At 36.8% G+C, this 42,316-nt stretch carries 33 protein-coding genes, 3 tRNA genes and 6 pseudogenes (1 of these 42 running past the window's edge); 38 read left to right on the top strand and 4 right to left on the bottom strand.

Annotated elements, in window-relative coordinates:
• Positions 1-453: 453 nt before the first annotated feature.
• The gene (locus K3248_RS04305; protein ID WP_220717172.1) at positions 454-1,062 is read right to left on the bottom strand and encodes a fumarylacetoacetate hydrolase family protein; all 609 of its coding nucleotides are present in this window, start codon (positions 1,060-1,062) and stop codon (positions 454-456) included.
• A 466-nt stretch (positions 1,063-1,528) separates the two neighbouring features.
• Between K3248_RS04305 and K3248_RS04300 the strand changes: the two are divergent.
• From K3248_RS04300 to K3248_RS04260, 10 genes and pseudogenes are all read left to right on the top strand, one after another.
• Positions 1,529-2,713: pseudogene (locus tag K3248_RS04300) on the top strand (YbfB/YjiJ family MFS transporter).
• A 371-nt stretch (positions 2,714-3,084) separates the two neighbouring features.
• Positions 3,085-3,294, top strand: coding sequence for a 2-hydroxymuconate tautomerase family protein (locus K3248_RS04295; RefSeq protein ID WP_220717134.1), 210 nt, complete (start codon positions 3,085-3,087; stop codon positions 3,292-3,294).
• 431 nt (positions 3,295-3,725) lie between these two features.
• Positions 3,726-4,411: pseudogene (locus K3248_RS04290) on the top strand (phage tail sheath family protein); the annotation flags it as partial.
• Complete coding sequence (locus tag K3248_RS04285) at positions 4,408-4,926, top strand: phage major tail tube protein (RefSeq protein ID WP_220717132.1); 519 nt, start codon at positions 4,408-4,410, stop codon at positions 4,924-4,926. The pseudogene K3248_RS04290 and the gene K3248_RS04285, both read left to right, overlap by 4 nt.
• A 9-nt stretch (positions 4,927-4,935) precedes the next feature.
• Positions 4,936-5,349, top strand: a complete 414-nt coding sequence (locus tag K3248_RS04280; protein ID WP_220717130.1) for a hypothetical protein — start codon at positions 4,936-4,938, stop codon at positions 5,347-5,349.
• A 131-nt stretch (positions 5,350-5,480) separates the two neighbouring features.
• Positions 5,481-7,451 carry a phage tail tape measure protein gene (locus K3248_RS04275; protein WP_246588270.1) on the top strand — a complete coding sequence of 657 codons (1,971 nt, stop codon included), beginning with the start codon at positions 5,481-5,483 and terminating at the stop codon, positions 7,449-7,451.
• Between the two features lie 39 nt (positions 7,452-7,490).
• Complete coding sequence (locus K3248_RS09160; RefSeq protein WP_246588269.1) at positions 7,491-7,814, top strand: hypothetical protein; 324 nt, start codon at positions 7,491-7,493, stop codon at positions 7,812-7,814.
• A 10-nt stretch (positions 7,815-7,824) separates the two neighbouring features.
• The gene (locus K3248_RS04270; protein ID WP_220717171.1) at positions 7,825-8,286 is read left to right on the top strand and encodes a phage tail protein; all 462 of its coding nucleotides are present in this window, start codon (positions 7,825-7,827) and stop codon (positions 8,284-8,286) included.
• Positions 8,283-8,537, top strand: coding sequence for a tail protein X (locus K3248_RS04265; RefSeq protein WP_220717128.1), 255 nt, complete (start codon positions 8,283-8,285; stop codon positions 8,535-8,537). The genes K3248_RS04270 and K3248_RS04265 overlap by 4 nt, the downstream gene beginning before the upstream one ends.
• On the top strand, positions 8,537-9,517 hold the full coding sequence (locus tag K3248_RS04260) for a phage late control D family protein (protein WP_220717127.1): 981 nt from the start codon (positions 8,537-8,539) through the stop codon (positions 9,515-9,517). The genes K3248_RS04265 and K3248_RS04260 overlap by 1 nt, the downstream gene beginning before the upstream one ends.
• 587 nt (positions 9,518-10,104) lie before the next feature.
• Here the strand turns inward: K3248_RS04260 and K3248_RS04255 are convergent.
• Positions 10,105-10,194: transfer RNA gene (locus tag K3248_RS04255), tRNA-Ser, on the bottom strand.
• Positions 10,195-10,769: 575 nt separating this feature from the next.
• A pseudogene (locus tag K3248_RS08720) lies at positions 10,770-11,026 on the bottom strand (helix-turn-helix domain-containing protein); the annotation flags it as partial.
• A 1-nt stretch (position 11,027) separates the two neighbouring features.
• Between K3248_RS08720 and K3248_RS04250 the strand changes: the two are divergent.
• From K3248_RS04250 to K3248_RS04215, 9 genes and pseudogenes are all read left to right on the top strand, one after another.
• A pseudogene (locus tag K3248_RS04250) lies at positions 11,028-11,180 on the top strand (DUF3987 domain-containing protein); the annotation flags it as partial.
• Positions 11,181-11,719: 539 nt separating this feature from the next.
• Positions 11,720-16,696, top strand: a complete 4,977-nt coding sequence (locus tag K3248_RS04245) for a DEAD/DEAH box helicase (RefSeq protein ID WP_220717125.1) — start codon at positions 11,720-11,722, stop codon at positions 16,694-16,696.
• Between the two features lie 1,607 nt (positions 16,697-18,303).
• Positions 18,304-18,786, top strand: a complete 483-nt coding sequence (locus K3248_RS04240; protein WP_220717123.1) for a hypothetical protein — start codon at positions 18,304-18,306, stop codon at positions 18,784-18,786.
• Positions 18,783-19,348, top strand: a pseudogene (locus K3248_RS08715) (hypothetical protein). Before K3248_RS04240 ends, K3248_RS08715 begins: the two are co-directional and overlap by 4 nt.
• A gap of 95 nt (positions 19,349-19,443) precedes the next feature.
• A pseudogene (locus tag K3248_RS04235) lies at positions 19,444-20,153 on the top strand (hypothetical protein).
• A 777-nt stretch (positions 20,154-20,930) separates the two neighbouring features.
• Positions 20,931-21,281, top strand: a complete 351-nt coding sequence (locus tag K3248_RS04230) for a type II toxin-antitoxin system RelE/ParE family toxin (RefSeq protein ID WP_220717122.1) — start codon at positions 20,931-20,933, stop codon at positions 21,279-21,281.
• A 1-nt stretch (position 21,282) separates the two neighbouring features.
• Positions 21,283-21,606 (top strand): helix-turn-helix domain-containing protein, encoded by a 324-nt coding sequence (locus K3248_RS04225; RefSeq protein ID WP_220717121.1) that lies wholly within the window; start codon positions 21,283-21,285, stop codon positions 21,604-21,606.
• Positions 21,607-21,846: 240 nt separating this feature from the next.
• Positions 21,847-22,179 (top strand): DNA adenine methylase, encoded by a 333-nt coding sequence (locus K3248_RS04220; RefSeq protein ID WP_503826671.1) that lies wholly within the window; start codon positions 21,847-21,849, stop codon positions 22,177-22,179.
• A 65-nt stretch (positions 22,180-22,244) separates the two neighbouring features.
• Complete coding sequence (locus K3248_RS04215; RefSeq protein ID WP_220717119.1) at positions 22,245-22,613, top strand: helix-turn-helix domain-containing protein; 369 nt, start codon at positions 22,245-22,247, stop codon at positions 22,611-22,613.
• Between the two features lie 101 nt (positions 22,614-22,714).
• Here K3248_RS04215 and K3248_RS04210 read toward each other — a convergent pair.
• Positions 22,715-22,790 (bottom strand) — tRNA-Val (locus K3248_RS04210).
• A gap of 172 nt (positions 22,791-22,962) precedes the next feature.
• Here K3248_RS04210 and K3248_RS04205 point away from each other — a divergent pair.
• The 19 genes from K3248_RS04205 to K3248_RS04115 form a co-directional block, all read left to right on the top strand.
• Positions 22,963-23,039: transfer RNA gene (locus tag K3248_RS04205), tRNA-Asp, on the top strand.
• 312 nt (positions 23,040-23,351) lie between these two features.
• Positions 23,352-23,717: an NADH-quinone oxidoreductase subunit A gene (locus K3248_RS04200; RefSeq protein ID WP_220717117.1), complete on the top strand. Its 366-nt coding sequence runs from the start codon at positions 23,352-23,354 to the stop codon at positions 23,715-23,717.
• Positions 23,708-24,289 carry a NuoB/complex I 20 kDa subunit family protein gene (locus K3248_RS04195; protein ID WP_220717115.1) on the top strand — a complete coding sequence of 194 codons (582 nt, stop codon included), beginning with the start codon at positions 23,708-23,710 and terminating at the stop codon, positions 24,287-24,289. The genes K3248_RS04200 and K3248_RS04195 overlap by 10 nt, the downstream gene beginning before the upstream one ends.
• A 17-nt stretch (positions 24,290-24,306) precedes the next feature.
• Entirely contained in the window at positions 24,307-24,915 is a 609-nt protein-coding gene (locus tag K3248_RS04190) for an NADH-quinone oxidoreductase subunit C (protein WP_220717114.1), read from the top strand.
• 120 nt (positions 24,916-25,035) lie between these two features.
• Positions 25,036-26,226 carry an NADH-quinone oxidoreductase subunit D gene (locus tag K3248_RS04185; protein ID WP_220717112.1) on the top strand — a complete coding sequence of 397 codons (1,191 nt, stop codon included), beginning with the start codon at positions 25,036-25,038 and terminating at the stop codon, positions 26,224-26,226.
• Positions 26,226-26,855: an NADH-quinone oxidoreductase subunit NuoE gene (nuoE, locus tag K3248_RS04180; RefSeq protein WP_220717111.1), complete on the top strand. Its 630-nt coding sequence runs from the start codon at positions 26,226-26,228 to the stop codon at positions 26,853-26,855. Before K3248_RS04185 ends, nuoE begins: the two co-directional genes overlap by 1 nt.
• Positions 26,856-27,045: 190 nt before the next feature.
• Positions 27,046-28,353: an NADH-quinone oxidoreductase subunit NuoF gene (gene nuoF / locus K3248_RS04175; protein WP_220717110.1), complete on the top strand. Its 1,308-nt coding sequence runs from the start codon at positions 27,046-27,048 to the stop codon at positions 28,351-28,353.
• A gap of 64 nt (positions 28,354-28,417) precedes the next feature.
• Positions 28,418-30,487, top strand: a complete 2,070-nt coding sequence (gene nuoG / locus K3248_RS04170) for an NADH-quinone oxidoreductase subunit NuoG (RefSeq protein WP_220717109.1) — start codon at positions 28,418-28,420, stop codon at positions 30,485-30,487.
• 19 nt (positions 30,488-30,506) lie between these two features.
• Positions 30,507-31,553 (top strand): NADH-quinone oxidoreductase subunit NuoH, encoded by a 1,047-nt coding sequence (nuoH, locus tag K3248_RS04165; protein ID WP_220717108.1) that lies wholly within the window; start codon positions 30,507-30,509, stop codon positions 31,551-31,553.
• Positions 31,554-31,567: 14 nt separating this feature from the next.
• Positions 31,568-32,059, top strand: coding sequence for an NADH-quinone oxidoreductase subunit NuoI (nuoI, locus tag K3248_RS04160; RefSeq protein ID WP_212112704.1), 492 nt, complete (start codon positions 31,568-31,570; stop codon positions 32,057-32,059).
• Positions 32,060-32,155: 96 nt separating this feature from the next.
• Complete coding sequence (locus K3248_RS04155) at positions 32,156-32,776, top strand: NADH-quinone oxidoreductase subunit J (RefSeq protein ID WP_220717107.1); 621 nt, start codon at positions 32,156-32,158, stop codon at positions 32,774-32,776.
• A 9-nt stretch (positions 32,777-32,785) separates the two neighbouring features.
• On the top strand, positions 32,786-33,094 hold the full coding sequence (nuoK, locus tag K3248_RS04150) for an NADH-quinone oxidoreductase subunit NuoK (protein WP_220717106.1): 309 nt from the start codon (positions 32,786-32,788) through the stop codon (positions 33,092-33,094).
• Positions 33,095-33,100: 6 nt separating this feature from the next.
• Positions 33,101-35,065, top strand: coding sequence for an NADH-quinone oxidoreductase subunit L (gene nuoL, locus K3248_RS04145; RefSeq protein ID WP_220717105.1), 1,965 nt, complete (start codon positions 33,101-33,103; stop codon positions 35,063-35,065).
• The gene (locus K3248_RS04140; protein WP_220717170.1) at positions 35,065-36,534 is read left to right on the top strand and encodes an NADH-quinone oxidoreductase subunit M; all 1,470 of its coding nucleotides are present in this window, start codon (positions 35,065-35,067) and stop codon (positions 36,532-36,534) included. Before nuoL ends, K3248_RS04140 begins: the two co-directional genes overlap by 1 nt.
• A 17-nt stretch (positions 36,535-36,551) precedes the next feature.
• The gene (gene nuoN / locus K3248_RS04135; protein WP_220717104.1) at positions 36,552-38,006 is read left to right on the top strand and encodes an NADH-quinone oxidoreductase subunit NuoN; all 1,455 of its coding nucleotides are present in this window, start codon (positions 36,552-36,554) and stop codon (positions 38,004-38,006) included.
• Positions 38,007-38,011: 5 nt separating this feature from the next.
• Complete coding sequence (locus K3248_RS04130; protein ID WP_220717102.1) at positions 38,012-38,815, top strand: biotin--[acetyl-CoA-carboxylase] ligase; 804 nt, start codon at positions 38,012-38,014, stop codon at positions 38,813-38,815.
• A 53-nt stretch (positions 38,816-38,868) separates the two neighbouring features.
• Positions 38,869-40,545, top strand: coding sequence for a ribonuclease J (locus tag K3248_RS04125; protein ID WP_220717100.1), 1,677 nt, complete (start codon positions 38,869-38,871; stop codon positions 40,543-40,545).
• Positions 40,546-40,769: 224 nt separating this feature from the next.
• Positions 40,770-42,098: a proline--tRNA ligase gene (proS, locus tag K3248_RS04120; RefSeq protein ID WP_220717099.1), complete on the top strand. Its 1,329-nt coding sequence runs from the start codon at positions 40,770-40,772 to the stop codon at positions 42,096-42,098.
• Between the two features lie 8 nt (positions 42,099-42,106).
• On the top strand, positions 42,107-42,316 hold the 5' portion of the coding sequence (locus tag K3248_RS04115; protein WP_220717097.1) for a lipoprotein-releasing ABC transporter permease subunit. 1,059 nt of this gene lie beyond the right edge of the window; 210 of the gene's 1,269 nt are visible here — the first part of the coding sequence; it begins with the start codon at positions 42,107-42,109; its stop codon lies beyond the right edge, outside the window.

Below are 42,316 nucleotides of genomic sequence, written 5' to 3'. Positions count from 1 at the left end.
GAATTATTATATATATAAGTGATAATATGCTTATCACCTTATAAAATATTGTATTAATCAGGATGATAGATTATCCCTTTTTTACCTTTTAATTTAGACAGTGAGTATTGGCGCTATAAAACCACTTCATACCATTGATTTAAATTTTATCTTTGGCATTATTTCTATTTTTTATATGTTTTCTTTTAAATTTAAGCGATTTTTTATTATATAATAAATAAAAGATTCCCATTAAGTTTCCTAAAAAATAGTGCATACTATTGTTGAGAATAATTACTGACATATTTCATATGAAAATCCCCCATATATTATTGTATACAATCTTGTAACATGAATATCTTTTTCTTTAGCCTTGTTGACTCATTATATTAAAATATCAATTATAGAACGCTTAAGTTGCTCTTAAGTAAGATGACTAAATAATAAGAGAAAACAAGGTTAGTATTTGCTAATTCATTGTACCTCTAATTCTGCAATTAATCTATCCTTTAGATATAATTCAATGTTATCAAATGAAGAAAGTTTACCCACTCCCTGTGGAGTGCCTGTATATATTATATCTCCACTTTTCAACTGAATGTAGCGACTTAAAAAGGAAATTATTTTTTCAAAACTAAAGATCATATCTTTCGTATTGCCAAGTTGCACAGTTTTACCATTTAGTTTCATTTCAAAAGTTATTGGATTGTTTATTTTTTCCTTGTTTATAAAGTTGGAGACATATGCTGCTCCTTTAAATCCTTTAGACAAAAGCCAAGGAAGTTTTTTCTCTTTCAGTTTTGTTTGCAAATCTCTCGCTGTTAGATCAAGACCTACTGCTAAAGCATCATAGCATTTCTGAGCTTCTATCTCATCGACCATAAAAGTATCCTTTGAGATTTTTAGCACAATTTCAGTTTCAAAATGTATTTCTTTAGAAAAAACAGGAAGATAAATTTTATTTCCTAAAATGAGTGAACTGTTTGGTTTGCTGAATATAACAGGCTCATCTTCAACAACATTACCCAGTTCATGAATATGTTTAATATAATTGAGTCCAACGCAGTAAATATTATTAATCATAGGAGACCACCAAATTTTACATTTTTTGTACAGGAAAGATGTAATTGTGTAAACAACATCTTTTTTCATAATTGAAGTATGAGTATGCATCATAATACAATTAAGGGCCCCTTCTTTCTGTTTTCATGCTTTTAGTATTTATTGGCGGATCATGTGCATACTGATGAATGCTTTTAAGAGGTAGATTTCTCTTATATTGCCTTTTATTCAATTTTTTGATGTTATAATTGTGTTTTTCAATAAGAGAATTTTAGCCACGATTGTTTTAAAATAAAAAATTTTGTGAAAAATGTCATCATACATGCCTCGTATAAAACGAGGAAACAAGGTTTAATTCATCTATTGCTATTGACAATCGATTATTAGTTTGTTGCCCTACTTGTTTTAATTATCTGATTTTATTCTTTGAAATAATTGCTATTACAATGAGATAAAATGCAGGTGGAAGGGGATACCAGTTAAGGGAATGAGGGTAATGGGGGAAAAAGATAATTATCAAGGTTTGAATTATTTTAAAATCGCTGCATTTGGTATGGTTATTATGGTTTTAGGGATGGGGCTCGGGCGATTTTTCTATACACCGGTATTGCCAGTTATGTTGGATGAGGGATTGTTTACTTTTAATTAACTTTCTTATATAGCCAGCGCTAACTATGGTGGCTATTTAGTTGGGAGTATATTCTTTTCGTTTAGTAAAATTGGAAAGATATCTTTTGCCCCTTGTATATTATTAGGTGCAGCCATAATGACGAGTGTACTTATTGTTGCCATGGCATTTATCACAAATTTTTACTTGGTTATTTTAATCCGCTTTGCTGCTGGTATTGGGAGTGCGGCAATGATGATTTTTGGTTCTATTACAGTTATGCAATATAGCCACAATGTGCGAGTTATCGCTTCGCTTTATGCAGGTGTAGGAGCTGGTATTCTATTGGGCAATGAATACGTTAATATTGCTTTGTACAAGTCGTTGGGTGTGCAAAATATTTGGCTTGGAGCAGGTTGCATATCTTTTATATTGTTACTTTTGCTATTTATTTTGTTTCCACGTCATGTTGATGAAACACAATTTTCTTTTCATAAATCATTGGCAAAAGAAAATATTATTTGGTGGGAACTTGCTTTGCTTTATGGGTTCGCTGGGATTGGTTATATCATTGTTGCGACATATCTGCCTTTGATGGTGAAAACATTTCATTTCCAACTATTGGCTAATCATTTATGGTCACTGGTTGGAATAGCTATTATTCCTAGTTGTTTTGTTTGGTTATGGGCAGTACATCGGTGGGGGATATTACGTTGCTTGATGCTCAATTTGCTTATCCAAGGAGGATGTGTATTGTTAACGCTTTTCAGCCAGTTTCCTGTACTGATAGTTCTTGGTTGCATAGGGTTTGGGTTTACCTTTATGGGGACAACCTCTTTGGTTATGCCATTAGCTAAGCATTTACATGCACCGTTTAGCATAAATCTGCTTGGATTGGTTACTTTAACTTATGGTTTTGGTCAAATATTAGGATCTCTGTTAGCAAGCTTTCTACAGTTTAGTCCACATCCTATTGTATTTTCCATTATTTGTGGTGCTTTAGCACTCTTTTTTTCTTCCGGAATTTGTCAGTATTGCCTTTGGAAAAGAGGTAGTATTGCATAAACATTCACTCTTCATTGAAAGCATCGCATTAATGACAGGCATTCTGTATATCACGGAGCGTGTAATTTTGTGTCGTATTGATTTCTTTGTTTGGCAACGTTATGGTTATATTCTTTTCATGTTGTTAATTTTCCTTGCCAGAGTCATCGATTGCTTGTGGAGCTATAGATTATTTAGTTTGAATTTGTTTATTTATTGCCGCTTACCTCTTTTTCCTGTATTAATAAACATTCTTTTTGCACCTAACAATCTGCATATTTTTCTGTTCGATACGCATTTTTAAATACTATCTCTTATATATTATTGTTTAATCTTTTCATGTTCATTCATCTAACCTTCTTTGTTTAATATCTATAAAATATGGAGATTCTATGCCTTACGTAAACATTAAAATTACTAATGAAAGGATTACTTCTGAACAAAAACGACTCCTAATCGAAGGAGTAACGCAATTATTAGTCAATGTTTTGAATAAAAATCCAAAAACTACTGTTGTTTTAATTGATGAAGTGGATACAGATAATTGGGGAATAGGTGGTGTTCCTGTTACAGAATTAAGAAAAAGACAAGATAGCGAATAACCCTATGCATTGGAGAAAAAATAAATTTGCTAAGTATAGTTTACTAGCCGCATGCAATTATCTTCCTCAGAAATATTTATTAAATTATTATAGGCATATTTATTACGATGTTTAATTTCGCTGCTCAAATTTATCTCTCAATAAGGAATCTATATTTATTTGTATGACAAGATAAAAAAGTAAAATTTAAACAAAAATACAACTTTTAATGTTATAATATTATATGTAGAGTGTATATTTAATCAATTATACTTGTATAGTGGTAGAGCAAAACAAATTATAATGATAGGATAATATGTCGCTGTAGTTTTACAGTATTTTGTACTAAATGGAATTAGATAGGAATATGCAATAATTTATTGTTTTATAGCTATTCTTTATCATTAAATACGCGTTTTTTTGAATAGATTCGATATTTGAAATTACAAAAAAGTATCAAACCGGCAAGCGCTTTTGCTGCTGCTATGTTTATCAAACGGGACAAGCAAAGGGGAGGTGTTTTTTGGTCCTCCTCTAACCAAGATGTCAAAGGTATTTTAGGTACAGCGCGCCCCATTAGCTATTTTGATGGGGAAATTGATCATGAGGCAAATCGTCTCAATCAAGCTGATATTGCCACCTTTCTTCCCGCCCGGCTTAGCCAAAATGCCCATGGGCAAATGGCAGCCAATGGGCGCATTTTATGGGGCAATCACACCACCTCGAGTGATCCACTCTGGCGCTTTGTCAATGTGGTGCGTACCCGTGCAGCTTTGGAAAAAACCATCATTAACAATTTGCGTCCTTGGGCCAATGATGAGAATCTGACCGGCAACATGTCATTGCCATTACGCGCAGCCTCACACAGTTTCTTGATGATATGATTGCGCGTGGAGCGCTTTTAGGAGGACGCGTTTGGTTTGAGCGTGATTTAAATTCAAACAGCAATTTACAACTGGGAAAATTGCGCGTGGAATTTGATGCAGAAGAAGTTCCTCCTCTCGAAGATTTAAGCTTTGGAAGCCGGCGCAATGACGCTTACTTTAATCGGCTCGCTGAAGATATCCAAAATAAAATGACCTATGCTTTTGGTGATACGCTTGACAGTTATCGCAAAGCAGCAAGGAGTGATGTATGACTTTAAGAATTGTTCGTGGTTTTACCCTGATTGTTGATGATGATGTCAATCTCCATCTTGATCTTGAGACACTCAAACTTCCCACGTTGGAAGAAATCACCGAAACCTATCAACCAGGGGGCTCTGACATGCAAATTGATGTGAGTGGTCTTGGTGTGAAAGCTTTAAATTTACAAATGAAAATCCGCAGTCACACGCCCGAAATCATCGGTATCTTTGGTGGTCCTCCTGGTCTTCGTCATAAATTTACCGGCAAAAAACATGTGGTGTCTGAAGAAGATGGGCGCGAGCATGAACATTCCATTGATGTTACAGGACGCTTGGTTAAAGTCGATAGCGAAGGCTTAACGGCTGGAAAAGCCACAGGCTATGATTGCGAGATCAAGAATGTTTGGGATTACACAGAATTTTGGGATGGTTCTGTTTTGCACCGCTTTTCCTTTAAACGGGGCGGTTGGCTGGTGCGCAATGGACAAGAGATCGGCGGGCGTCGCCGCTCTATACTTAATTTATAGGAATTGATCATGACAAGTTTACAAACAAGTGTTGAGGTGGAATTGCAGGTTCCTCTTGTTTATCAAGACAAGGATGGCAAAGAATCAACACGGCAGAAATTGATCTTTTATCGCCCAAATTTCAAGCAAGCACGCCAATTAGCCGTGTTGATTGGACCACAGCTGGCAAAGTTACTTTTGCCCGCTGTAGAAGAAGATAAAATACCTTTGAGCAATGATGTTCTTATTTCCAAGCTTTGTGAGGCTTTATTTACCCATGAAGCCATGGAAGGAATCGCCGCGCTTCTGGCAGAGATGTCTCATGAATCTGTTGAATTGATTAATCGTCTTGATATTGTTGATCTTATGGCCGTTTTTAAGGTTTTTTTTGCTTTTTTTCCCAAACACCAATCCCCTATGCCGGACAATTTGGAGCAGAACTAGCCCTTTATTACCACTGGTCGGCTCTAGAGATCAATCAGATGGATTGGCTGGAAGTGATTTCCTATCGCGAAGAATTAGTGCGCTTGAAACAACAAGAATATGAAAGCCAAATGTTAGGATAAAATACGCTCATGGATGTTTCCCTTGTTGTCCGTTTTGTGAATCATCTGCAAGAGGGGATCGCCTCTGCCAAGCGAGACTTAAAATCCTTTAGCCTCGATATTGCGCATTTTCAAAACCAAACACGAAAGCATTTTAAAGGGTGGTTTGATCCTGAGCACTTGAAGGAATCTACAGAAAAAGCGCAAAATGCTTATATTCATGCGCGTGGGCGCATGGTAGGCGCCATGGCCCAAACGGCAACCTTAATCGCCCCTCTCTATAAAGCCATGCAATTTGACCAATCAATGAAGGGCTTAGAGAAGGTTCTGGATGCGCCCCTTAATCGTTTAAAAGAATTGCGTCGTTTTGCGCTTGAAACCTCAACAAAGATCCCTTTGGCTGCCCGTGAAGTGTTAGAATTGATGACCAGTGCTAGCCAAGCAGGGATTGGTGAACAAGATCTCGAGGCATTTAGTATTTATGCCGCCAAAGCCGCGGTCGCCTTTGATATGACGGGGGACCAGATTGGTGAGCGCTTTGCCAAATTGCGCAATGTCTTTAAACTTAATCAAGCAGGCATTGAAGATTTAGGCGATGCTATCAACCATCTTTCCAACCACATGGCGGCCAAGGCAAGTGAGGTGTCTGATTTTACCAATCGGGCGACGGGTGCGGCAACCATGTTTAAACTGACAGCCCGTGAGACCGCAGCCTTTGGGACGGCGATGATTTCTGCTGGGATTGTACCAGAGAGTGCAGCACGTGGTTTTAACTCTATTAGTGCCCGTATTCAGGCGGGAGGAAAGCATATTGAAGATGCTTTTACCAATATTGGTCTCTCTCGCCAAAAATTTATGGAAGATTTGGAGAAAGATGCTACCGGTACCTTGGTGCGTTTTTTTGATGTGTTGGGCAAATCCGAACAGGGAATGCGTTCGCTGATTGCCATTGCAGGACGAGACTTTACCGGCGATTTTGCTAAATTGGTTGGCAACCCAGAACTGTTAGGGCAAGCGTTAGATTATGTGAAAGACCCAAAAGTCTTTAAAGGCTCTGTCGAACAAGAGGCAGACAAACAAGCAACCGGTGCCATGCGGCAATTTGAACTGTTGCAAAACCGCGTTGTGGCTTTAGGGGTTACCATTGGTGAGGTTTTGTTGCCCCATGTGAACAGTTTAATGGAAAGTGTTGGTGCTTTTATCAATGTTCTTATGGCATGGGCGAATGCTCATCCCGCCTTAACAAGCGCCATTATTAAAACCATTGCCACCCTGATGGCTTTTAATATTGCTTTGCGTGTGCTGCGCTTTGCCTTCGCTGGCACACGTCTCGGGCTTCTTCAGTTACTAGGCTCTTTTATCAAACTTGGGGCTTTTAGCCGTACGCTGAAAGCAAGTTGGCTCGGGCTTTTGGCTTCAGGTCGTTCCTTAGGCTTATTGATGGCAGGGCTTGGTGGGAGTGCACTGCGTCTTCTGCATCCCATGACTTTACTGGTGGCTGTGTTCCGAGGAGTTGCGGTTTCAGGTGCAGCATTTGCTACGGCTTTTGGTTGGATAGGGACAGTGATAGAAGGAATTGCTGCTGGCATAGCCTCTGTGGTTGGAGCTGTTTTTAGCCCTATAGAGGCGCTCATTGCTGCTGTTGTGGCTGTCATTATGGCTGCTGGTTTTGCTTTGTGGAAATATTGGGATCGCTTTTCCTCCTTTCTCAAAGGCTTTGCACGGGGGCTAATCCGCGCTTTTGGTCGTGCCTTTGAAGCCGTCATGCGTTTTTTTGGTGCTGATACCAGCACCATCACCCGTTGGAAAAATATCATTGCTTCTGCCTTTGATTTTTCTGCCCACTGGCAAAAGTTTAAACAAGGACTTTCCTTTGTTGCTCAAAGCTTTGAAGATTTGTGGGAGGGGATTAAACAAAGCCTTTCCAATTTTTGGGAGTGGTTGAAGCGTTTTTTCTCTCAAGAAAAGCTCTCTGATAGTGCCAAGGCAAGCATGGAATAAGCCGGAGAAGATTTAGCGGATTGGATTGTTAATGGTTTTATGGGCACCATCTCACAATTGACAGACTTTTGTAAATCTTTACCTCACCGCATAAAGGGGTGGATTGGGTCGATTGATGTAAGAGATTATTTGCCAAGTTTTTTAGGAGGCAAAACGCCTCAGCCACTTGTACAATTTGCGGGGGCTGGTCGTGCCAATGCGCCTCTCACAGAAGCAAAAGACAAAGAACGCGTCCCCATCACGCACAATCAAAATGTCACGGTGCATGTCAATGGCGCGCGTGATCCCATTGCGACTGGATATGCGGTTCGTCATGCATTGCAACGGGCAGGGGCCAATGCCTTGCATGGTGGAACAGAATGAGGGGAGGAGCATGCAAGATCCTTTTCTGATGTTGGGACCACATCAATTTTATGTGGACTGGTTGAACTTCCAATCTTTTGAGGAAGAGTTTTCGGCTTCATGGGTTTGCTTAGAGCGTTTTGGTGGGGCCCCTGGTTTGCAATTTACCGGTTATGGCAATGATCCCAAAACCATCCACGGGGTATTATTTCCAGAAGAGTTTGGTGACCGGGTTGCCATTGATGCCATCACCAGAACCATACGTGCTGCAAAGCCTGTTCAGATGATCCGTTGGATGAGTGATGATAGCTACAGTGCTTTAATGCTTGGATCCGTGGTGATTACCAGTGTCACGAAAGACCATGACTATATTAGCCGCTCTGGTCAATCGGGGCGTATTCGCTATTCCATTAGCCTGTTGCCGTTTTTTGATGGGGGCAAGCCGCAAGGTCAATATCAAGTGGGACAATATCAAGAGGAGGATACCTCATGAAGATTCCCGCAAAGCAGCTCGTGGTCGAACTTGAGGATATGAGTTTAGACCTCATTTGTTATCACCATGCCTTGTCTGTTTTAGGAGACCGAAGGCAAGCTGGGTCATTGAGGGGCTATTTAGAAGCCACACTGGAGGCTAATCCAGAGATTGCAGGGTATGATGCTTTTTTACCACGGGGTTTAAAAGTCTTTCTGCCTGAATTTGTACCTCAAGAAAAGAACAGTGTGGTTAAACGGCTATGGGATTAATGCGCACATATCCCTTTATTGAAGTGAGGGTGGGGGAGAAGCTTGTTCATCAGATTTTTTACCAACGTCTTTTAACGGCAACCATCACAGACAATGCGGGTAATGAAGCCGATACATTCGAGGCGGAATTTGATGATAGCGGCAATGATTTAGAGATTTCTTCCAGTAACAGTGCACTCCATGTCACCTTTGGTTATGAGAACAGCATTCGTGCCTTTATGGGGCGTTTTGTTGTCGAATCGGTGATCAGTTGTGGGGGCAGTGATGGAGAGATTTTACGCCTTTGTGGCAAAAGCGCTTCCATGCGTGCGGAGATCAAAGAACAGGACAGCGAACATTTTGACCATAAAACCATTGCTGAGATTGTTGAGACCCTTGCCAAACGTCATGGCTATCAAGCAAAGGTGAGCCCAAAATTCACCAAACAAACCTTGCCTTATGTGGTGCGTACAGATCAATCGGCGATTGATTTTTTAACCCGCCTTGCAGATCGGATGCAGGCGCGTTTTTTGATCAAAGACAATAAGTTTTTATTTTTAAGCGGGGACAATCTCCCCCTCCAGACAATTCATCAACAGGAGTGTTCGCATTGGGAATTTAGTCTCGAGCCGCGCACCCAATATGGCATGATAGAAGCACGGTATTTTGATCGCGCAAAAGGGCAACAGCATTTTATCAAGCATCGCACAGGGTATACGGGGCCCATTCGCCGTCTGCGAACGTGCTACCCTTGTGAGCAAGAAGCACAAGCTGCCGCTGCTTCTGAGTCGGATAGGCTTTGTCGAGCCATGGGCAGTGGGTCTTTAAGTCTTGAGGGGCGCCCTGAAATCATGGCGGGGCAACCGCTTTTGCTTCAAGGGTTTCGAGGCGAAATCAATGGCCCATGGAAGGCTGCAACCGTGACCCATCGCTATGAAAAGCAAAGCGGATACATCACAGAAATCACCTTTGAGGCATCAGATAAGGGAAAAGAGGCATGAGAAAACTAAACATGTTAGAAACAGAAAATCAAAGGTGCAACCTGCTCCTTTGATCAGTTGTAATGCTTTTTGAGATCAACGTGCAATTTTGCACTTTGGGTGGGAGAGAGCAATTGGGACAACTTGTCCCTATTCCTTGAAGGAGCAATAGGATAATGTTGACCCAATTCCTCAAACAAGTAATAGTGCAAACATTGCACTATTGCATCAATGGTACACAATACGGTCAAGTTGACTGAATTCCTCCAAGCTTCTTTTGTTTTTTAATAATGTCTCAGAGAACCGAAAAGTTGTCACGCAGTTTATGTTAAAGAAAAGATAGCATTTTATGCATGCTTCTTCTCAAATAATGCGATTCTTGCTCATGACGGATCATCAGAAATTGCGACCTTTAAGAGAAGAAAAATAAAGACTCATTAAAGAGGCTTTAAATGATCTTTGAAAGGTCTTTGAAGACCCTTTGAGAACCCCTTAAAAATCATGTGAAACAAAATAAATTGGTATAAAACCAGGTGTCAAAATATACAAAACCCGCTGGCAAGCTACAATATACAAAACCTGCTGGCAAGCTACACAAGCTACAGCTGTGGCGGAGGGGGTGGGATTCGAACCCACGGTACAGTCTCCTGCACGCCGGTTTTCAAGACCGGTGCCTTAAACCGCTCGGCCACCCCTCCAAATTGAGTATGCTTTTTACAAAATTCTTGTCAAAGGTCAATCATTTAAATAGGCTTTTGAACATTTTTAATAAAAATTATTGTATGACAATGTAGTTTGACACTAGGTTTTATACTAAGTGGGATTAGGTGGGATGAGATAGGAATACGTGATAATTTATTGTTTTTATGTATAAAATTTAGTATTAAATGCGTGTTTTGTCAAAATAGATTTTGACATCTAAAATTGCAAAAAATGGTAAAAAAGAGCAAAAATCGGAATTTGAGCCTAAAAATGAGAGAAAGCTTTGAAAGGTCTTTGAAAATCCTTTGAAAAATTTTTAAAAGTCTGTGAAAGCCCAGAAAACCGCCTTTGAAGACCCTTTGAAAAAATCCGATAAAGTGTGAAGCGCATTGCAAAATCAGCCAAAAATAACCAAAAAAGCAAAAAAGATTTTCACCTATTGGTGATTATCTATTTTAAATGAGATTATATTGTTATAAATCAAATTGTTATATGAAATACTTCATATAAAATGATTTTCATATCAATTTTTCATTTTAAATGATGTTTTAGATGGAATTTTATGGTGCTTTTAAGTGTGCTTTTCATTTTCAATTTGGAGTTTTAGATGAATCCTAAGAAGAGGGAAACTTGCCTCGACTTCTTCCGTGTCGTTGATGTCTTGAACCATCTCTTGCAGGTTTGTATAAAGTTCCGCCGCGAGTTCCGCTATATCTTCGGGGGGGGGAGTTTAATTTTTGCATCGCGATAGGTTGTATAAGCGATGCGACCAAGTTTTTTCATGAGACCAGCAGGGATGGTTTGTGGTTTAAAGCCTGCTCCTTTCGCTAATGGAGCCGTTAAGCAAGCTTTAGAGCTTTTATGCCGTTGTAACTATATTCGTGAAATAGCAAGCGATCATAGCTCTAAAGGCGGTCGACCTACCATACATTATGAATGGAATACTTTAGTGAAAAGTCATAAGACATCACAATTCCGATAAAATATATAACTGATGTATTCATAAAATAAACCTTCAAAGCATTCCCCATCTATTGGTTTTGGAGGTTTAGGGGGGGTGGGTACTCTTTTTACCACCCCTTTATATATATTTTTTAGTCAAAAATAAAAGTTATTATATTTCAATAAGTTAATGTTTCAAATAAACAACCTATATTAAATGCAACACATAAATACAATCTTTAATATATATTTAAGAGGGTTTTGTAGGTATTTTGGGGGGGGTAAAAACAGACAAAACCTCTCTGTAAAATTCGTGATAAAACCTATCAAAATACTCATTATGATATTTTTAAACACGTAGTACATTTGTCTTGATTAACACATCAAATAAATAGCAAATTCTACTATTTTGCTGCTTATAAATATTATTTATAAAATTTAATTTTAAGAAATTTATGAGTTTTCGTGTGTTTTTGTCTCATTTTGTTATCGATATTTCTTTTGAATCAATTTAATAGACTTCATTCCGTTTCTTTGTGATCTTTGATCATACCATACGCCAATGGAGTTTATTATAATATGCTTCAATCTCTTAAGTCTGATAATAAACAAGTCACGCTACGCTCTCTCTTAGAATTCTACCGTGAAAAGGCAAAATCACCCCGTGAATTAGGAACGCTGTTTGAAAACCTTGTGAAGGATTATTTCTCTGAAGACCCTTTACAAAAGCAGGAATACGAAAAGGTTCAGACTTATTCGGAATGGGCTGAGGAACATGATGAAGATAGGCGTGATATCGGTATTGATCTGGTCGCTACAATCCATGATCAAGGAGGTTATGCGGCTATTCAATGTAAATGCTATGATGCTTCTCACATCATTAAAAAAGAAGATATTAATAGCTTTATAGCTGCCTCTGGGAAGAAAATATTCACCCGTCGTATTTTGGTTGATAGTACTGAGAGCAATTGGAGTGATAATGCTAACAACACGTGTGATGGACAAGAAGTTCGTATTCAACAGATTAATCTGTTTGATTTAGAAAACAGTCAAATTGATTGGGGGGCTTATAAAGAAAGAGGACAAGCCGTCCTTAAAGAACAACCGAAAAAAAAACTTTTAGATCATCAGATAGAAGCGCTTGAGAAAGTTTGTGAAGGTTTGCAAGAAGCAGACCGTGGCAAGCTTATTATGGCATGTGGTACAGGGAAGACCTTTACTAGTCTTAAGATAGCAGAAACCATAGCAGGAAAAGGCAAGCGTGTGTTGTTTCTGGTACCCTCCCTTGCTTTGATGTCACAAACAATTCGTGAATGGACCATTGATACAGAAATTCCCTTGCGTTCCTTTGCCGTGTGTTCGGATACACAAGTGGGCAAGCGTCGTAAAGGAAAACATGATGATGAATCTGGTCTCGATGCTTCTGATCTCGTCTTACCGGCTACCACGGATGCGAAAGAACTTGCCCGTAAAGCCAATAAAACCTCTCTTGATGTGATGACCGTGGTCTTTTCGACCTATCATTCCATTCAAGTGATTTCCGATGCGCAAAAGGAATATGATTTACCCGAATTTGATCTAATCATTTGTGATGAAGCCCATAGGACAACTGGGATTGTTTTAGGAACAGATAAGCATGAATCTGAATTTATCAAAGTTCATGATAACAGCATTATTCGAGGAAAAAAACGCCTCTACATGACAGCAACGCCTAAGATCTTTAGTGACAAGCTAAAAAGGAATGCTGTCTTCTCCAATAACGTTTTGGTGTCCATGGATAATGAAAAACTCTATGGCAAACAACTTTACACTTACAGCTTTTCAAGGGCTTTAGAGGATAAGCTGTTATCACCTTGTAAAGTTATCATATTAGTTGTCAACGAAAAAGAAATAAGCCAATCCATTCAACATCTTATTACCGATAAGAATTATGAACTTATTCTTGATGATAGGACCAAGATTAATGGCTGTTATAGAGCCCTTACCAAAATGGATCTGAAACTTGACCTTGAAGATGACCCCAAGCCCATGCGTAGAGCTTTAGCTTTTTGCAAAGATATTGAGACTTCTAAACGTATATGCAAAAGATTTAAAAAAGAAAAAGTGCAAGAATCTTTGCGCGCTCTTCATAAAAATCATAAAGATATTCCCCCTCTTAACTGTACCCTTGCCCATATTGATGGAACCTTTAGTGCTAAAGAGCGTATAAAACAACTCGACTGGTTAAAGGAAGATGCGGGGGAAAATACGTGTCGTGTACTTACCAATGTACGCTGTCTTTCTGAAGGTGTTGATGTTCCTGCTCTTGATGCCGTTCTATTTTTACACCCGCGCAAAAGTCAAATTGAGATTATTCAAGCGATAGGACGTGTTATGCGTCGAGCGAAGGGTAAAAAAAGGGGCTATATCATTCTCCCCATTGGGATACCCGCTGATATTCCGCCGGAAATAGCCTTAGAAAATAACCAAAAGTATAATGTCATCTGGCAAGTTCTCAATGCTTTACGTGCCCATGATGATAACTTTAATAAAATAATTCACCATATGCACAAAAAACAAGACGTAAGCCATGCTCTTGAAATCGTTGCTGCTTCTCAAGAACTTGCGTTAGAAGATACGACCACGGTTATTGATGATTTACCTCTACGCTCAAAATTAGAATATTCAGGACTTAATATTGGGGTAGCAACTTATGAACCCTCTCAAACACATGAAGTACAAGGAGAACTCGCCCTTTTTCCTAAATGTAAAGATGTCATTAAAGCTGCTATTGTTAAGAGATTTTACGACCCTAGCTATTGGAAAAAATGGGCAATAAATGTTGGTGATCTTGCTCAAACTCATATCACACGCTTAACTGAAGTTTTAACAAAATCAGAAACTGAAACACGGCAGGTGTTTAATGATTTTATGATCGAATTGCGTAGCAATTTAAATACAACTATCTCCGAACAAAATGCGATTGAAATGCTTGCGCAACATCTTGTGACGCGTCCAGTCTTTAATGCTTTATTTGAGGGGCATCAGTTTGTTCAAGAAAATCCCGTATCTTGTGCTTTACAACGTGTACTCAATGCCCTTGATAACTTTACTCTTAAAGAAGAATCTCAAGATCTCAACAATATTTCTAGGAGTATACAATTTTACACGCGTGGAATTACCACTCTTGAAGCACAACAAAGCTTAATTGTAGAGCTGTATAATGAATTTTTCCGTTATGCTTTTCCACGTACAGTAGAAAAATTAGGAATTGTTTATACCCCCATTGAGGTTGTGGATTTTATTATTCATTCTGTTGATGATGTCTTGCGCAATGAATTTGGAAAAAGTTTAGGGTCACGTGGTGTCTCTATTCTCGACCCTTTTACAGGTACTGGTACCTTTATCACACGGTTGTTACAATCTAAACTGATCAAACCAGAGGATATGGAATATAAATACCGTTATGATATCCATGCTAATGAGATTGTCTTGCTAGCCTATTACATAGCAGCCATTAATATCGAAGCAACCTATCATGGTCTTATGAAAGGGAATTATATCCCATTTAAGCATATTGGTTTAACTGATACATTCCAAATGCTTGAAAGAAAAGATTTGTTGCAAGAACTATTTAAAGAAAACAGTGAATATTTAGAGCTTCAAAAAAATCTGAATATTGAAGTTATCTTTGGAAATCCTCCTTATTCAACAGGGCAAAAAAGTGAAAATGATAATGCAAAGAATACTCCCTATCCCATATTGAATGACCGTATTCGTGAAACTTATGCTGCTCGGTCAAATGCAAGTCTTCTACGAAATTTGTATGACAGTTATATCCGCGCTATCCGCTGGGCTAGTGACCGTATAAAAGACCGTGGTGTTATTGGTTTTGTAACAAATGCAAGTTTTGTAGATACTAAATCTATGGATGGTTTACGAAAATGCCTCGTTGAAGAATTTAGCAGCCTTTATATTTTCCATTTGCGGGGTAATCAACGAACCTCTGGAGAACTCTCTCGAAAAGAAGGGGGGAAGATTTTTGGAGAAGGTTCTCGGGCGCCTATTGCTATCTCTATTCTCGTAAAAAATCCAGAATCTCAACAGAGTGGTAAAATATATTTCCATGCTATGGAAGATTATTTTACGAGAGAAAAAAAGCTTAAGACAATTAAGGATTTTGGTAGCATTGATGGTATTACACGTGAAAACAGTTGGCAAATAATCACACCAGACAGACATGGTGATTGGCTTGGTCAACGTGCTAACAATTTTGAAACATTCCTAGCCTTAGGTGATAAAAAGGGGTATAGTAAAAAGCTCTTTGAAACGTTTTCTTGTGGTATCGTAACAAGTCGTGACGCTTGGGTGTATAATGCAAGCCGTAAAGCTTTAGCTAAAAACATGCACAATATGATTACTTTCTATAATAGTGAAGTAGAACGTTTTAATGATGCTTATGGACATGTTGATCGCAGGATACGCAAAAATGCTATAAACAATTTTGTAAATTCTGATGAAAGTAAAATCAGTTGGAGTCATAATGTTAAGCAAGAACTGGTAAAAGGAAAAGTTTTTGAACTTGAAGATATGTGCTTTACACAAAGTCTGTATCGTCCTTTTACACAACAGTGGCTCTATTATAATAGTACTTTCAATGAGAGAGTTTATCAAATGCCGCGCATATTTCCTATGGGAAAAGTGGTTGAAAACAGAGTCATACAAGTTACCGGCATAGGAGCAATGAAAGATTTTTCTGTCATCATGATTAGGACAGTACCTGATTTTCATGCAATGGATACTAGTCAATGTTTTCCAAGGTATCTTTATGAAGATACTGCAATTTCAAAAAGTAAAAGTGAGAAACAATCCCATTTATTTTTAATTTCTACAGAAGAAAATAAAAGTGCTGGTTTACAGAGGCGTAATGCCATCACGGATGAAGGTCTAGCCCATTTTAAAGCGGCTTATCCTAATGAAACCATAACAAAAGATGATCTATTCTATTATGTTTATGGGCTCTTACATTCAAAAGATTACCGTACTCGTTATGCTGATAATTTATGCAAAGAACTCCCTCGTATTCCTTGTGTAAAAAGCGCTGAAGATTTTTGGAAATTTGTTACAGCAGGGCGTGAACTGGGTCATTTGCATATGAATTATGAAGATGTAGAGCCTTATCCAGTCACCTTTAAAAAAGGCAATCCAAAACAGACTGATGTCTTTAATCCTGAAGAATTCTATTATGTTACAGAAATGAGATTTGCTGGGAATAGTAAGAAGAAAGATAAATCTACTGTTTTTTATAACAGCAATATCACGATGACAGACATTCCTCTTGAAGCTTATGAGTATATCGTCAATGGCAAGCCCGCTCTTGAATGGGTTATGGAGCGTCAATGTGTTAAGACTGATAAAAAGAGCGGTATTGTTAATGATGCCAATCGCTATGCTGTTGAAACCGTTGGAAACCCTGCCTATCCTCTAGAATTGTTTCAAAGGGTAATTACCGTAAGTTTAGAGACAATGAAAATCGTTAAAAACTTACCAAAATTAGAAATTAGAGAAACTGAATAAGCTTATAAAGCATGCTTATAATGGGCATACTAATTATAAAGGGTATAGAGTCTTATAACCATAATCTATACCTCTTTTGTAAGTTTATTAGATACAATCTTAAAAGGAGTGTTTATATGCGTTATTCTAAAAAGAAATCATTTGCACTTTTAAACACTCTTATTTGGATTGCTTTAAGACTTATAAGAAATCCCATCTTAAAGTGAATACGCTTCTTTTGGATTGCCTTTAAGAGGTTATACTGTAATCTCAAATGATAACTTTATAGCTTTCAAAAGCTTTGTTTAAAGAGAGCTATGTATATTCATTTTGCTATAGGTTTTGAAGGTGCAAAAATTGTCAAAACCCCCTCGAAACATATACTATTGATTGAATTTATAGGTTGTATTATCAATATGAGTTGTTTTTTAGAGATCTGTAAAATACTAACCACTTGAAATATAATGTTTTTATTTTTTGCTATTTTTTTATATAAAAGCAGCAACCGTCAAAACTCAAAACCCCTTCAAAACTCATAACCATAATGGTCTTGACAGCATTTCTTATGATTATAGTCCCTTTCTTTTGAAGGGCTTTAAAGGATTATATGCTTTCATAAGACGTGTTTTAATCACTCACTAAAATCATTAAGTTTTGTCGGTTCAATTTACTGACACATAACTGACAAATATATATTATAAGTTGTATTTAAGGTTGTATTGTAGATATGGATTGTATCATTAAACTACTAACATATTGAAATAGAATGTTTTTAATTTTTTCTCATTAAAAAAATAATATAGGGTCTAAAAAGAACTGACAAAACTGACAAAACTGACAAAAGTCTATTAAAAGAGATTTTGCTAATCTCTATAGTTATCAATCTCTCTTTAGGTGTTTTCATAACAGACTATAAATTGCAATTATCATATATCCTATTTATCCTTTCTCTTATGAAAATGAAAAATGATGCGGTGGCTATAAGAATATAACAGCTATAGAGAATGCGTGAAAACAGCAGGATTTCATAATCACAATGCAAATGAAAGCGTTTTTATAAAGACAGTCCCTATAAAAGGCTGTTAAGTTGCAAATGTATTATAAGAGAAATTAACAGAAATCTTAAAAACCATTTAGTAAAAAACAAGATACATTATAAAGATAAAAATACGCATAATGAAAGCGTTTATAAATATTATAAATGTATAGATTCAAAAAATAGCATAATCGTTTAAGAAAGCCCATAATATAGCTTTAAAAGTACATAAATATAAAAGAAGCAATTAATAAGCATATAAATAATATATACACACAATGCATTTAAAAAATCATAAAAATATCAAAAAAGTTCATAAATTAATTGACAATAAATACGTATTTTGTTATATAAATAATAAAGTGATGAAAACACTTACAGTTAGCGAAAAGGTTACGGTAAACCTAATCCTATTATAAAAACTGACTATCTTTTATGCTATGATTAGCATATATGATGATTTTGTCGGGTGTGGTTACGTTATACAATACCCTTATGGGAAAAGCGTAGCAACGGACTAACTGCCGTGTTTTCAACGCCCGGCGCCTTATAGGGTCGTCAATTTAAAACTTTTTACAGTTAGGTTTTAATTATGACAAATATCTCAAAAAACACCCCCGTTATTTCTAACATTTCAAATAAAACCGCATCTAATAATAAACAAGAGCCTGCAAAAAAATACGAATTTACGAATGAAACACGTTGCGTGGCTGGTCATACTTTACACCGCATTAAAGCCATTAGAGATTTTGGTGATGTTAAAGCTGGTTCTTTAGGTGGCTTTATTGAAAAGGAAAGTAACTTATCACATGATGGTAATTGCTGGGTAGCTAATGAGGCTCGTGTTTATAACAATGCTCTTGTTTCTGATAATGCCTTGGTTTTTAGCTATGCTTTTGTTTACAAACATGCTCGTGTTTTTAATAACGCCGCTGTATGTGATAAGGCTGTTATAAGAGACAATGCAAAAGTCTATGGGAATGCTTTATTAATTGGTATACACGTGTTGAAGATAATGAAACGATTAATCTTGCATCTCAAATTTCTGATGACGCTTGTGTCTCTTTACCTATAACACAAAAATATGAATTTACTAACGAAACTAAGATTATTGAAGGGTTTACTTTACACCGTATTAGAGCATTAAGAGATTTTGATGATGTCAAAGCTGGTTCTTTAGGTGGGTTTATTGAAAAAGAAGATAATCTCTCTCATGATGGCAATTGCTGGGTATATGATAATGCTCTTGTTTTAAATACTGCCTATATTTATGAAAATGCAAAGATTTCTGATAAGGCTATTATTATGGGCTTTGTTTATGGCAATGCGCATGTTTGTGACTGTGCCCGCGTTTATGCAAATGCTCATGTTTATGACAATGCGCATCTTCTTATAATGCTTGGGTTTTTCAATATGCAAGGGTTTATGGGCATGCAAAATTATCGGGGTGTATACGTATTCATAGCAAGGCGGTAGTTTATGATCATGCTGTTGTGAGTGGTGCTGCAAAGATTTATGGCAAGGTCTATGGCAATGCAAGGATAAAAAGACATAGCGGTTTATGTTCGGTTCCCATAAATTGTGAAGTTTATGAAAGCGATCACGTTGTAAAGATTATTGAAAACAAAGCAGCATAATTGAATGCTCGGGTGTTACGGGGGGGCCCCTCTTACAAATTTTCCATTCCAAATTTTAGAAAATCTTTATCACATTAGATTGTGAGGGTATCCTTATGTCTAAAAAATATAAATTAACTAGCGAAATCAAAAAAATTAAACATGATGTTACAAGAAAAACTATCATTCTTTATCGTATTAAAGCTTTAAAAGACTTTTCTGATGTTAAAGCTGGCGATTTAGGGGGCTTTATTGAAAAGGAAAGCAACCTTTCTCATAAGGGTAATTGCTGGGTTTACGATGAGGCATGTGCTTATGGGGCTGCATGTATTTATAAAAATGCAAAAATACGTCACAAAGCTCATGTGTGTGGTTATATTTATGGTAACGCGCACGCGTATGGTTTGGTTTATGGCAATGCCCATGTGCATGGTAGTGCACGCATTTATGTTGATGCGTATATTTATGATCATGCCCATGTTTCTTACAATGCATGGGTTTATAGCTATGCAAGGGTCTATGGTCGTGCCATTGTTGCTGGCTCGGCTCGTATTCATAGCTATGCTGAGGTTTATAATTATGCCTTTATTAATGGTCGTGCAAAATACATGGCAAGGTCTATGGTAATGCTCATGTGAGTGGTCGTGCTGAAATTTATGGCTCTGTCTATGGCAATGCCAAGATCTCACATTACGCTAAGGTTTGGGGAAAAGTTTATGGCAAGGCAAGGTTAAACAAACCAAATAAGGTCGCTGTAGTCCTTAAAGAATGTGAGGTTTACGAAAAAGATCATATTATAGATTTATCAAAACAAAATGATAATTAACAGGTGTGGGGGGCGCCTTTTTACCATTAACCTAACATAAAAGAGACAATGTAAAAAGAAAGCCGTGTCATGTAACGTGACGCGGCTGATGAATCAAGTGATGAGTGTAAAAATATGAATAACAGAAACCCTATATACAAAACCTATATTACACAAGTTAACCATTCTCTTTATTAAAACTTATCCAAAAGAACCTTATATCAAGCATTTGAATTATAGAGACTGTAAACGCTTGTTATAGCTATAACTGATTAATAATCCTCTCTAGGTAAAATATCCATTTGAAACAAAGTACAATTATCAAAATATTTGCTAGGTTTATCAATACAATCAAAAGCAAATGTGTATTAAGTGAATGTCTGTAAAAACGTTCTTTTAAAATTTGTGAGGGCTATTTTTTTAAATAGCAGCTTTTCATAAGACAAATAAACAACCGCTTTTATAAAATGAAGGTTTTTAAGATTTCTCTGTTGTGAAATCTAAATCTTGTTTTTTCGTAAATGAAACGTTTTTAAAAACAAATGATAACTGAGTTATAACTTTTATAAAAAGAAGTTTTAAACGTTTCTTATAAAGATCTCATGTTATGTTTCAAACATTTAAACGTTCACTTAAAGACGTTCTCATAAGCATATTTTTACTTTTCTTTAAAATCTAATTTCTTTGCAAATTAACCAGCTCAAATTTGAGTTCGTTATCTTTAGAATTAAGCATTTCTAACTTAGTCTTATTAAAATAAGCACTTGAAATTATACCTATATAGGTATAATAATAATCATGAGTAAAATAAAACATATTATATGGCTTGGATCTTCACTCAAAGATATAAAAAGTCTTCCTGATCTTATTCAACAAAGGATTGGTTATGCTCTTTATCTTGCTCAGATAGGAGATAAAGGAGAAAATGTTAAGGTTCTCAAGGAGGTTGGATCTGCCAATGTTCTAGAAATTATTGAACGTGATATTCAAGGAACTTATTGCGCCGTTTATACGGTAAAATATAAAAAATCTCTTTATGTGTTGCATTGTTTTCAGAAAAAATCGACCCATGGTATTGCAACACCAAAACCAGACATAAATCTGATTAAAGAACGTCTCAAATTAGCAGAACAATTAGAAGGAGATTAAAATGATCAATGTTTTTCACGGGAGTTCCAATATTTATACGGATCTTGGTTTTTCAGATTCTAGAGATATGCTTATCAAAGCGCAACTTGCACATAAGATTAGTCAAATTCTGAAGGAAAAAAACTTAACACAAAAGCAAGCTAGTCAACTTTTAAAAATGACTCAACCCAAATTATCTAAACTTTTAAGTGGAGAATTTCGAGGGATTAGTGAAATGAAAATGCTGGAGTGTTTGGCAAAATTGGGCAATGATATCAAGATTGTTGTAAGTTCAGAAAAAGTTAAAACGCTTGAAGGACAATTTGAAGTTGTTTTTGCTTCTTAAATCTCTTTATGATTTGCTTTTTATGCTCTATTCATACATGGCAATCTTTTATAAAAAATGGTCAATTTAAACACGTATAAAAGTGTGGATTCATATAAAATAGTTATATACAACATATTGACTTTATTGTGTTTTTTATGATAATGTGACGTTTGGGAAAAGGAGTGCGTCTCTTTTAGCTTTGCAAGAAAAAAGACAATAAGCTTTAACCCCGATAAGCTTTTAGCAAGAATGCGACGTGTGAGGCAAAAATTGCTTGATACAACAATCTTAAATTATTCATGGGAGCGTGTTGTTCAACTTTTTGATGCTCCAGACAGTTTGTTTTATCTAGATCCGCCTTACTTTATGAAGAAGAAATGTTATAGCTCAGGAAATTTTGACGAGAATGCTTTTGTGAGCATGGCAAAGCTTCTCAAAAATATTCAAGGTAAGTTTGTCTTGAGTCTGAATGATTGTGATGCGGTACGAGAGATTTTTAAAGATTTTGACTTTTTAGAAGTTGAGACTCTCTGGACATCTGGTAAGGCTAAGAAAATTCCTCGAAAAGAAGTTGTGATTCGCAATAATTGAAGAAAGTTACGAAAAGATTTGTTAGAATCAGAAGGATATTTCTTTATTTTAACAGGACTTTTTAGATGGTTACACCATTTGGTAAAACCTTACGAAAACTTCGTATTGATTACTCAGAACGCCTTTTAGATATGGCTAAAAAATTAGGTGTATCTGTAGCGTTTTTATCTTCTGTAGAAATTGGCAAAAAATCAGTACCTATTGGAATGGAAGAGAAGATCATAGAGCTTTATAGCTTGGATCAAGAGAGAGCTTGTGTCTTAAGAAGAGAGGCTGATGCTTGTCGTAAGAGTTTTACCATTAAATCTTCTGATTCATTTAGACGTGAAGTTATTGGTATGTTTGTTAGAAGTTTAGAGAGTTTTTCATCACAAGACTTGGCAGAATCTAAAAAATTGTTAGAGAAATTCGACGAAAAAAGAGGCGCCCTATAGAGGCATGTTGTAAAATCCTATTCCCTCGCTGTTATTCTACAATCTCTCATGATTTAAAATATATGAAAAATCAAAGGCTTATACTTCGATATAAAAGACAATGGTGGGCGATGAGAGACTCGAACTCCCGACATCCTCGGTGTAAACGAGGCGCTCTACCAGCTGAGCTAATCGCCCTATGCAATAATCAACAATCAGATGGGACTCATTTAAGGAAAAAATTTTACAAACGCAAGACTAAAGATGATGTCTAATAATTTTTTTTAAAAAATGCATATACCTTCTTGACATAAAGGAATGAAACCCTTACACGACCGCTTGTACCAATATTAAATTGGTTCAGAATTGCGCGGGTGTAGCTCAGTTGGTTAGAGTGCTGGCCTGTCACGCCGGAGGTCGCGGGTTCGAGCCCCGTCACTCGCGCCATTTCATAATTTTTCCATTTAATTTTCATTTTTTTATTGTAAGCGTTTTAGTTTATAAAACGTATAGTTATTTGATATTTGAGCGTTAGGATATTTTTTATTTTGTGTTTTTTCCTTATTTAGGCAGTTTATAAGAATAGGGCTTGCGTCTTTCTTTGCTCTGCGTTACCTATATGAAAAGAAAAGTATTGCTCAAATATGTGCTGGAAACAGTGTGTGCGGAATGAATAGAGCAGTTTATAATTTGTTTGTTTGATCTGACAGTATTGAAGTGTTGTGTTAATTCAGGCATTCATTAAAATGGAAGAGGATTATGACTCATTTATTGAGCTCTTATTTGCCAATCTTAATTTTTATCATCGTTTCGGCAATTATTGCTGGGGTCCTTTTAATTATGCCTTACATTGTGGCTTATCGTTCTCCAGATCCTGAAAAATTATCAGCGTATGAATGTGGGTTTAATTCATTTAATGATGCACGCATGAAGTTTGATATTCGCTTTTACTTGGTGTCGATTTTATTTATTATTTTTGATCTTGAAGTTGCTTTTCTGTTTCCTTGGGCTGTTTCATTTGGCTCAATAGGTATGTTCGGTTTTTGGTCAATGATTGTGTTTTTAGCACTTTTGACTATAGGATTTATATATGAATGGAAAAAGGGAGCTCTTGAATGGGATTAGAATCAAAAAATTCAATGTTTGCTGCTCCAAAATCGAAGGGGATTATTAATCCAAGTACGGGGACGTTAGTAAGTTCTGATGATAATTTTTTTCGTAATATTAATGCTGAATTATCAGATAAAGGTTTTTTAGTTACTTCGGCAGATGCTCTTATTACTTGGGCACGTACTGGCTCTTTAATGTGGATGAGTTTTGGTTTGGCGTGTTGTGCTATCGAAATGATGCAATGTTCAATGCCTCATTATGATAATGAGCGTTTTGGATATGCTCCACGTGCTTCACCTCGTCAATCAGATGTAATGGTGGTGGCTGGTACTCTCACGAACAAAATGGCTCCTGCTTTAAGAAAAGTGTATGATCAAATGCCAGAGCCGCGTTATGTGATTTCTATGGGGTCATGTGCAAACGGTGGTGGTTATTATCATTATTCTTATTCAGTTGTGCGTGGGTGCGATCGTATTGTACCTGTAGATATTTATGTTCCAGGGTGTCCTCCTACGGCTGAAGCACTGCTATACGGTATATTATTATTGCAGAAAAAAATCCGTCGTACAGGATCAATAGAAAGATAGGGAGCTTTGTTATCACGATGAATGAAGCATTGATTGAGCTTTCTACTTATTTAAAAAATAAATTAGGGGATAAGCTTGAAGAAAGCATTTTAGCATTCGATGAATTAACTATCGTATCGCGTCTTGATGCAATTACGGATGTCTTAATGTTTCTTCGTGATGATTCTCAGTGTCAATTTGTTAATATTATAGATATTAGTGGCGTTGATTATCCGTCTCGTAGTAAACGTTTTGATGTTTCTTATCAATTATTATCGCCTCGCGAGAATTTGCGCTTGCGTGTGAAGGTTCGTACGGATGAAAACACTCCCGTGCCTTCTGCTTGTTCTATTTATTCTGGAGCAGAGTGGTATGAGCGTGAAACATACGATATGTATGGAATTTTATTTTCAGGTCATCCGGATTTGAGGAGGATTTTGACTGACTATGGATTTGAAGGACATCCGTTACGCAAAGATTTTCCTGTAACAGGGTTTGTTGAGTGTCGTTATGATAATGAAGCAAAGAAAGTAATTTATGAGCCTGTTGTTTTACGACAGGAAATGCGTAACTTTGATTTTCTTTCTCCATGGGAGGGAGGGCAATATGTTGTGCCGTATAATGAAAAAGCCGATAGCGAAAAATAATGTTCAATTTTGTAGAATGAATATTAGGGCGGTCAGCTTTTAAAATAATTAAATGTTTTTGAGTGTGATCAGTATTTTATTTAACATTTAATATAAAGTTTTGAAAGTAAGGGGTTTGTTGTGGCTGAGGTCAATGTTCGGAACTTTAATATCAATTTTGGGCCGCAGCATCCAGCAGCGCATGGGGTTTTGCGTATGGTTTTGGAGCTAGATGGTGAAGTTGTAGAGCGTGTAGATCCTCATATTGGATTATTGCATCGCGGTACCGAAAAATTGATGGAAACAAAAACTTATCTTCAAGCCGGTCCTTATCTGGATCGTTTAGATTATGTTGCTCCTATGAATCAGGAGCATGCTTTCGTACTTGCTGTTGAAAAGCTGTTGGGTGTTGAAGTTCCTAAAAGAGGGCAGTTAATACGTGTTTTATTTTCTGAAATTGGACGTATTCTTAATCATTTGCTTAATGTAACAACACAAGCTATGGATGTTGGTGCTTTGACGCCACCACTTTGGGGATTTGAACAACGCGAAAGACTGATGATTTTTTATGAACGTGCGTGTGGTGCGCGTCTTCATGCAAATTATTTTCGTCCTGGTGGTGTTCATCAAGATTTACCAGAAGATTTAATTGAAGATATTGGTAATTTTATTGATCCATTTCTTGTTGCTCTTGGAAAACTTGATGCGCTTGTCACACCAAATCGGATTTTTAAGCAGCGTAATGTAGATATCGGTGTGGTAAGTATTGATGAGGCTTGGGCCCGCGGTTTCTCTGGAGTTATGATTCGCGGTGCTGGAGTGCCATGGGATTTGCGCAAAAGCCAACCTTATGAGTGCTATAATGAAATGGAGTTTGATATCCCTGTAGGTAAAAACAGTGATTGTTATGATCGCTATTTGATTCGTATGGAAGAAATGCGTCAGTCGGCAAAAATTATGCGCCAATGTGTGGATCGTTTGCTCAGTACTGAAAAAGATGGACCAGTTTCGAGTTTGGATCGTAAAATTGTTCCGCCAAAGCGGAGCGAAATGAAAAGTTCTATGGAAGCCCTTATTCATCACTTTAAACTGTATACAGAGGGTTTTCATACACCTCCAGGTGAAGTATATGTTGCTGTAGAAGCCCCGAAGGGTGAGTTTGGAGTCTATCTTGTTTCTGATGGAACCAATAAACCTTATCGTGTTAAGTTGCGTGCTCCTGGTTTTGCGCATCTTCAAGCTATGGACTTTTTAACAAGAGGTCATATGTTGGCGGATGCTACAGCTATTTTGGGTTCGATTGATATTGTTTTTGGGGAGGTTGATCGTTAATGTCCGTACGCCGTCTTGCAGATGATATCTATCAACCCACAGAGTTTTCTTTTACAAAAGAAAATCAGATATGGGTGCAAAATACTATAAAAAAGTACCCTGTTGGGCGTGAACAGTCCGCTGTAATTCCATTGCTGATGCGTGCTCAAGAGCAAGATGGTTGGGTAACACGTGCTGCAATTGAACATATCGCTCAAATTCTTTCTATGGCTTATATCCGTGTTCTTGAGGTTGCAACTTTTTATACTCAGTTTCAGCTCAAACCAGTTGGCACAAAAGCTCATATTCAAGTTTGTGGTACGACTCCTTGTATGTTACGTGGATCTGGTGATCTGATTAAAGTTTGTCAGAAAAAAATTCATCACGAGCCTTTTGTTACCAATCAAGATGGAACATTATCGTGGGAAGAGGTAGAGTGTCTCGGTGCTTGTGTGAATGCTCCGATGGTTATGATTTTTAAAGATACCTACGAAGACCTTACAGCAGAGCGTCTTGAAGAAATTATTGATGCATTTAAGGCAGGAAAAGGTTCTGAAATAGCGGTTGGTCCACAAAATAGTCGGAAGTCATCAGAACCAATCAGTGGTTTAACATCACTTGTTGATGATGAAAAAGATAAAAATAAATAACTGAAATTTTTGAAGGGAAAAGATAAGGATGAAATAGAAACATAATAAATATTTTCTTGAAAAAGTGTTTTATTATTTTATCCGTTATTGCAAGATTTGATTATAGTAGAAATTTTTGGGAAAACGTTTTAAATTACTGCATTTGAGGAAAAGCTAAGAATGCTACGTGCAAGAAAAAAAAGGGTGGGGTATGCTGGCTGATAAAGATCGCATTTTCACCAATATTTATGGTTTAAAAGACAAATCATTAAAAGCTGCGATGTCGCGTGGACATTGGGAAGGAATTCGTGCGATTATTGACAAAGGACGTGATTGGATCATTAATGAAGTAAAGGAATCAGGTTTACGTGGGCGTGGTGGTGCTGGTTTTCCTACTGGAATGAAGTGGTCTTTTATGCCCAAACAAAGTGACGGTCGCCCTCATTATTTAGTTGTAAATGCTGATGAATCAGAGCCTGGGACATGTAAAGATCGTGATATTTTACGCCATGATCCCCATACTTTGATTGAAGGATGTGTCATTGCTACTTTTGCTATGGGAGCAAATGTCGCTTTTATTTATATTCGCGGTGAATATATTCGTGAGCGTGAGGCACTTCAAGCAGCTGTTGATGAATGTTATGATGCAGGGTTACTTGGAAAAAAAACAAAATATGGGCACGCTTGTGATATTATTATTCACCATGGTGCCGGTGCTTATATTTGTGGTGAAGAAACAGCGCTTCTCGAAAGTCTTGAAGGAAAAAAAGGACAACCTCGTCTTAAACCGCCATTTCCTGCCAATATGGGTGTTTATGGCTGTCCAACAACAGTAAATAATGTGGAATCTATAGCGGTTGTTCCAACGATTTTGCGTCGAGGAGCTTCATGGTTTTCATCAATCGGGCGTGCGAATAATGTCGGAACAAAATTATTTATGGTTTCAGGACATGTAAATGCACCTTGTACATTTGAAGAAGCACTTGGGATTTCTTTTCGTGAGTTAATTGAAAAACATGCCGGTGGTATTCGTGGCGGATGGAATAATCTTTTAGCAGTTATTCCAGGTGGAGCTTCTTGTCCAGTCGTTCGTGGTGAAGATATGGTTGATGCAATTATGGATTTTGATGGAATTCGGGATATCGGATCCTCTTTTGGCACAGGTGGTGTGATTGTAATGGATAAATCGACTGATATTATCAAGGCAATTTGGCGTATAGCAGCTTTTTTTAAGCATGAAAGTTGTGGTCAATGTACACCTTGTCGTGAAGGTACGGGGTGGATGATGCGTCTTTTAGGACGTATGGTTGAAGGAAAAGCACAAAAACGTGAAATTGATCTGTTATTTGAAGTTTCTAAACAGGTTGAGGGACACACTATTTGTGCACTTGGTGATGCTGCGGCATGGCCTATACAGGGATTGATACGTAATTTTCGACCAGAAATTGAACGTAGAATTGATGAATATACGCGAAATGTAGTACAAAGTAGAAATATTGCTTTGGAAGCGGTAGGGTAGAGCGTTTTGTTTTAAGAGCAACAAAATACAAATTTAGGTGGGTTATCTGCGGGCTGGATGAGTGATGATAAATATCAAAGTTGACGGTAAAGAGATTGAGGTACCTGATTACTATACGTTGCTTCAGGCGGCTGAAGCAGCGGGTGCTGAAGTGCCGCGTTTTTGTTTTCATGAATCTTTATCCGTTGCTGGAAATTGTCGTATGTGTTTGGTTGAGGTTAAGGGTGGTCCTCCAAAACCTCAAGCTTCTTGTGCTATGGGAGTTCGTGATTTACGATTAGGACCTAATGGTGAAGCGCCTGAAATTTTTACTAATACGGAGATGGTTAAAAAAGCACGGGAAGGTGTAATGGAGTTTCTTCTCATTAATCATCCTTTGGATTGTCCCGTGTGTGATCAAGGGGGGGAATGTGATCTTCAAGATCAAGCAATGCTTTATGGACGAGATTGTTCTCGTTATACAGAGAATAAACGTGCTGTAGAAGATAAATATATTGGACCACTTGTGAAAACAATAATGACGCGGTGTATTCATTGTACACGCTGTGTTCGTTTTACTACAGAAGTAGCAGGTATTTCCGAGCTTGGTTTAATTGGTCGTGGTGAAGATGCTGAAATTACAACATATCTTGAAAAAGCGATGACATCTGAGTTGCAGGGAAATGTTATTGATTTGTGTCCTGTGGGCGCTTTAACTTCAAAGCCTTACGCGTTTCATGCACGTCCATGGGAATTGGTTAAGACAGAATCAATTGATGTCATGGATGCACTTGGTAGTGCAATTCGCATTGATAGCCGTGGTCGTGAAGTAATGCGTATTATGCCACGGACAAATGAAGATGTAAATGAAGAATGGATTTCTGATAAGACACGTTTTATTTGGGATGGGTTACGTACGCAGCGGCTTGATAGACCATATGTTCGTAAAGATGGAAAGCTGCAGCCTACAAGTTGGACAGAGGCTTTTGCAAAAATTAAAATGATGGTTTCTAAAACGTCACCAGAAAAAATTGGAGCAATAGCGGGGGATCTTGCATCTGTAGAGGAAATGTATGCACTTAAAATCTTATTAACTTCATTAGGATCAAAGTTTTTTGATTGTCGTCAAAGAGGAGGGGCTTTATCTTCTGAGTTTGGCCGTTCGAGTTATATTTTTAATCCAACGATTGCTGGTATTGAACAGGCTGACGCATTGCTTATCGTAGGATCTAATCCACGCTATGAAGCAGCAGTTTTAAATGCACGCATTTTAAAGCGCCAACGAATGGGGCAGTTTCCTATTGCATTAATTGGAGAAAAGGTCGATTTGCGTTATCCTTATTCTTATCTTGGAGATGGTACTAATGCATTAAGTGCGCTTATACATGGAAAGGATAGTTTTTTTAATGTATTAAAAGAAGCAAAGAGGCCCCTTGTTCTTATTGGAGAAGGTGCTCTTTCAGGTAAAGAAGGTTTATCTGTTTTAAAAAATCTTGCTAAATTATCTGATAATATTGGCGCTCTTAGTGAAGAGTGGAATGGGTTTGCTGTTCTTCATAATGCAGCCTCAACAGTTGGAGGATTGGATATTGGTTTTATTTCTAAGATTGGGGTTGAAAATATTCTTAAAACCTGTGAAGTTTTATTTTTACTTGGTGCTGATGAAATAGACCTAGCCAATACAAAAGCTTTTACAATTTATATTGGTAGCCATGGTGATAATGGTGCTCATGCTGCTGATGTTATTTTACCAGCATCGGCTTATACAGAAAAATCAGGAATTTATGTAAATACAGAAGGACGTGTTCAAATGACAAATCGGGCTGGTTTTGCCCCTGGTGAAGCAAAAGAAGATTGGGCTATTTTGCGTGCTTTATCTGATGTTTTAGGACAAAAGCTTCCTTTTGATTCGCTTATCCAGTTAAGAGAACAACTCTTTAAAGATTATCCACATCTTTATGCCATTGATGATATAGCACCTTCTAGTATAAGTGATCTTAAAGCACTTGGTGCACAAGTAACTGTTTTGGAGACTCAAGCTTTTACTTCTATGATTAAAGATTTTTATTTAACAAATCCGATAGCACGTTCTTCTGCTGTTATGGCTGAATGTTCATCTCTAGCAAAAAATCGTGCTAGACAAGCTGTAAAGTAAGGGCAAAAAAGGAATAATGATGTATGATTTCTTTATGATCTGGCTGTTGCCATTGCTTATTATAGTTGGAAAAACGCTTCTCCTTTTGGTTGTTCTCTTGGTTTTAATTGCTTATCTTCTTTACGCAGATCGAAAGATTTGGGCAGCAGTGCAATTACGACGTGGTCCAAATGTTGTTGGTCCGTGGGGATTATTACAGTCTTTTGCAGATTTAATTAAATTTGTTGTGAAAGAGCCTATTATTCCTGCTAGTGCAAATAAGGGAGTTTTTCTTTTAGCACCTTTTGTTTCTGCTACACTTGCTTTATCAACTTGGGCTGTTATTCCAGTTAATGAAGGTTGGGAAGTTGCAAAAATTAATGTTGGTTTGCTTTATATCTTAGCCATTTCATCTCTTGAAGTTTATGGCGTTATTATGGGTGGTTGGGCATCAAATTCAAAATATCCTTTCTTAGGTGCTCTTCGCTCAGCAGCACAGATGGTTTCATATGAGGTTTCTATTGGATTTGTACTTGTAACCGTTATTTTAATAAGTGGCTCATTGGATCTTACAACAATTGTTCATCAACAAAGTCATGGGCTTGGTACGAGTCTTGGCCTTCCTTTTAATAGTTTTCTTGATTGGAATTGGCTCGTTCTTTTTCCAATGTTTATTATCTTTTTTATTTCTGCGCTTGCCGAGACAAATCGTCCTCCCTTTGATTTGGTAGAGGCGGAATCTGAACTTGTTGCTGGTCATATGGTAGAGTACTCTTCAACACCTTATATGCTCTTTTTTCTTGGTGAATATGTTGCTATTGTTTTAATGTGTGCATTAACAACTATTTTATTTTTAGGTGGTTGGTTACCGCCTTTAGATGTTTGGTGGCTAAATTGGATTCCTGGTATCATTTGGTTTATTTTAAAAGTTTGCTTTGTATTTTTTTGGTTTGCTATAGTCAAAGCATTTGTTCCGCGTTATCGTTATGATCAGCTTATGCGGCTTGGTTGGAAGGTTTTTCTTCCGCTTTCATTGGCAATGGTTGTGATAACTGCTGCTTTTTTAAAGTATACTGGTTTCGTTTAAGAGGAGATTTCGCGATGTCAGGTTTTATTCAGGCTGCAAAGTCACTCCTTCTATTAGAATTTGTGAGTGCTTTTTTCTTAGCAATGCGTCAATTTTTTTCACCAAAGCCTACAATTAACTATCCTTATGAAAAAGGGGTTGTCTCTCAACGATTTCGTGGTGAACATGCGTTACGTCGCTATCCAAATGGTGAAGAAAGATGCATCGCTTGTAAATTGTGTGAAGCGATTTGTCCTGCACAAGCCATTACAATTGAAGCAGGACCACGACGAAATGATGGTACACGTAGAACTGTTCGTTATGATATAGATATGGTGAAATGTATTTATTGTGGTTTTTGTCAAGAAGCTTGCCCAGTAGAGGCTATTGTTGAAGGCCCTAATTTTGAGTTTGCGACAGAAACGCGTGAAGAACTTTATTATGATAAAGAAAAGCTTTTAATGAATGGAGATCGCTGGGAGAGAGAAATTGCTCGGAATATATTGATGGATGCACCTTATCGTTAAGTGTATCATTAAATGAGGTGTCGGATAGATTTCCGGTAAATAGTAATCTGGTATGAAAATTTTGTACCAATCGTTTTATTAATTGAGGAGAAGCCTATGCTAACAGATCTAGCGGCGGCATTTTTCTATTTATTTGCTTTTATTATGCTTGCCAGTGCTGTTATTGTTATTACAGCACGCAATCCTGTACATTCTGTCTTGTTTTTGATATTGGCGTTTTTTAATGCAGCAGCTTTATTTTTACTTGCGGGAGCAGAGTTTTTGGGACTTATTTTGCTGGTAGTTTATGTTGGGGCTGTCGCTGTTTTATTTTTATTTGTAGTTATGATGCTTGATGTTGATTTTGCTGAGTTAAAAAGTGGCGCACTCCGATACGCTCCTATTGGAGCCCTTGTTGGCGTTATTGTTGCTGTAGAATTAGTTGTTGTTTTTGTAAGTAGCCATTTTTCTCCTATTCTTAAAGCGCATATTACCCAACCAATGCCAGATTTAGCACAACGAACAAATACACAGGCATTAGGTGATGTTCTCTATACAAATTATGTTTTCTATTTTCAAACAGCTGGAATCATTTTATTAACGGCAATGATTGGTGCTATTGTTTTAACACTTCGTCATAAGTCTGGTGTAAAGCGGCAATCTATTGCAGCGCAAGTTTCTAGAACAGTAGAAAGTGCGATTGAAATTAAAAAAGTTGAATCAGGTAAGGGTATTTAAGGGGGGGCTATGCATATTGGTATTACGCATTATCTGACTGTTTCTGCTTTAATGTTTACAATCGGTATTGCTGGAATTTTTCTCAACAGAAAGAATGTAATTATTATCTTGATGTCTATTGAGCTTATATTGCTTTCTGTAAATCTCAATTTTGTTGCATTTTCAGCATTTCTTCATGATCTTGTCGGTCAGATATTTGCTTTATTCATCCTAACAGTTGCTGCTGCTGAAGCAGCAATTGGTTTAGCAATTCTTGTGGTTTTTTTCCGTAATCGTGGTTCTATTGCGGTTGAAGATGTTAATGTAATGAAAGGCTAATCAGTGATGTATTATACGATCGTCTTTCTACCGCTTTTGGGCTTTTTAATTGCAGCTATAGGTGGGAAATCTATAGGAGATCGCGCGAGTGAATTAATAACATGTAGTTTTATGGTGATTGTTGCCATATTATCATGGGTAGCTTTTTTTAATATCGCTCTTGGTCATGCTCCAGCAGTTGATTTACTCGTGTTACATTGGCTAAGTGTCGATGGATTAAGTTTTGATTGGGCTTTACATATTGATACATTAACAGCTGTTATGCTTATTGTTGTAAATAGTGTTTCAGCATTAGTACATATTTATTCAATTGGTTATATGCATCATGACCCTTCAAAACCCCGTTTTTTTTCTTACCTTTCTCTTTTTACATTTATGATGCTGATGTTGGTAACATCCAAGAATTTAATTCAAATGTTTTTTGGATGGGAAGGTGTAGGGTTAGCTTCTTATTTGCTCATTGGTTTTTGGTTTCAACGCGATTCTGCTAATAAAGCTGCAATAAAAGCTTTTGTGGTTAACCGTGTTGGAGACTTTGGCTTTCTCTTAGGAATTTTTAGTATTTTTGTTTTATTTCAATCAGTTGATTTTTCTACTATTTTTGCAAAAGCTGCAGATAAGAGCTTTATACAAAATATGACGTTTTTAGGTTGGCAGCTTAATGGACAAGCAGCCATTACTGTTACATGCCTTTTGTTATTTGTTGGTGCAATGGGTAAATCCGCACAGTTTTTTTTACATACATGGCTTCCTGATGCTATGGAAGGGCCTACTCCTGTATCAGCACTTATTCATGCAGCAACAATGGTTACAGCTGGCATTTTTATGGTTGCGCGCATGTCTCCAATTTTTGAACTTTCTTCCACTGCTTTAACAGTGATTATTATTGTTGGAGCAACTACTGCATTTTTTGCAGCAACTGTGGGATTGGTGCAAAATGATATTAAACGTGTTATTGCATATTCTACATGTTCTCAACTTGGTTACATGTTTGTTGCTCTTGGTGTTGGAGCGTATGGCGCAGCTGTTTTTCATCTTTTTACACATGCTTTTTTTAAAGCTTTATTATTTCTTGGTGCAGGTTCCGTAATTCATGCTGTATCTGATGAGCAAGATATGAGAAAAATGGGAGGGTTACGCAAGCATATAAAGGTAACTTATTGGATGATGATGATAGGAACTCTTGCCTTAACAGGTGTTGGAATTCCAGGGACAGTTTTTGGAACTGCTGGTTTTTTTTCCAAAGATGCAATTATAGAGTCTGCCTTTGCATCCCATAATATTGCTTCAGGATATGCTTTTTATCTCCTTGTTTTTGCTGCTTTATTAACAAGTTTTTATTCATGGCGGCTTATGTTTATGACATTTCATGGTAAACCGCGGGCTACAGTTGATGTTATGCATCATGTTCATGAATCACCGCCAGTAATGTTAATTCCACTTCTTCTTTTATCTATTGGAGCAATATTTGCTGGTGTTATTTTTCAACCTTATTTTTTTGGTAATTTATATAATACTTTTTGGAAAGGCGTATTATTTACAAGTAGCCACAATCATATTCTCCATGATTCTCATCATGTCTTTAATTGGGTAAAATGGTCGCCATTTACAGCAATGGTTATTGGATTCGTTTTAGCCTATTTATTTTATATTTTTGCTCCTTCTCTTCCGAAGAAATTGGCTGCTCTCATGCCTAGAGTGTATCAGTTTCTTTACCAAAAATGGTATTTTGATCAACTATATCATTTTTTATTCGTTCGTTCCGCCTTCAAGATTGGTTCTTTTCTTTGGAAAGTGGGGGATGGTAAAATTATTGATGGTCTAGGTCCGAATGGAATCGCAGCACGTGTTGTTGATATCACCAACAGAGTTGTTCGATTGCAAACAGGCTATCTTTATCACTATGCATTTGCAATGCTTATTGGTATTGCATTGTTTATCACATGGATGATGATCGGGGGCGTAAACTGATGACCGATTGGCCTATTCTTTCTACAGTTACATTTTTACCACTTGTAGGTGTTTTGCTAATTTTATTCATTAAAGATGATAGTGAAGCAGCGCGACATAACATACGTAATGTAGCATTTTTTACAACTGTATTTGTTTTTATTATTTCTCTCATTATTTGGGTCGGTTTTGATTCCACAAATACACACTTTCAAATGGTTGAAAAATTGAGTTGGTTAGGAGGAGGAATTAGCTACCATATGGGGGTTGATGGTATTTCTATTCTTTTTGTTGTCCTTTCCGCTTTTCTTTTACCGTTTTGTATTTTAGCGAGTTGGAACAATGTTAAAGAGAGATTAAAAGCTTATATGATTGCTTTTCTTCTTCTTGAAGTAGCTATTATTGGTGTTTTTTGTGCTCTTGATGCAATATTGTTTTATGTTTTTTTTGAAGGTAGCCTTATCCCAATGTTTATTATTATAGGGGTTTGGGGTGGACCACGGCGTGTTTATGCAAGTATAAAGTTTTTCTTATATACATTGCTTGGTTCAGTGCTTATGCTTGTTGCTCTTATGACAATGTATTGGGAAGCAGGAACACTTGATATACCAACTTTACTCAATTATCAGTTTCCAGCACATATGCAAATATGGTTATGGCTTGCGTTTTTTGCATCTTTTGCGGTTAAAATGCCGATGTGGCCAGTTCATACATGGCTCCCTGATGCTCATGTTGAGGCTCCAACGGCTGGCTCTGTTATTTTAGCTGGTGTATTATTAAAATTAGGTGGATATGGTTTTCTCCGTTTTTCTCTACCAATGTTTCCTCTTGCTTCTGCTACGTTTTCTTCTTTGGTTTTTACGTTGTCGCTTATCGCTATTATTTACACCTCGTTGGTTGCGCTTGTGCAAAGTGATATAAAAAAACTAATTGCTTATTCTTCAGTAGCACATATGGGATACGTAACAATGGGTATTTTTGCTGCAAATGAGCAAGCTGTCCAAGGTGCTATTTATCAAATGTTATCACATGGAATTGTTTCAGCAGCATTATTTCTCTGTGTTGGGGTTATCTACGATCGCTTGCATACACGTGAAATTTCAGCTTTTGGTGGTTTAGTAAATAATATGCCCAAATATGCTGTTGTTTTCTTGATTTTTACTATGGCAAATGTTGGATTACCAGGAAGTTCAGGATTTTTGGGTGAATTTTTAACCTTAATTGGTGTTTTTCAAGTGAGTAAATTGGTTGTTGTTTTTGCTACAACTGGCGTTATTTTATCGGCAGCTTATGCACTTTATCTTTATCGGCGTGTGATTTTTGGTTCCTTAGATAAAGAGAATTTAAAAGTTCTTACTGATCTTTCTTCAAGAGAAAAATTTATCCTTTATCCAATGGTTATTCTTACAATATTTTTTGGGATTTATCCAACGCCTATCCTTAAAGCAACGGCGTTTTCCGTAGAAGCCCTCATTAATAAACTACACTAGATAAGAGAATAATGCTCATGCAAACTGAAATAATCGCTCAATTAGTGTTAATTCTTCCAGAAATTTTAATAGCATTAGGAGGAGTTGTGTTGCTCTTGATAGGTGTTTATTCCAAAGCGCGCGCTTCTTTAACCGTTACGGGATTAGCTATTGCTCTTTTTGTAGCAACTATTGTTATAATTATTATTTTTCCGAAAAATGGCTTGTTTCAAACCAATGCGCTCATTATTGACTCCTTTGGTCGTTATATGAAAATTTTAACGCTTATTGGTGCGCTTTTTGCTCTTATTATGTCTGTTAATTTTACCAGTGTACAAAAATTTGATATATTTGAATTTCCTGTACTCGTTCTTTTTGCAACTCTTGGTATGATGTTGATGATTTCAGCGGGCAATACGTTGTCGCTTTATATGGGATTAGAGTTACAGTCTTTAGCATTATATGTTTTAGCTGCGATTAATCGTAATAACATAAAATCTTCTGAAGCTGGTCTAAAGTACTTTGTATTAGGAGCATTATCTTCGGGTTTATTACTTTATGGTATTTCCTTGCTTTATGGTTTTACTGGTCAAATTGGTTTCCGTGAAATTGCTGTTTCTCTCACTGGTAGTAGTTTACAATTGGGTGTTATTTTTGGAATTGTCTTTATTTTAGCAGGTTTAGCTTTCAAAATTTCTGTGGTTCCATTTCATATGTGGACACCTGATGTTTATGAAGGGGCACCAACACCCATTACAGCATTTTTTGCTGGTGCTCCTAAAGTTGCGGCAATGGCCTTAATCATTCGTATTATTGTTATGACTTTCATTCCATTAGGAAGCTCTAATGGCTCTATGCCTGCATGGCAACAAATTTTGATATTTATGGCAATTGCTTCAATGATACTTGGTGCATTTGCAGCGATTGGTCAAAGTAATATTAAGCGTTTAATGGCTTATTCATCGATTAGTCATATGGGATATGCACTTGTTGGTTTAGCAGCTGGAGATATGCTTGGGGTCAAAAGTGTTATTCTTTATATGACAATTTATCTTGGTATGACAATTGGTTCATTTGCTTTTATTCTTGGAATGCGATTAAGAAATGGAAATGTTGAGAACATTTATGATCTTTCAGGGTTAGTCAAGACAAATCCATTTATGGCTGTTGTAATGACGATACAGCTTTTTTCTTTAGCAAGTATACCACCTATGGCTGGTTTTTTTGGTAAGTGGTATACATTTTCTGCTGCTGTTCATGCTGGTCTTACACCCCTTGTTATTGTTGGTATGATAGCATCTGTTATTGGGGCTTTTTATTATTTGCGTGTTATCAAGATTATGTGGTTTGATGAGGCAAAAGCACATTTTATTATTGTATCAAATGAGCTTCAGTTTTGTCTTGGCCTTTCTGCTTTATTTATTTTATTTTATACGTTTTTCGGAATTTGGTTTGCTGAGTTGGCAGAAAAAGCCGCCGCAGCACTATTTTAACACATATGGTTTATCTTTTATCAGATTTTGCACAAAAACAAGGATACACTGTTGTATCATACGAAGCTGTTGAATCAACAAATCTTATTGCTCAGCAAAAAGCACAAGCTGGTCATGGCGGAAATCTTTGGGTTGTTGCACAAGAGCAATTACAAGGAAGAGCGAGACGAGGTAGAATATGGTCTAGTCCTAGGGGAAACCTTTATTCTAGTGTTTTATTAATTGATGGTATTGTTCATAAAACAGCTGCTCAGCTTGGTTTTGTTTCTGGAGTAAGTGTGGTAGAGGCAATAAAGCAATTTATAGAAGATGAAAAACAAATAAATAATATTGTGAGTTTAAAATGGCCAAATGATATTTTGCTAAGAGGAGCGAAAGGCGCTGGAATCTTACTTGAAATTTTTAAATTACCAACGCAACAGGATGCATTGGTAATTGGTATTGGAATAAATGTAAAATATCATTATGAAAATGCACCGTATCCTACTTCAAGCTTAAAGAATATTGGTTTGCATATTGAAACAGAACAGTTATTTACGGCTTTAACGGAATCTTTTGCGAAGAATTATCTTCTTTGGCAGCAAACAAGAGGACAGGATATTATCCGTGAAAAATGGCTTTTATATTCAGCTCATCTTGGACAATATGTTAAAATAATTGATGACAAAAAAATTACCGAAGGTATTTTTGAGGGACTAGATAGCGATTTCAATTGTATCATAAAACAGACAAATGGTCAAAAAGCCATTATAACTGCTGGAGATGTTCATTTTGGTTTGGCAGCTTCTGTTTATGTAGATCGTTATTAATATATTAAAATTTATTTTATCATCAGATTATTTTGATCATTGAGGAGATGTTTATGCTTGCAGCCAATAAAAATGAGTTTGTTTTTTTACCTTTTGGAGGGGTAGGTGAAATCGGCATGAATTTGGCTGCTTATGGATTTGGTTCTCAAGATCTTCGTGAATGGCTACTTGTTGATATGGGTGTTAGTTTTGCGGGAGCTGAGTTACCAGGAGCAGATCTTATTTTACCTGATATTCGTTTCCTAGAAAGTGAAAAACATAATATACGTGGTCTTGTTTTAACGCATGCTCATGAAGATCATTATGGTGCTGTTCTTGATTTATGGCCAAAATTACAAATTCCACTTTACTGTACAGCTTTCACAGCAGGATTATTGGAAAGTAAAAAACAATCAGACTTTGAATTTCATAAAGTTTCATTCAATATTTTTAAAGCTGGTGATTGTTTTCAGGTTGGCCCCTTTGCAATAGAAGCTATCGCTGTTAATCATTCCATTCCAGAATCTGTATCTTTAGCGATTACAACCTCTTTAGGAACTGTAATTCATACAGGAGATTGGAAAATTGATCATAGACCTTCGTTGGGGCCTATAACGGATGAAAAACGGTTTCGAACTTTAGGCAAAAAAGGTATTTTAGCATTACTGTGCGATTCTACAAATGCATGTCGAGATGGTATAACAGCATCAGAGCAACAAGTTCAGAGTAGTCTTTCTGAAATTATTTCAAAAGCGGAAGGACGAGTTGCAATAGCAACTTTTGCATCGAATGTTGGTCGGATACGTTCAATTGCTCTTGCTGCCGAATCTGTTGGGCGTAAGGTCCTCATTGTTGGACGATCCCTTAAGCGTAGTATTATGATTGCAGAAGAGTTAGGTTATATGAATGGGTTAGCACCATTTGTTAGCGAAGAAGATTATGGTTATATTCCACGCAAAGACCTTGTTTTGGTGGTAACGGGGAGCCAAGGGGAGCCATGTGCTGCTTTAGCTAAATTATCACGCAATGAGATGAGAAATATTGCACTTTCTTCTGGTGATACTGTTATTTATTCTTCAAGAAGTATTCCAGGAAATGAAAAAGCGATTATCGAGATACAAAATCGTTTCATTGATCTAGGTATTAAAGTAATTACAAATGAGGATGAACTTGTCCATGTTTCAGGTCATCCCCGTCGCCTAGAGCTTTTACAGATGTATGATTGGATAAAACCACAGATACTTGTGCCTGTACATGGTGAGGCAATGCATCTTACTGCTCAAGCGGAACTAGCCCGTCAAGCAGGTATCAAAATTGTGACGGATATAAGAAACGGTAGTATATTACGCCTTGCTCCAGATCCTGTAGAAGTTATTGATCAAGTTCCTGTTGGTCGTATTTATAAAGATGGTTGTCTTCTAGGAAATGAGGATGAATTAGGAATTCGTGAACGTCGCAAATTAAGTTATGCTGGTTATATTGCTGTTTCTATCCATTTGAATAATAAGCATGAATTATATGGTGATATTGGTTTGAGCACATTTGGATTACCTGTAAGAAATGAAAAAGGAGAAAGTTTGAAAGATATTCTTTTCGATGTAGTGGAAAATACTTTTTATAATATTCCACGTATTAAACGAAAAAATAATGAACTTGTTCAAGAAGCAATACGACGTGCAGTGAGATCTGCAACTCATGAAGTTTGGAAAAAAAAGCCTATCTGTACAGTTTTTTTACACAGATCAAAATAAAGTACTTTAGTATTATTATATCATTTTTTTTATGAAAGAAAGGGGGAGGGGCTTATCAAAGCATTTTATCACTAAAAATAAAGCTGATAAGCAAGATAAGACATAAATTTTTCAATAACATGATCGTTATATTGGCAAGTATTTAGAATGTAGCTATAGATGAGCGTAGGATATATTTTTCATTGTTTTAATACAATGGATCTAGTTAGGAGTTAATTATTTCAATGCGTCTTTCTCAATATTTTCTCCCACTTTTAAAAGAGACTCCTAAGGAAGCCGAGATTGTTTCTCATCGATTTATGTTGCGTGCTGGTATGATTCGTCAACAAACATCAGGGATTTATTCTTGGCTTCCCTTAGGTAAAAAAGTACTTGATAAAGTTTGTAAGATTATACGTGAAGAGCAAGAACGGGCTGGTGCTATAGAAATATTGATGCCCACCATTCAATCTGCAGATCTTTGGCGTGAAAGTGGTCGTTATGATGATTATGGTTTAGAAATGCTCCGCATTAAAGATCGTCAAAAGCGTGATTTACTTTATGGTCCGACAAATGAAGAAATGGTTACTGATATTTTTCGTTCCTATATTCGTTCTTATAAAGACCTTCCACTTAATTTGTATCATATTCAATGGAAGTTTCGTGATGAAATCCGTCCACGTTTTGGCGTGATGCGTTCACGAGAATTTTTAATGAAAGATGCTTATTCTTTTGATCTTGATTATGAAGGCTCTAAAACATCTTATAATCGTATGTTTATTGCTTATTTACGTACTTTTTCTCGTCTTGGTTTAAGAGCAATTCCTATGCGTGCTGATACAGGCCCAATTGGTGGGGAACTTAGTCACGAATTTATTATTTTGGCTGAAACGGGAGAAAGCGCTATATTTTGCGATAAACAATTTCTTGAACTTACGGTTCCAGATAGTTCTATTGATTTCAGTGATAAAGCTAAATTAGCTAATATTGTGAAAGAGTGGACGTCCTTTTATGCAGCAACAGAAGAAATGCATAATGAAGAAGAGTGGGCGCAAGTTTCTAAGCAAAATCGTCTTTCAGCGCGTGGTATTGAGGTTGGACATATTTTTCATTTTGGTACGAAATATTCTTCTCCCATGGGAGCAAAAGTCATGGGGAAGGATGGAAAAGAACATATAGTTTCTATGGGATCTTATGGTATTGGACCTTCACGTCTTGTTGCTGCAGTGATTGAAGCTTTTCATGATGAAAATGGTATTATGTGGCCAAAATCAATGGCACCATTTGATGTTGGTATCATTAACATGAAGCCAGATGATGAGAAATGTACACATGCTTGTGAAATGCTCTATCAGGGATTAAGAGCAGCTGGTTTAGACCCATTATTAGATGATAATAATGAGCGTCCTGGATCAAAGTTTGCTACAATGGATTTGATTGGTTTACCGACACAAATCATCGTTGGACCTAAAGGTCTTGCACAAAATGAAGTTGAAATAAAAGATCGAAAAACAGGTAGCAAAAAAACTGTAACGGTTGAAGATGCTCTCAGCCAATTTTCTGTAATTAAATAGGCAATATTATGATGAGGTTGAGAAATAAATGGTTGTCATCTTATGAGTGGATGATTGCTTTCCGTTATATGATTCCTCATAAAAAACATGTTGTTGCATCTGTTATTTCTATTATTTCTTTAATTGGAATTATGCTAGGGGTCTTTGCTCTGGTGGTTGTAATGGCAGTGATGAATGGCTTTCGTACAGAGCTCCTTAATCGTATTCTTGGTATGAAT

Origin of the sequence: Bartonella raoultii (assembly GCF_019659805.1) — a bacterium.
GTDB lineage: Bacteria > Pseudomonadota > Alphaproteobacteria > Rhizobiales > Rhizobiaceae > Bartonella > Bartonella raoultii.
Note: the sequence above shows the minus strand (reverse complement) of the source record. Positions and strands in the feature narration are given on the sequence as shown.

Bases quoted from the DNA above. Each gene is read 5' to 3' on its own strand.
- K3248_RS04305 (WP_220717172.1), bottom strand. From the start codon at position 1,062: ATGATTAATAATATTTACTGCGTTGGACTCAATTATATTAAACATATT.
- K3248_RS04295 (WP_220717134.1), top strand. From the start codon at position 3,085: ATGCCTTACGTAAACATTAAAATTACTAATGAAAGGATTACTTCTGAA.
- K3248_RS04285 (WP_220717132.1), top strand. From the start codon at position 4,408: ATGACTTTAAGAATTGTTCGTGGTTTTACCCTGATTGTTGATGATGAT.
- K3248_RS04280 (WP_220717130.1), top strand. From the start codon at position 4,936: ATGACAAGTTTACAAACAAGTGTTGAGGTGGAATTGCAGGTTCCTCTT.
- K3248_RS04275 (WP_246588270.1), top strand. From the start codon at position 5,481: ATGGATGTTTCCCTTGTTGTCCGTTTTGTGAATCATCTGCAAGAGGGG.
- K3248_RS09160 (WP_246588269.1), top strand. From the start codon at position 7,491: ATGGGCACCATCTCACAATTGACAGACTTTTGTAAATCTTTACCTCAC.
- K3248_RS04270 (WP_220717171.1), top strand. From the start codon at position 7,825: ATGCAAGATCCTTTTCTGATGTTGGGACCACATCAATTTTATGTGGAC.
- K3248_RS04265 (WP_220717128.1), top strand. From the start codon at position 8,283: ATGAAGATTCCCGCAAAGCAGCTCGTGGTCGAACTTGAGGATATGAGT.
- K3248_RS04260 (WP_220717127.1), top strand. From the start codon at position 8,537: ATGCGCACATATCCCTTTATTGAAGTGAGGGTGGGGGAGAAGCTTGTT.
- K3248_RS04245 (WP_220717125.1), top strand. From the start codon at position 11,720: ATGCTTCAATCTCTTAAGTCTGATAATAAACAAGTCACGCTACGCTCT.
- K3248_RS04240 (WP_220717123.1), top strand. From the start codon at position 18,304: ATGACAAATATCTCAAAAAACACCCCCGTTATTTCTAACATTTCAAAT.
- K3248_RS04230 (WP_220717122.1), top strand. From the start codon at position 20,931: ATGAGTAAAATAAAACATATTATATGGCTTGGATCTTCACTCAAAGAT.
- K3248_RS04225 (WP_220717121.1), top strand. From the start codon at position 21,283: ATGATCAATGTTTTTCACGGGAGTTCCAATATTTATACGGATCTTGGT.
- K3248_RS04215 (WP_220717119.1), top strand. From the start codon at position 22,245: ATGGTTACACCATTTGGTAAAACCTTACGAAAACTTCGTATTGATTAC.
- K3248_RS04200 (WP_220717117.1), top strand. From the start codon at position 23,352: ATGACTCATTTATTGAGCTCTTATTTGCCAATCTTAATTTTTATCATC.
- K3248_RS04195 (WP_220717115.1), top strand. From the start codon at position 23,708: ATGGGATTAGAATCAAAAAATTCAATGTTTGCTGCTCCAAAATCGAAG.
- K3248_RS04190 (WP_220717114.1), top strand. From the start codon at position 24,307: ATGAATGAAGCATTGATTGAGCTTTCTACTTATTTAAAAAATAAATTA.
- nuoE (WP_220717111.1), top strand. From the start codon at position 26,226: ATGTCCGTACGCCGTCTTGCAGATGATATCTATCAACCCACAGAGTTT.
- nuoF (WP_220717110.1), top strand. From the start codon at position 27,046: ATGCTGGCTGATAAAGATCGCATTTTCACCAATATTTATGGTTTAAAA.
- nuoG (WP_220717109.1), top strand. From the start codon at position 28,418: ATGATAAATATCAAAGTTGACGGTAAAGAGATTGAGGTACCTGATTAC.
- nuoH (WP_220717108.1), top strand. From the start codon at position 30,507: ATGTATGATTTCTTTATGATCTGGCTGTTGCCATTGCTTATTATAGTT.
- nuoI (WP_212112704.1), top strand. From the start codon at position 31,568: ATGTCAGGTTTTATTCAGGCTGCAAAGTCACTCCTTCTATTAGAATTT.
- K3248_RS04155 (WP_220717107.1), top strand. From the start codon at position 32,156: ATGCTAACAGATCTAGCGGCGGCATTTTTCTATTTATTTGCTTTTATT.
- nuoK (WP_220717106.1), top strand. From the start codon at position 32,786: ATGCATATTGGTATTACGCATTATCTGACTGTTTCTGCTTTAATGTTT.
- nuoL (WP_220717105.1), top strand. From the start codon at position 33,101: ATGTATTATACGATCGTCTTTCTACCGCTTTTGGGCTTTTTAATTGCA.
- K3248_RS04140 (WP_220717170.1), top strand. From the start codon at position 35,065: ATGACCGATTGGCCTATTCTTTCTACAGTTACATTTTTACCACTTGTA.
- nuoN (WP_220717104.1), top strand. From the start codon at position 36,552: ATGCAAACTGAAATAATCGCTCAATTAGTGTTAATTCTTCCAGAAATT.
- K3248_RS04130 (WP_220717102.1), top strand. From the start codon at position 38,012: ATGGTTTATCTTTTATCAGATTTTGCACAAAAACAAGGATACACTGTT.
- K3248_RS04125 (WP_220717100.1), top strand. From the start codon at position 38,869: ATGCTTGCAGCCAATAAAAATGAGTTTGTTTTTTTACCTTTTGGAGGG.
- proS (WP_220717099.1), top strand. From the start codon at position 40,770: ATGCGTCTTTCTCAATATTTTCTCCCACTTTTAAAAGAGACTCCTAAG.